This window comes from Pseudomonas lini (assembly GCF_964063345.1).
In the GTDB taxonomy this organism is placed as follows: Bacteria; Pseudomonadota; Gammaproteobacteria; order Pseudomonadales; family Pseudomonadaceae; genus Aquipseudomonas; species Aquipseudomonas lini_B.
The window spans coordinates 5,962,936-6,020,606 of sequence record NZ_OZ061318.1 but is presented as its reverse complement, the minus strand read 5'-3'; the positions used below and the strand labels follow the sequence as shown (position 1 = coordinate 6,020,606).

50 protein-coding genes and 3 pseudogenes (2 of these 53 only partly in view) are annotated in these 57,671 nt (G+C 56.6%); 24 read left to right on the top strand and 29 right to left on the bottom strand.

The window, feature by feature from the left end; all coding sequences use genetic code 11:
- Positions 1 to 2,343: the start of an AAA family ATPase gene (locus AB3226_RS27480; protein WP_367375861.1), read on the bottom strand. Its footprint begins 2,712 nt before the window's first position; 2,343 of the gene's 5,055 nt are visible here — the first part of the coding sequence; the start codon lies at positions 2,341 to 2,343; its stop codon lies off the left edge, out of view.
- Between the two features lie 353 nt (positions 2,344 to 2,696).
- On the opposite strand from AB3226_RS27480, the gene AB3226_RS27475 reads away from it, so the two are divergent.
- From AB3226_RS27475 to AB3226_RS27455, 5 genes are all read left to right on the top strand, one after another.
- Complete coding sequence (locus tag AB3226_RS27475) at positions 2,697 to 3,689, top strand: response regulator (RefSeq protein ID WP_367375324.1); 993 nt, start codon at positions 2,697 to 2,699, stop codon at positions 3,687 to 3,689.
- Positions 3,690 to 3,733: 44 nt separating this feature from the next.
- Positions 3,734 to 4,096 carry a response regulator transcription factor gene (locus AB3226_RS27470; protein WP_367375860.1) on the top strand — a complete coding sequence of 121 codons (363 nt, stop codon included), beginning with the start codon at positions 3,734 to 3,736 and terminating at the stop codon, positions 4,094 to 4,096.
- A gap of 362 nt (positions 4,097 to 4,458) precedes the next feature.
- Complete coding sequence (locus tag AB3226_RS27465; RefSeq protein ID WP_367375323.1) at positions 4,459 to 5,112, top strand: hydrolase; 654 nt, start codon at positions 4,459 to 4,461, stop codon at positions 5,110 to 5,112.
- Positions 5,113 to 5,183: 71 nt separating this feature from the next.
- Positions 5,184 to 6,188, top strand: coding sequence for an MBL fold metallo-hydrolase (locus tag AB3226_RS27460; RefSeq protein ID WP_367375322.1), 1,005 nt, complete (start codon positions 5,184 to 5,186; stop codon positions 6,186 to 6,188).
- Between the two features lie 120 nt (positions 6,189 to 6,308).
- Positions 6,309 to 7,676 carry an OprD family porin gene (locus tag AB3226_RS27455; RefSeq protein WP_367375859.1) on the top strand — a complete coding sequence of 456 codons (1,368 nt, stop codon included), beginning with the start codon at positions 6,309 to 6,311 and terminating at the stop codon, positions 7,674 to 7,676.
- Positions 7,677 to 7,701: 25 nt separating this feature from the next.
- Here AB3226_RS27455 and AB3226_RS27450 read toward each other — a convergent pair whose 3' ends face one another.
- The 3 genes from AB3226_RS27450 to AB3226_RS27440 form a co-directional block, all read right to left on the bottom strand.
- Positions 7,702 to 8,568: an alpha/beta fold hydrolase gene (locus AB3226_RS27450; RefSeq protein WP_367375321.1), complete on the bottom strand. Its 867-nt coding sequence runs from the start codon at positions 8,566 to 8,568 to the stop codon at positions 7,702 to 7,704.
- A gap of 105 nt (positions 8,569 to 8,673) precedes the next feature.
- Positions 8,674 to 9,462, bottom strand: a complete 789-nt coding sequence (locus AB3226_RS27445) for an SDR family NAD(P)-dependent oxidoreductase (protein ID WP_367375320.1) — start codon at positions 9,460 to 9,462, stop codon at positions 8,674 to 8,676.
- Positions 9,463 to 9,530: 68 nt separating this feature from the next.
- Positions 9,531 to 10,625 carry an alkene reductase gene (locus AB3226_RS27440; RefSeq protein WP_367375319.1) on the bottom strand — a complete coding sequence of 365 codons (1,095 nt, stop codon included), beginning with the start codon at positions 10,623 to 10,625 and terminating at the stop codon, positions 9,531 to 9,533.
- A 217-nt stretch (positions 10,626 to 10,842) separates the two neighbouring features.
- Between AB3226_RS27440 and AB3226_RS27435 the strand changes: the two genes are divergently transcribed.
- Positions 10,843 to 11,421, top strand: coding sequence for a TetR/AcrR family transcriptional regulator (locus tag AB3226_RS27435; protein ID WP_367375318.1), 579 nt, complete (start codon positions 10,843 to 10,845; stop codon positions 11,419 to 11,421).
- Positions 11,422 to 11,549: 128 nt separating this feature from the next.
- Here the strand turns inward: AB3226_RS27435 and AB3226_RS27430 are convergent, their stop codons facing one another.
- From AB3226_RS27430 to AB3226_RS27415, 4 genes and pseudogenes are all read right to left on the bottom strand, one after another.
- Positions 11,550 to 12,446 (bottom strand): alpha/beta fold hydrolase, encoded by an 897-nt coding sequence (locus AB3226_RS27430; protein WP_367375317.1) that lies wholly within the window; start codon positions 12,444 to 12,446, stop codon positions 11,550 to 11,552.
- Positions 12,447 to 12,458: 12 nt separating this feature from the next.
- Positions 12,459 to 12,647 (bottom strand): zinc-binding dehydrogenase, encoded by a 189-nt coding sequence (locus tag AB3226_RS27425; protein ID WP_367375316.1) that lies wholly within the window; start codon positions 12,645 to 12,647, stop codon positions 12,459 to 12,461.
- Positions 12,613 to 12,783: pseudogene (locus tag AB3226_RS27420) on the bottom strand (alcohol dehydrogenase catalytic domain-containing protein); the annotation flags it as partial. The gene AB3226_RS27425 and the pseudogene AB3226_RS27420, both read right to left, overlap by 35 nt.
- 66 nt (positions 12,784 to 12,849) lie before the next feature.
- A complete protein-coding gene (locus AB3226_RS27415; protein WP_367375315.1) occupies positions 12,850 to 13,305 on the bottom strand; it encodes a DUF2147 domain-containing protein in 456 nt (151 codons plus the stop codon).
- 197 nt (positions 13,306 to 13,502) lie between these two features.
- Here AB3226_RS27415 and AB3226_RS27410 point away from each other — a divergent pair, with 197 nt between their 5' ends.
- A complete protein-coding gene (locus AB3226_RS27410; RefSeq protein WP_367375314.1) occupies positions 13,503 to 14,186 on the top strand; it encodes a TetR/AcrR family transcriptional regulator in 684 nt (227 codons plus the stop codon).
- Between the two features lie 93 nt (positions 14,187 to 14,279).
- On the opposite strand, the gene AB3226_RS27405 is transcribed toward AB3226_RS27410, so the two are convergent.
- From AB3226_RS27405 to AB3226_RS27390, 4 genes are all read right to left on the bottom strand, one after another.
- Complete coding sequence (locus AB3226_RS27405; RefSeq protein WP_367375313.1) at positions 14,280 to 15,983, bottom strand: GMC oxidoreductase; 1,704 nt, start codon at positions 15,981 to 15,983, stop codon at positions 14,280 to 14,282.
- 61 nt (positions 15,984 to 16,044) lie between these two features.
- Positions 16,045 to 17,505 (bottom strand): class I adenylate-forming enzyme family protein, encoded by a 1,461-nt coding sequence (locus AB3226_RS27400; protein ID WP_367375312.1) that lies wholly within the window; start codon positions 17,503 to 17,505, stop codon positions 16,045 to 16,047.
- Between the two features lie 48 nt (positions 17,506 to 17,553).
- A complete protein-coding gene (locus AB3226_RS27395) occupies positions 17,554 to 18,462 on the bottom strand; it encodes an alpha/beta hydrolase (RefSeq protein ID WP_367375311.1) in 909 nt (302 codons plus the stop codon).
- A 5-nt stretch (positions 18,463 to 18,467) separates the two neighbouring features.
- The gene (locus AB3226_RS27390; protein ID WP_367375310.1) at positions 18,468 to 19,442 is read right to left on the bottom strand and encodes an enoyl-CoA hydratase/isomerase family protein; all 975 of its coding nucleotides are present in this window, start codon (positions 19,440 to 19,442) and stop codon (positions 18,468 to 18,470) included.
- A gap of 200 nt (positions 19,443 to 19,642) precedes the next feature.
- Here AB3226_RS27390 and AB3226_RS27385 point away from each other — a divergent pair, with 200 nt between their 5' ends.
- From AB3226_RS27385 to AB3226_RS27350, 8 genes are all read left to right on the top strand, one after another.
- A complete protein-coding gene (locus AB3226_RS27385; protein WP_367375309.1) occupies positions 19,643 to 20,491 on the top strand; it encodes an SDR family oxidoreductase in 849 nt (282 codons plus the stop codon).
- A gap of 147 nt (positions 20,492 to 20,638) precedes the next feature.
- Positions 20,639 to 20,932, top strand: a complete 294-nt coding sequence (locus tag AB3226_RS27380; protein WP_367375308.1) for a hypothetical protein — start codon at positions 20,639 to 20,641, stop codon at positions 20,930 to 20,932.
- Complete coding sequence (locus AB3226_RS27375; RefSeq protein ID WP_123359536.1) at positions 20,929 to 21,588, top strand: winged helix-turn-helix transcriptional regulator; 660 nt, start codon at positions 20,929 to 20,931, stop codon at positions 21,586 to 21,588. The genes AB3226_RS27380 and AB3226_RS27375 overlap by 4 nt, the downstream gene beginning before the upstream one ends.
- Positions 21,589 to 22,112: 524 nt before the next feature.
- A complete protein-coding gene (locus AB3226_RS27370) occupies positions 22,113 to 23,360 on the top strand; it encodes an outer membrane protein transport protein (protein WP_367375858.1) in 1,248 nt (415 codons plus the stop codon).
- Positions 23,361 to 23,600: 240 nt separating this feature from the next.
- Complete coding sequence (locus AB3226_RS27365) at positions 23,601 to 25,244, top strand: GMC family oxidoreductase (protein WP_367375307.1); 1,644 nt, start codon at positions 23,601 to 23,603, stop codon at positions 25,242 to 25,244.
- Between the two features lie 24 nt (positions 25,245 to 25,268).
- A complete protein-coding gene (locus AB3226_RS27360; protein ID WP_367375306.1) occupies positions 25,269 to 26,534 on the top strand; it encodes an NADH:flavin oxidoreductase/NADH oxidase family protein in 1,266 nt (421 codons plus the stop codon).
- Between the two features lie 64 nt (positions 26,535 to 26,598).
- A complete protein-coding gene (locus AB3226_RS27355; RefSeq protein WP_367375305.1) occupies positions 26,599 to 27,444 on the top strand; it encodes an alpha/beta fold hydrolase in 846 nt (281 codons plus the stop codon).
- 22 nt (positions 27,445 to 27,466) lie between these two features.
- Positions 27,467 to 27,865: an SCP2 sterol-binding domain-containing protein gene (locus tag AB3226_RS27350; RefSeq protein WP_367375304.1), complete on the top strand. Its 399-nt coding sequence runs from the start codon at positions 27,467 to 27,469 to the stop codon at positions 27,863 to 27,865.
- Here AB3226_RS27350 and AB3226_RS27345 read toward each other — a convergent pair.
- From AB3226_RS27345 to AB3226_RS27335, 3 genes and pseudogenes are all read right to left on the bottom strand, one after another.
- Positions 27,862 to 28,107 carry an Arm DNA-binding domain-containing protein gene (locus tag AB3226_RS27345; protein WP_367375303.1) on the bottom strand — a complete coding sequence of 82 codons (246 nt, stop codon included), beginning with the start codon at positions 28,105 to 28,107 and terminating at the stop codon, positions 27,862 to 27,864. The two genes, AB3226_RS27350 and AB3226_RS27345, sit on opposite strands and share 4 nt — an antisense overlap.
- 404 nt (positions 28,108 to 28,511) lie before the next feature.
- A pseudogene (locus tag AB3226_RS27340) lies at positions 28,512 to 28,889 on the bottom strand (integrase); the annotation flags it as partial.
- Positions 28,890 to 29,130: 241 nt separating this feature from the next.
- Entirely contained in the window at positions 29,131 to 29,562 is a 432-nt protein-coding gene (locus AB3226_RS27335; protein WP_367375302.1) for an Lrp/AsnC family transcriptional regulator, read from the bottom strand.
- 198 nt (positions 29,563 to 29,760) lie between these two features.
- Between AB3226_RS27335 and AB3226_RS27330 the strand changes: the two genes are divergently transcribed.
- From AB3226_RS27330 to AB3226_RS27315, 4 genes are all read left to right on the top strand, one after another.
- Positions 29,761 to 30,480, top strand: a complete 720-nt coding sequence (locus tag AB3226_RS27330) for a YitT family protein (RefSeq protein ID WP_367375301.1) — start codon at positions 29,761 to 29,763, stop codon at positions 30,478 to 30,480.
- Positions 30,481 to 30,579: 99 nt separating this feature from the next.
- Complete coding sequence (amrS, locus tag AB3226_RS27325; protein ID WP_367375300.1) at positions 30,580 to 32,064, top strand: AmmeMemoRadiSam system radical SAM enzyme; 1,485 nt, start codon at positions 30,580 to 30,582, stop codon at positions 32,062 to 32,064.
- Positions 32,061 to 33,206, top strand: a complete 1,146-nt coding sequence (locus AB3226_RS27320; protein WP_367375299.1) for a PLP-dependent aspartate aminotransferase family protein — start codon at positions 32,061 to 32,063, stop codon at positions 33,204 to 33,206. The genes amrS and AB3226_RS27320 overlap by 4 nt, the downstream gene beginning before the upstream one ends.
- A gap of 63 nt (positions 33,207 to 33,269) precedes the next feature.
- On the top strand, positions 33,270 to 34,526 hold the full coding sequence (locus tag AB3226_RS27315; protein ID WP_367375857.1) for a PLP-dependent aminotransferase family protein: 1,257 nt from the start codon (positions 33,270 to 33,272) through the stop codon (positions 34,524 to 34,526).
- Between the two features lie 82 nt (positions 34,527 to 34,608).
- On the opposite strand, the gene AB3226_RS27310 is transcribed toward AB3226_RS27315, so the two are convergent.
- The 5 genes and pseudogenes from AB3226_RS27310 to AB3226_RS27290 all read right to left on the bottom strand — a co-directional run.
- Positions 34,609 to 35,241, bottom strand: a complete 633-nt coding sequence (locus tag AB3226_RS27310) for a LysE family translocator (RefSeq protein ID WP_367375298.1) — start codon at positions 35,239 to 35,241, stop codon at positions 34,609 to 34,611.
- A gap of 1,137 nt (positions 35,242 to 36,378) precedes the next feature.
- Entirely contained in the window at positions 36,379 to 37,497 is a 1,119-nt protein-coding gene (locus AB3226_RS27305; protein ID WP_304576086.1) for a PQQ-dependent sugar dehydrogenase, read from the bottom strand.
- A gap of 414 nt (positions 37,498 to 37,911) precedes the next feature.
- A complete protein-coding gene (locus tag AB3226_RS27300) occupies positions 37,912 to 38,490 on the bottom strand; it encodes a cytochrome b (RefSeq protein ID WP_095058179.1) in 579 nt (192 codons plus the stop codon).
- A complete protein-coding gene (locus tag AB3226_RS27295; protein ID WP_048393018.1) occupies positions 38,487 to 39,560 on the bottom strand; it encodes a catalase family peroxidase in 1,074 nt (357 codons plus the stop codon). Before AB3226_RS27295 ends, AB3226_RS27300 begins: the two co-directional genes overlap by 4 nt.
- Positions 39,561 to 40,076: 516 nt before the next feature.
- Positions 40,077 to 40,413, bottom strand: a pseudogene (locus AB3226_RS27290) ((2Fe-2S)-binding protein); the annotation flags it as partial.
- Positions 40,414 to 41,382: 969 nt separating this feature from the next.
- Between AB3226_RS27290 and AB3226_RS27285 the strand changes: the two are divergent.
- The 4 genes from AB3226_RS27285 (at position 41,383) to AB3226_RS27270 (ending at position 45,037) form a co-directional block, all read left to right on the top strand.
- A complete protein-coding gene (locus AB3226_RS27285) occupies positions 41,383 to 42,357 on the top strand; it encodes an alpha/beta hydrolase (protein WP_095058178.1) in 975 nt (324 codons plus the stop codon).
- Between the two features lie 257 nt (positions 42,358 to 42,614).
- A complete protein-coding gene (locus AB3226_RS27280; RefSeq protein WP_231983783.1) occupies positions 42,615 to 43,199 on the top strand; it encodes a cyclophilin-like fold protein in 585 nt (194 codons plus the stop codon).
- An 84-nt stretch (positions 43,200 to 43,283) separates the two neighbouring features.
- Complete coding sequence (locus AB3226_RS27275) at positions 43,284 to 44,027, top strand: SDR family oxidoreductase (protein WP_304576085.1); 744 nt, start codon at positions 43,284 to 43,286, stop codon at positions 44,025 to 44,027.
- Positions 44,028 to 44,086: 59 nt separating this feature from the next.
- The gene (locus AB3226_RS27270; protein ID WP_048393012.1) at positions 44,087 to 45,037 is read left to right on the top strand and encodes an aldo/keto reductase family oxidoreductase; all 951 of its coding nucleotides are present in this window, start codon (positions 44,087 to 44,089) and stop codon (positions 45,035 to 45,037) included.
- A 76-nt stretch (positions 45,038 to 45,113) separates the two neighbouring features.
- Here AB3226_RS27270 and AB3226_RS27265 read toward each other — a convergent pair whose 3' ends face one another.
- From AB3226_RS27265 to AB3226_RS27235, 7 genes are all read right to left on the bottom strand, one after another.
- Positions 45,114 to 46,250 carry a metallophosphoesterase gene (locus AB3226_RS27265; protein ID WP_095058176.1) on the bottom strand — a complete coding sequence of 379 codons (1,137 nt, stop codon included), beginning with the start codon at positions 46,248 to 46,250 and terminating at the stop codon, positions 45,114 to 45,116.
- Positions 46,251 to 46,307: 57 nt separating this feature from the next.
- The gene (locus AB3226_RS27260; RefSeq protein ID WP_048393010.1) at positions 46,308 to 47,651 is read right to left on the bottom strand and encodes a cytochrome c; all 1,344 of its coding nucleotides are present in this window, start codon (positions 47,649 to 47,651) and stop codon (positions 46,308 to 46,310) included.
- Positions 47,652 to 47,664: 13 nt separating this feature from the next.
- On the bottom strand, positions 47,665 to 49,923 hold the full coding sequence (locus tag AB3226_RS27255; RefSeq protein WP_095973903.1) for a molybdopterin cofactor-binding domain-containing protein: 2,259 nt from the start codon (positions 49,921 to 49,923) through the stop codon (positions 47,665 to 47,667).
- Positions 49,924 to 50,052: 129 nt separating this feature from the next.
- Positions 50,053 to 50,499 carry a (2Fe-2S)-binding protein gene (locus tag AB3226_RS27250; RefSeq protein ID WP_013692840.1) on the bottom strand — a complete coding sequence of 149 codons (447 nt, stop codon included), beginning with the start codon at positions 50,497 to 50,499 and terminating at the stop codon, positions 50,053 to 50,055.
- A gap of 272 nt (positions 50,500 to 50,771) precedes the next feature.
- On the bottom strand, positions 50,772 to 52,223 hold the full coding sequence (locus AB3226_RS27245; protein WP_095973902.1) for an aldehyde dehydrogenase family protein: 1,452 nt from the start codon (positions 52,221 to 52,223) through the stop codon (positions 50,772 to 50,774).
- Positions 52,224 to 52,295: 72 nt separating this feature from the next.
- Positions 52,296 to 53,936 (bottom strand): GMC family oxidoreductase, encoded by a 1,641-nt coding sequence (locus AB3226_RS27240; protein ID WP_095058174.1) that lies wholly within the window; start codon positions 53,934 to 53,936, stop codon positions 52,296 to 52,298.
- A 16-nt stretch (positions 53,937 to 53,952) separates the two neighbouring features.
- Positions 53,953 to 54,750, bottom strand: a complete 798-nt coding sequence (locus AB3226_RS27235; RefSeq protein ID WP_367375297.1) for an NADPH-dependent F420 reductase — start codon at positions 54,748 to 54,750, stop codon at positions 53,953 to 53,955.
- Positions 54,751 to 54,816: 66 nt separating this feature from the next.
- On the opposite strand from AB3226_RS27235, the gene AB3226_RS27230 reads away from it, so the two are divergent.
- Positions 54,817 to 55,710 carry a LysR family transcriptional regulator gene (locus AB3226_RS27230; RefSeq protein WP_048392999.1) on the top strand — a complete coding sequence of 298 codons (894 nt, stop codon included), beginning with the start codon at positions 54,817 to 54,819 and terminating at the stop codon, positions 55,708 to 55,710.
- Positions 55,711 to 55,856: 146 nt separating this feature from the next.
- Here AB3226_RS27230 and AB3226_RS27225 read toward each other — a convergent pair whose 3' ends face one another.
- Entirely contained in the window at positions 55,857 to 56,834 is a 978-nt protein-coding gene (locus AB3226_RS27225; protein ID WP_367375296.1) for a ketopantoate reductase family protein, read from the bottom strand.
- Positions 56,835 to 56,955: 121 nt separating this feature from the next.
- Positions 56,956 to 57,671 carry the 3' portion of an HpcH/HpaI aldolase/citrate lyase family protein gene (locus tag AB3226_RS27220; RefSeq protein WP_048392996.1) on the bottom strand. 73 nt of this gene lie beyond the right edge of the window, so the window shows 716 of its 789 coding nt (coding positions 74-789); its start codon lies beyond the right edge, outside the window; the stop codon is at positions 56,956 to 56,958.

Here is a 57,671-nt window from a genome sequence, read left to right as displayed (position 1 = left end):
GGTGGCGTGGGTCAGGCAATCATCGAGGCGTCGCTGGGCGCCGGCCAGATCGGCCAGAAGCATGTCGCACTCGGCAGCCAGCCATTGAGTAGCGAACGTTTGGGTGTAGAGGCTGGACCAACCCGACTGGCCGAGCAAATTCTCGGCAGTGCGCAGAAAACCCACGGCCTGCTCGACGGCAGCGGTATCCCTGGCGCGCTCGGCGGCTTCGACCAACAGTTCAACGAACGCGGTACGGCGATATGCCTCCAGTGTATCGACGTCAATGCGCTGGATCTGGCTGGCGACTTCGAATACACGCTCATGGATTTGCTCGCCCCACTGATCCAGCATGGCGCCGGCGATACGGGCATGCTCGGCGGCGCGTCCCGACTGTGCAGGAAGCTGGCAAGCTGCCTCTAGTACGCGGTCGTGGGGAAACACCAGTTGCTCGCGTTCGCGCAGCAGTAATCCCGCATCGACCAGGCTTTGCACATCGATGCTGATCTGGTGCGGATTACACGGCACTAGCTGGTGCAGCAGCGATTCGTCACAGCGCCCGCCGATATATCCAGCCGTGCGCATCACTTCGCGCTCCATCGAAGACAGCCGTTCGAGTCGCTGCACCATCAAGTCGGCGACATTGTCCGCATAGCGATAACTGTCCACCTCCTCCTGGTTCCAGACCCAGCGGCGACTCAGCACGTCGAAGCGCACCAGACGCTCATCGATCAACGCCCGCAACACCTGACGGACGAAAAGAGGGTTGCCGGCCGTCTTGTAGTGCACGACTTGTGCGAGCGCTTCAATACCCGCGGTGTCAGTATCCAGTTCAACGGCAATCAGTTCAGCGACCGCGGGCTCCGACAATGGACCCAGCATGACGCGTGTACAGGGCACCGATTGCCCACGGCCGAGCACCTCCAGCAATCCACCTTCACGCTCGAGAGCCTGCGACTCGGCCTCGCGGTACGCCAGGAACAGGAGCAGATGCCTGGGCCGCCGATCGACGAAGGCCTGAAGGAACGAGAGGGTCGAATCGTCCGCCCACTGCACATCATCCACGAACAGCACCAAGGGTCTTCCCGGCTGAGCGAAGATTTCCAGTACATCGAGCAGGGTGCGGTTGGCGCGATCGAGCGCATGCCGCGCCGGCATGTTCGGCAACTCAGGCGTGACACCGATGACCAGCTCAGCCTCGGGCGCCAGCTCCACCAGGACCCTTCCCCGCCCCTTTAGCCGTTCGACCAGTTGCTCGCCAAGCATCTCCAGCTCCAAGGCTGGCTTGCCCAGCAACTGGGTCATCAACGATCTGATAATTTCAGACAACGGTGCGTAGGGGATTTCCTGCTGCAGCAGATTGCTCTTGCCGCTGGCCCAGTAGCCGGGCGCCAGGGGGCGGACACCTTGATGGATCAGCGTCGACTTGCCGGCGCCCGGCGCGCCGCCGACCAGCAGGACCCGGGCGATGCCATCGTTGCGTACCTGATGCAGCAGTTCAATCAGCTGCGTGCGCTCGGTGTCTCGACCGAACAGCGCACCGCCGCGGGCCAAGGAAGGCAACGCATCGAAAGCGCCCAGCCGAAACGCGTCGATGCACTCATGTTCCAGCCATTGAGTTTGGCACCAAGCCAGATCCGCAGCCATCGATGCGGCGCTTTGATAGCGGGCACCCGGCTCTTTTGCCAAGCCTTTGAGCAGAACGAGACAGATACCTTCCGGCAGATCGGCGACATGAATCGCCGGTGATTCCGGTGGGACGGCAGCATGCACGTGCAGCCATTGGGACGGGTCTCGGGCGGTGAGCGGCAGGTTGCCGGTCAGCGCTTGATAAAGAATCGTAGACAGGGCATAGACGTCACTGCGCGCGTCAAAACTGGCGGCATCGCGCCGTACTTGCTCTGGGGCTAGATACGGCCATTGTTCCAAATCAGGTAATTGCGCGGCGCACGCCTGCGCGCAATGGCTGTGAAAACCCAGAAACCTGACCGAATTGGCGGTATCCACCATCAGGTGGTGGGGTTGCAGACAGGCATGTCGCACGCCCACTTTTTGCGCACATGAAAGCGCATTGGCCGCCGCTACGGCGATGGCCAGCATGCGTCCCAGTGGCAGCCCTGCCTCACTGATCAGATCCATCAGCGGCGTCCCCGACGAGGGATAGATCAACAAAGGCCCCTCGGCCGAGCGGATGAACGCGACAGGAGCAATCGCCCAGGCCGGATCCAGGTCCCGGTGAAAATCGCGCTCCAGCCGCTGGCAAGTGGCAGGCCGCTGAATCGGTGCCCGGGCGGCGAGCCAGGATGTTCCGGATTGCGGATCCTGAAGCGTAAACCAGGTCAGATCATTTTCCCGGCGCCGCATGGTGAAGGTGCAACGTTCCAGCCAGGCTTCATCATGTACGACATCAAGACTGCGGAAACCGGATGCTGAGAGAGGGCTGCTGGGCATGAACAATCACCGCTGAAGATTCGTTTCGGGCTGAGCCTCGAGAGTATACGCACCGCTCTGGCCAGAGGGCTGCGGGCAAACCATCTTGTCCGTAATCGGCATCAGGATGGCCGTTGAGAGGCCCCTCTGCCGGTGGTTTTCGTACCTGAAATCATCGCGTGTTATCCCTCGGGATAATTGCAATATGTCGGGCCGTCCCCTAGCGTGTAGCCCTGACAACACGACATTCCGGCGTCACTCCCCGTCAACGCAGTGCAGAGGAACGTATGATCCGACTCGGCCAAGCCACTATTTCCCTGGAACGGCGTGAAGCCTTTCTTGATGGACGGCCGCTGCGTGTCGGGGGCCGAGCGTTCGAAATCCTCTCTGTGCTGATGCAGGCCGATGGCCGAATCGTCAGCAAAGATGAATTGATCACACAAGTCTGGCCTGACACCGTCGTCGAGGAAAACAATCTGCAGGTGCAGATTTCCTCACTGCGCAAGTTGCTCGGAGAAAAACAACTCATCCAGACGGTCCCGCGCCGAGGTTACCGATTATTGAAAGAACATGAGCCGCCCCTGCCCCTGTTCCATCCGACAGCCCTGGCCCCTGTGGCGTTCGAGGATCAGCAGAGGATCGATCCTGACAGCGTGCCGGTGTTCATCGTGGACGATGAAGCCTCCGTGCGCACAGCGCTCAGCCGACTGCTGCGAGCCGAAGGCATCGTGCACCGGATATTTGCCTCGGCGGAAGAGTTGCTTGACGCTGACCTCGACATCGGCCCCGCTTGCCTGTTGCTGGACATAAGCCTGCCCGAGGCGACAGGGCTGGAACTGCAATCGGCGCTCGGACAACGCGGGCGTCCGTGGCCAGTCATTTTCATGACCGGTTTCGGCACCATTCCAATGTCGGTGCAGGCCATGAAAGCGGGAGCGGTCGAATTCCTGACCAAACCGTTTAATGACGACCAATTGCTGGACATCCTGCACACCACCCGCCAGCGTGCAGCGAAGTCGTTCGAGCAATGGCAGCGCATTCAGAGCGCCCGTCAAAGGGCAGCGCTGTTGACACCCCGTGAGCGCGAAGTGCTGCCGCTGATCGTCGCGGGGCTGTCCAACAAGCACATCGCCAACCGGCTGGGCACCAGTGAAGTCACCGCCAAGGTCCACCGAAAACACATCATGGAGAAGATGCAGACGCGCTCGCTGGTCAGCCTGGTCAGCCTGTATGGCTTGCTCAGCGCGGAACCGGCGTCAGTCATGCCGGGTTCTTCATGACTATCGGCACTGGCTGCGCCACCCCCGGATCATCCGGCAACGTCATGATCATCGTCTGCATCGTGGACGACGATGCGTCCGTGCGCAAAAGCCTGGCCAACCTGCTTCGGTCGGCTGGCTACCGCTGTCGGATATTCGCTTCGGGAGAGGAATTCCTGGCTATCGACAACTTTGATGACGTCGCTTGTCTGCTGCTGGATCTGAAAATGAAGGGCCTCTCGGGAATAGAGGTCATGCAGGCGCTTGCACTCCTGGACAGAAAATTTCCGGTGATATGCATGTCGGCATACTGGGATGAAGCGACACTGACCGAATCCAGCCGCTACGGCGCCAACGAATGTCTGCGTAAACCCTTCAGCGGCGACGCGTTGTTGACGGCTGTCGAGATTGCGCTTCAACCGAAATAGGCCTGCCCTGCGACCGTGACATGAGTGTTGCGAGAGATGCGCTGAGTCAAACGCTCAATCTGAAAATCCTCGCCGCCAACCCTGTCCTTGCCATTTCCTGAATCATTTTCCCTCCCCGGCAATCATCAAGTGACGCCATAAACTGGCGTCAGATCCTGCCCTATCGAAAACCGCACGCTATCGCACAAACATCCAAAAATGCAGCACAACCGTTCAATCCCCGCTATGTGGGATACGTGACAATTTCCTCGACTTGACCAATGAGGCGACGCCGAAAAACTCAATGAGTTTTTTCATCAATCAACGGCACACGTCGTCGAGCAACCCAAGTAACCCTCAGTCAATACGTAAGGAAAAACATCATGACTCTCGCAAAAGCAGCTCCAGGCAAAACCCTTCTTACCCCAACTGACCACACCCTGATCATGATCGACCATCAGTCGCAGATGTCCTTCGCGACCAAGTCGATCGATGCCGTGACCCTGCGTAACAACGCCGCGCTGGTAGCCAAGGCCGCCCGGGGCTTCGAGGTATCGACCATCCTCACCACCGTTGCCGAAAAAAGCTTCTCCGGCCCGATCTTCGACGAAATCAAGTCAGTGTTTCCGGACCACAAAGTGATCGACCGCACCAGCATGAACACCTGGGAAGACGAACGCATCGCCGTCGAAGTGAACGCCTTCGGCAAACAGAAAATCGTCCTCGCCGGTCTGTGGACCTCCGTGTGCATCGTCGGCCCGGCGCTATCAGCTATCGACCAAGGTTTTGAGGTCTACTTCATCGCCGATGCCTGCGGCGATGTTTCCATCGAAGCCCATGAAATGGCCGTGCAACGCATGATCCAGATCGGCGCCCGCCCGATGACGGCGTTGCAATACCTGCTGGAGCTGCAACGTGACTGGGCTCGTACTGAAACCTACGAGGAAACCGTCAAGACCTCGATCGCCAATGGCGGCGCCTACGGACTGGGTCTGATCTACGCCAAAACCATGTTCCACGCCTCTGAAGGCCATTGAGCGACGACAGCGGCTGCGCATCTGCGTAGCCGCTTGCTCACGCCTTTTTTATTGCAACCAGGAAGCAAGCCATGAGCCTTCTCAAGCACCTCCCCGCCTACTTCAAGGGCTCACTGATGGCCCTCGGTCTCACGTTTGCAGCCAGTCAGGTTCAGGCGGCGCCACCGCCGCAAGTACACACTCAAGTCCCTGGCTATCAGCGCCTGGCGGTGGGTGAATATGAAGTCACCGCGTTGTTCGATGGCTACAGCGACCTCGGGCCAACGCTGCTCAAAGGCCTTTCGCAGAAAGACATTCGCGCCATGCTCGAACGCAAGTTCATTTTTACCCAAGGCATGCCGACCGCGTTCAACGCATTCCTGATCAACACCGGCAAAAACCTGGTGCTGGTGGATGCCGGTGCCGGTGCCTGTTTCGGTGAAACCGCCGGCTGGCTGCCCGACAATATCCGCGCTGCCGGTTACCAGCCTGAGCAAGTGGATACCGTGCTGCTCACCCATATGCATGTCGATCACGTCTGTGGCCTGATCAACGCCAAGGGTGAACCCGTGTTCGCCAATGCCACGGTGTATGCCGCCAAACTGGAAGCCGATTACTGGCTCAGCCAGGCAAACCTGGACAAGGCCCCTGCAGATGCCCGTGGCTACTTTGAGATTGCCCGTAAAGCGGTGGCTCCCTATGTCGCCGCCGACCGCTTTAGAACCTTCACCCCCGAGCAGTCGCTGGTGCCTGGCGTCACCCCGGTCAGCCTGCCCGGCCACACACCCGGCAGCAGCGGCTACACGTTCAGCTCAAACGGCCAGAGCATTCTGTTCATGGGTGACCTGGTCCACAGTTTCGCCGTGCAGTTCCAGCATCCGGAAGTGAGCATCGGCTTCGATGTCCAGGGCAAACAGGCCGTCGAGACTCGCGAAAAACTGTTCAAACAGGTCGCTCATGACCGCACCTGGGTTGCCGGTGCTCACTTGCCCTTCCCTGGTATCGGGCATATCAGCAATCGCGAAAAAGCCTTCGCCTGGGTGCCCGTCGAATACGGCCCTTACCAGCGATCGAAAAATGTCCCGCTGATCCAGTGATCACAACCCCGGACTTAAGCCAACTTCACTGCGGGGAACCTTCTCCGCGGTGAAGATGCCGGGCCACTGGCGTCCGACTCGCTGGCTGCGCAGCCACTTCTCGCGTGGTGAATGAATATGATGTATGCATCCAACGACCTTATTGCAATTCAAGGCCCGGGCAACGCGACTGGCCCCCTGATGCCCTTCTGGTTGTGCATGTTGCTCACGAGCACCGCCGGAACCGCGATAGCCGCCGAGCCCGTACAAACCGCACAAGGTTTGCTGGCAGGGTCGACGCTTGAGGTGCTCAGCCGAAACTTCTACCTCAACAATGACTATCGATCGCCCTCGCCGACAGGCAAGAGTTACAAACAGGAATGGGCTCAAGGTTTCATCACCTCGTTTGAATCCGGGTTCACTCCCGGCATGATTGGAGTGGGTATCGATGCCCATGGATTTCTCGGTTTGAAACTGGACGGCGGCAAGGGACGTTCCGGGACGGGATTGTTACCTCTGGATCATGACGGTCGCAGCGAAGACAGCTACTCCAGCGGTGGTGGAGCCTTGAAGCTGCGAGCCTCCCGCACCACCCTGGCGTTCGGTGAAATGACTGTGGAAACACCGGTGTTCGACACGGCGGACAAACGCCTGCAACCGGAATACGCCACGGGCTTGTTCATCGACAGCCGTGAAATCGACGACATGCATTTGTTGGCCGGTCACTTCACCGCTTTCAAGAATCAGGATGCGTCCACCCGCAAGGGCGACTTCTCCGGCTACGGTGTGAGCACCGGTACGGGCGGCATTGATTTTATCGGGGTCAACCTGTTCGAGGATCGCCTGGTGGGCGGCGCCCTTTATGCCTCGGAACTGAGCGACACCTGGCGTCAGTACTACGCCAACCTGCACCTGAAACAGCCCGGCTTTTTCTTCGACGGCAATCTTTACCGCACCCAGGACTATGGCGAGGCCGTGGCAGGGGCGATCGATAACACCGCCTACAGCCTGTCGGGCAAATACACCATCGGGGCCCAAGCCTTCACCCTCGCCTATCAGAAAATCAACGGCGACACGCCCTTCGACTTCGTCGGTGGTGATTCCATCTACCTGGCCAACTCGATCAAGTACGCTGATTTCAACGGCCCCCATGAACGCTCCTGGCAGATGCGCTACGACTTCGACCTCGGCACTTTCGGCCTGCCTGGCTTGAAGTTCATGACCCGCTACGTGACCGGGCGTGGCATCGATGGTACCCAGGCACCCAAGCGAGGTGCGTATAACCCGTTCGACCCAACCTCCGGCGATTACCAACCCCAACAAGGGGATGGCGGCCGGCATTGGGAACGCGATATAGACCTACGCTACATCGTGCAATCGGGCCGGGCCAAGGACTTGTCCGTGCAGCTGTCCCATGTGACGCATCGAGCCAATAACGCTCAGGCCGGCGATGACATCGACCGGACTTATGTGGTTATCGAGTACCCGCTCAAGCTGGGATCACTTTGAGCTTTCTCCTTGATGGAGCTCAGGGTCACGCCTTATCGAGAAAAGCCAGCGCCCTCGACACGAAATTGGCGTGATGCTGGAAAATCGCACCATGACCGGCATCTTCGTAAATGATCAGTTGCGAGCTCGGGATGCGGCGCGCCATATCAGTAGAGTTCACTGTCGGCACCATGATGTCGTTGTCACCGTTGGCGATCAGTACCGGGCTCTGGATATTGCCGAGATCCTGGGGCGCCTGCCGCCCCCACGCTTTGATCGCCCTCAACTGCCGCGAAAAGGCACTTGGCGTGGGTCCCTTGTCCCGATCCGTTTTGCGCTCCTTCAGTCGTTTCAAAAAGGCCTTCGCGGCTTGGCGACCATTGGCCGTGGCGGTAAAAAACAGATAGAACTTCGGATCGCGCAACGTCAGCAAGCCCTTGATCATCAATGGCCAGGATGCCGCCCCTACCTTGTCAATGTCTTTGCCGCCCGCCGGCCCCGTACCCGCCAAAATGAGCTTGCGTACCAGGTCGGGTGCTTTCAGCACGATGTCCTGCGCCACAAATCCGCCAAGGGAAAAACCGATTAGATCAACCTTCTCCAAGTTCAGCGCGTGGATCAAAGCTATCGCATCCCGCGCCATCTCATCGATGGTCACGGGCGCGGTTCCTCCCGACCCGCCAATCCCCCGGTAGTCAGTGGCGATGACGCGATGTCTACTGGCAAGACCATCGATGATCCGCGGGTCGAAATTGTCCAATACCGCGCCCCAATGATTGAGAAGTATCAGTGGCACGCCACTGCGAGGCCCCAGGTCACGGTAGGCAAACACAGTCCCTGCGACATTGATCGAGCGGTTCGCGGCAGTTACGTAGGACGTACCCGATCCAGGATAATTGTCGGAATGGGTCATTGTTTACTCCATGCGTCTGGTGTGGACCGGGCGTCCTGGGAGGCCCCGGTCTGCTTTACGTCGATTGAAAGTGATGACGCCCTTGCCTCTGCATCGCCGGAATATTTACGAGGGCGTGCGATACCGCTCTGCTACATGCGCTTGTCTAATGTCTGAAATGAGCGCTTGTCGCGCGGCATCCAGTGCGGTCCAGCGACTGGCGTCGTGCAGTGGCGGGATGGTCACAAGCTCACGCCGATCGAAGCCCACCAGCGCGGCATCCACCATCTCACCCACCTCCATCAGTTCCGGCAGTGTATTGATGTCGATGCCCGCACGCCCCCAAATCTCGGTGCGGGTTCCGGCAGGGAGCACCGCCTGGACATAGACGCCTTTGGGCGTGAGTTCCAGACTCAGTCCCTGGGAAAGGAACAACACAAAAGCCTTGGTGGCGCCATAGACCGACATGCCGAACTCCGGCGCCAAGCCAACCACTGAACCGATATTGACGATCGCGCCTTCACCGGCCTGCGCAAGCCGCGGGGCGATTGCACTGGCGAGTCGCACCAACGACGTCGTGTTGAGCGCGACGATCCGAGCGACATCGTCGGTCGCCTGCTCGATGAAGCTGCCGGACTGGGTTGCCCCGGCGTTGTTAATGAGGATGCCGATTCGCGAATCATCGCGCAGGCGCGTCTCGACGACGGCCAAGTCGCCGGGCTGAGTGAGATCGGCCTGGAGAATATCGACAGCGACGCTGTGTTCCTCGCGCAGGCGAGCCGCAAGTGTCTCCAGCCTCACTTTGTCGCGGGCAACCAGCACGAGATCGTGGCCGCGACGTGCGAAGCGCTCGGCGTAGGTGGCGCCGATGCCGGAGGAAGCGCCGGTAATGAGGACTGCGGGATGGGTAGTCATGTAGTTGCTCTCTTGATCAGATGAACCCATGGCGGGCATGCAATGTACAAATCGATACCGCGCCAGTGTTACAGGGCGCTGGCGTCAGCGAGGGCCGGATAGTCGATGTATCCCGCAGCACCACCGCCGAAAAGCGTGGTCGGATCGAACGCCGCCAACGGCGCATCGGTTTTCAGACGTTCCACCAGATCGGGGTTGGCAATGAATGGGCGCCCGAACGCGAAGAGGTCTGCCTTGCCTTCGGTGAGCCGGGAGGCAGCGAGATCCAGGTCATAACCATTGTTGGCGATGTAGGTGTTCTTGAATCGCCGGCGCAGGGAATCAAAGTCGAACGGCGCGACCTCGCGCGGCCCGCCGGTCGCGCCCTCGACGACATGGAGATAGACGATGCCCAAGGCGTCGAGCTGGTCGACGATGTAGTCGAACTGTCCCTGTGGATCGCTGCTCGATACACCATTGGTGGGAGAAACCGGCGAGATACGAATACCGGTGCGCTCGGCACCGATCTCGTCCACCACTGCCGCCGTCACTTCCAGTAGTAGTCGAGCGCGATTTTCGATCGAACCGCCGTAGGCATCGGTACGTACGTTGGCACCGTCCTTGACGAACTGGTCCAGCAGATAGCCATTGGCGCCATGGATTTCAACGCCATCGAAGCCTGCGGCAATAGCATTTGCCGCGGCCTGGCGGAAATCGTTGACGATCCCGGGCAGTTCGTCGAGCTCCAGCGCCCGAGGCTCGGAAACGTCGACAAAGCTGTTGTTGACGAACGTCTTGGTTGCGGCCCGAATGGCCGAGGGCGCCACCGGGGCGGCGCCATTATCCTGAAGATCAACATGCGAAACGCGCCCGACGTGCCACAACTGCAGGAAAATTTTCCCGTTCTTCGCATGGACGGCATCGGTGACCTCACGCCAACCGTCGATCTGCGCTTGCGAGTAGATGCCGGGCGTATCCTGGTAGCCCTGCCCTTGCTGCGAAATCTGTGTGGCCTCGGAAATCTGCAGACCGGCCGACGCCCGCTGGCTGTAATACGTTGCAGCGAACTCACTCGGAACGAATCCCGCGCCGGCACGGTTGCGCGTCAACGGCGCCAGGACCACCCGGTTGGAGAGCGTCAGGGAACCGAGGATGTAGGGCTCAAATAAAGTTTTTTCGGTCATAGCTTGTTTCTCCCACGTTGACTGATGGTCGTTGTTGCGAGTGCGCATCGCCATACGATTGGCGTTTTCAGGTGGGCGTCGCTCATGGCCTGAGCCCTTCCAAAAGTTAGCGAGCCGTTATGATGATGATCACAATCTTAATCGTCAATAACTTTGATGATGATTGACATCAATGTATATTGGCCGTCTGACAGCAGATTCAAAGAGGCATGTGGGTATGAGAGTCACCAAAGCGCAGGCACAGGCGAATCGGGCGCACATCGTCGAGACGGCCTCCGCCCTGTTTCGTGAGCGCGGCTATGACGGTGTGGGGGTGGCGGAACTGATGGCCGCTGCCGGGTTCACCCATGGCGGGTTCTACAAGCACTTTCGCTCCAAAGCCGATTTGATGGCTGAAGCAGCGGCGAGCGGGCTTTCGCAGAGCCTGGTCAATAGCGCAGGTCTCGACGTCACCGAGTTCGTCAATCTTTACGTCTCACGGGCTCACCGTGACGGCCGCAACGTTGGCTGCACGATGGCAGCTCTCTGCGGGGACGCTGCGCGTCAATCAGAGGAGATCAAGGCAACGTTTGCTGACGGGATCGAAAGCATGCTGGCAGCCCTTGACCCTGTGGACTCGCTGGGCGACGTGGATCCGCACACAGTGCGAGCGCAGATGATCGACATGCTTGCCCATGCGATTGGCGCAGTCGTTTTGTCGCGGGCTTGTCCGGATGATTCCCCGCTGGCGGATGAGATTCTGGAGGTCTGCCGCGAAAAAATTCTCGCGACACGGTCACCGTCGCAGTCCACATAGTCGTTGCCTCAGCGGCAATCCCGAGCAGTTGCCGCGTACCCCATGGAGCGGCTCCATTCGCAGCCGGCATCACTGATACGCTATCCACCAGGCATGGTAGGCGCGGACATCAATGTATGGAGAGGTATTCAGCAAGACTGCAGGGGATGTCTTGCCAAAAATGCGGCGACTCGCTCAATGACCTCGTCCGGCCGGGAATCAGCAAAAAAATGTCCGCCCACTATCGCAGAAGCCTCCATCACTGTGCAGCGATCCACCCACGTGGCGGGTAAATCATAGTGCTTGGCCATCGCACCTGAGGCGCCATAGAGGATCAGCGCGGGCGCAGTGATGCGTCGTCCGGAATCGGACATATCGTCTTCCAGATCCACAGTGAGTGCGGCGCGATAGTCGTTGCAAAACCCCGCGATGGTTGCCGGATCACGCCAGGCTTTCCGATACGCCGCCAGTTGGTCAGCATCAAAATCCTCCGGCCCTGCGGCCCCCCAGCCGAATAGGCAGCTCTCGAAAAAGAAATCGGGATCCGCCTCAATCATGCGCTCCGGAAAGGGTGCGGGCTGAGAAAGGAAAAACCAATGCCAGTAACTGTGGGCTACGTCCTTGCGCAGATCTGTCAGCATCACAGCCGTAGGAACGATGTCCATCAGCGTGACGCTCGCCACCACCCCTGGATGATCCAGTGTCATCCGGTGTGCAGTGCGCGCGCCACGGTCGTGTCCAACAAGATGGAACCGTTCATGTCCGAGTACACGCATCAGTCCGACCTGATCCGCGGCCATGGCCCGAAACCCGTAGTTCGATAGATCCGGTTGAGCCGGCGGTTTAGCCGATGCGCCATACCCACGCAGATCAGCACAGACAACCCGATAGCCACGCGCGACCAGCCCAGGCGCGATACGCGCCCAGAGCGCCATGGTTTGCGGAAAACCGTGCAGCATCAATATCGGTTCGCCTTCACCCGCTGCAACACAGGCAATTTCTACATCGCCTACGGTAATTCGGTGCGTTTCGAAGTTTTCGAACATGGGGTCGTCTCGTTATTTGATCTTGACGATGACCTTGCCTTTTGCGCGACCGGTTTCAACATAGGCCAAGGCATCCGGGGTCGATTCAAATGGAAAAACCCGATCCACCACCGGACGTATGACCCGCGAATCGATGAGCGCGGTAAGTTCATGCAGTTGCTCCGCGTGAGCCAACCCGCACGACGACCCCGGCCAGATCATCTCCCAGAATAAGCGGCACGCGATAAGGCAAAATCATTTTGAACTCACCGTCCCTGATTTTTAAATCCAGAGGGTTCACACCCGCCGCATGGATCTGGACTAAAACATCATCCTTGCCCAATTCAGGTTCTGGTATTTCGGTCGCCCGTAACGTAGCCTTTTTTCCCTAGCGATCGATAATGAATGCTTTCATCGTGCTTCCTTATTCCTGGCGTACCCAGGTTTGTGAGCGCCCTAATACCGGCACGCCAATGTAGCCGCGCACGCTGAGCTTTTTGCCGTTGTCGGTCAGGTAGACTTTACTGCTATAGACCTTGCCGTTATCCGGATCGAGGATTTGGCCACCGGTGTACTCTTCGCCATCCTTTTGCAAACCGGTCAAAATTGTCAGCCCGACCACCGGCGCATTCTTGTTCATGCCTTCGCATTTCTCGCACTTGGGATTCTGATCTTCGCTCGGCGCGGGAAATACTTTTTCGATATTGCCCTTCAAAAGGCCATCAGACTCAGTGATTCGGATCAATGCCCTCGGCTTGCCACTGACATCGTCGATGTTTCTCCAAAGACCAACCGGCGAATTGTCGTCTGCCCACAGTGCCGACGACATGATCGCTGCTGCCAGGACGAGTCCGAAAACACCTGTTTTGAGCGTACGCATTGTCTGAATCCTCATGATTGAACGAATTTTTTTCGTCGGCCTGATGCCATTTTCAGAGCATGAAATTGGCCCTGTGACTCACGGCTATCGGATTGCGCTTGCTGTGTTCAGATCGCTTTCCGAGCAAGCTTCCAGTCGCGCCAGCTGTATAACGCTGTTATTTGTTAAACATAACGTCGTTATGGCACTATTGCAATATGACCACTGATAACTCACTCCCTAATGCCCCCACCCGCCTTGTCGAAGCGACCATCCGTCTGCTTGCGACTAGCGGCCCATCCGAAGTCAAGGCCCGTTCGGTAGCAAACGAAGCCGGCCTGTCGACCATGGGGGTTTACACGCACTTCGGCGGCGTGCCTGAACTTCTACAAGCAGTCGCTGACGAGGGATTCAAGCGGTTGGCTACAGTGTTCAAGCGTGTGCCCATCACGGACGATCCGATAACCGACTTATGTGCGATGCTCCTGGCCTGTCGAGACCTGGCAAGAAACAATCCCCACCTCTACGACTTGATGTTCGGCCTTTCGATTGACGGCAGATATAGCCCCTCACGGGGCACCATGACAACGATTGCGGATGGACAATCGGAAGCGTTCAAGGCGACGTACGCGATTCTGGTCAAAGCGTGCGCTCGATTGGTTGAGGCCAAATGCGTTCGCAAAATCGAGCCTGAGTTCATCGCGCCACAACTGTGGAGTGCTGCGCATGGATTCATCATGCTCGAACTCGCCGGCCACTTCGCAGGAATGGAAAATCCTGCTTCGCAGATCCTGGTAGCGACGTGCAACAACATTGTTGTCGGCTTGGGAGCGAAGCGGGAAAAAGTGGAATCCTCCACTGCTGGCGTAATTGCCGAGTGGACAAGCCCGACAGAAGCTTGATAAACCCTGCGGGGTGCTTCAGCTCAACAGAGACAGGTCAACCGGTTCGCCCAAATAAAGGAGGAACCGGCCGTGCCGTTTGCGGCTGAATGCTCAGTTATGCAGCAGGACAGGGATCTGTATCGAGGCCAGGCGATAATCATCGGTATGGCTGGACGCGACACCAGACTGCCCCCTGGTTACCGTCTCACCTCGTCCGTGAATACTTTGATCATTAGCCTGTGGAATCTGCGCCATGGCGTACTCGGCGAGTGCCGTGATGGTCAGCGCAGGATTAACCCCAGGATTTGCAGGCATCGCGGCGCCGTCACACACCAACATGTTTTGGTAACCAAAAACGTGCAGGTTCTGATCAATCACTCCAATTTGGGCATCGATGCCTATGACGGCGCCGCCCAATACATGGGCTGTTGTCGGAATGTTGCCCAGCGCTTCCAGTACGTTGCTCTGAGCAATTCCGCCGGTGTGCCTGGCCAACCATTGGGCCGCCTGGTTACCCATCTCGATGTACGTCGGGTTTGGCTTGTCGCGATTCTGCTCGGTGACGAGGCGGTAGCCGCGGCCCAGCCAACGCTTGCTGGGGCGTAGTGCGATTGCATTGTCCAATGTCTGCATTACGAGCAGCATCACCATGTTTCGGCTCCAGCCCCATGGCCACAGTGACTTGAACCATCGCACCGGATGCAACACGATATTCCCTAGCCACTTCAATGGCCGCGTCACGCGGTTACCCTTGCCGACCAGCAGTGTGCAAAGCAGGCTCAGGAAGTCGGCATTGCGACCATAGGTGAGAAACTCGATGTGGGTATCCTGATCGACGTGCACACTACTGCTGGCGGTGACATCGTTCCAGGTTTTGCGGTCCTCGGGCAGGCGCACATTCAGAACCGATTCACTGTTGGTGCGCACCAGTTCACCGAGACGATCACTGATCCGGGGCAGCGAGCCGCCATGCTTGCAGTTGGCCAATAACTCGTTGGTACCGAGAGCCCCGCCGGCGAAGATAATGCCGCGAGCGGTATACGTCTGACGATCACGGAAGAACCAGGCGCCGGGACGCTGAGTGATCACACGGTAGCCTTCACTGCCATCGACGGCCCCGAGCGGGCTCACATCAACGACCTCGTGCTCGGCGAATATCTGCACGCCACGTTTCTCTGCGAACCACAGGTAGTTCTTCACCAGCGAGTTCACTGCACCGACGCGGCATCCCACCATACAGGCGCCGCAGCGTATGCACCCCGTACGGTCAGGCCCTTCCCCGCCAAAATAGGGATCCTTGACAGTCTTGCCCGGCTCGCCAAAGAACACTCCGGTGGGTGCGCGAGTGAATGTGTTTTCGGTTCCGAAGTGTTGCGCCATCTCTCGGGCCAGTTGCTGGTTCGTCGAGTCGAAAGGCACTGTCTTTACCCCAAGCATGCGCTCGGCCGTATCGTAGTGAGGCTGCAATAGCCTGTCCCAGTGACCGAGCTCCCGCCACTGCACGTTTTCGAAGAACTCTGGCTTGGCGCGGTACAACACACCGCCATACACCGTGCTGCCGCCACCGACACCCGACTGGCTGGGAAAGAACACATGGCGAAACAGCGACATGCGCATGATGCCTTTCAAACCCAGTGCGGGTGCCCACAGGTATTTGCTGAACTGCCAGGCCGACGCGGGAAGATCCTCGTCGCGGTAGCGCCGTCCGCGCTCAAGTACCCCCACTCGATAGCCTTTCTCCACGAGGCGTAGCGCAGAGACGCTGCCGCCAAATCCCGATCCGATCACCAGCCAGTCGAAGTCGGTGTCTTTCATAGTGTGTCCCCCTCTACGTGCCAGCTGCTTTGCCGCCTGATGTCCATCAGGGAATTACCCGTCAATCGACCCACTCGGTCCACATCTTGCGCAGCCTTGGCTTGTCGACCTTGCCCATGGCGTTCTTTGGCAGGCTATCGATAATGTTGATCGTGGACGGTCTTTTGTAACGCGTCAGCCGGTCAGTACAGTGCTCATTCAAGTCCTCTTGAGTACCGGCGAATCCCGAACGAAACGCGACGTAAGCCACAACAATTTCGCCGAAGGTCTCATGGGGAACACCGATCACTGCCGCTTCGAGAACGCCCGGAAATTCGAACAACACATCTTCGATCTCCTTGGGATAGATATTCTCGCCACCGCGAATGATCATCTCTTTAAGGCGGCCGACGATGGCCAGATAACCGTCCTCGTCGATCCGCCCAATGTCGCCGGTGTGCAACCAGCCACCAACAATGGTCTTCGCTGTTTCTTCGGGTTTTCCAAGGTAACCGCGCATGACGTTAGGGCCTTGCACCAGCACCTCGCCAGTGGCGCCCTGCGCCAGATGCACACCACTCGGATCGGCGATAGCAATGCGTTGCCCGATGAAAGGCAGCCCGACAGTACCGACCTTGCGCTGGCCATCGAAGGGGTTGATGGTCGAAGCGCAGGTGCCTTCGGACAACCCATATCCCTCGAGCAGCGGAAAACCGAAACGAGCTTCAAATTTTTTAAGTAGTTCCGCCGAGGCAGGTGCCGCGCCGCAGATGCCATACCGAAGACTGGAGGTATAAGGTTTGATCTCTTTGGGTAACGCGCTAAGCATCGCGTAGATGGTGGGCACTGCGGAGAAGTACGTGGGTCGAAGCCACTCGACATCCTCAAAAAACGTATCGACGTTAAACCGCTTGCGAATCGTAACCCGGCCTCCGCTTGATAGCGGGATAAGAGTACTCACCACTATGCCGTTTACGTGAAATAGCGGCAGTATCAATAAGCAATGGTCCGCTGCCGTAACCTTGAGCGAATGTCGGCCCATCTCCGACATCGCTTCAATATTGGCGTGATCGAGCATCACACCCTTCGGCAAGCCTGTAGTGCCACTGGTGTAGATCAGCAGTGCCAGCGCTGCAGGCTCTTCAAAAGGTACGCCGGTGTAGGGCGTCCCCGTTTCCAGAGTGGCGACAGGCAGGGATTGCAGATTCGGGACGATGGCTTCGCCACTGACATTGATGAGCAGCTTCGCTCCTGAATCAACCAATTGATGGGTGGCTTCCTTGCTGGTCAGCCCAGGATTAATCGGCGTGACCGCCGCCCCCAGACGCCAGGCGGCGAACATTGCCACCACAAATTCCACCTGGTTGGGCAACATGAGCGCAACGATGTCTCCGACGCCCACCCCCCTGTCCGCGAATACTCCCGCTGCCGCGAGGACTCTGGAATGGAACTGCCGGTTAGTCAGGCTGATGGAGTCGTCAGCGACGCACAGAGCATCAGGCTCTGACACCGCGCGCAAGTCTGAAAGTTTGGAAAAGCACATTATTGTTGTTCTCTCTGAAAAATGACGGAAACGCTCGAATCAGTAGGCTTAAGTACCGAGTAAATGTTTGGTCAGAAACCGGGTCTGATCCGCCACCAGTTCTTCAAACGCGTCACCCATGTAGAACTCGAAATGCCCAGCGGCGTAGAGCCTGGTTTCTCCATGCGGCGCCTTGCGCACCAAGGCGATCGTCTGTTCCGGTGGCGTGACGGTGTCAGTGGTGCTTACGCAGAACAGGATAGGGAACTTCACCTTGGAGGCGGAGCGTCCGGGTCGATAAGCCATGATCTCCGGGAGCACTCGCGCGGCGACGTGATTGACGAACACCATCCCCTTTGGCATCAGGGCCAGATAACCCGGCAAGGCGTCATGGGCATTCATCAAGGCTGGCTGACCGGGAGCGGCAGCGATTGGCACCATCACGGGCGGGCGTCCCAGCAGCTTGGCCGCAAAATCACGCAAGAGCACCGGGGTTACCTTCAGCGATCCCTTTACACCCAGTGCGGCGGCGGAAGCCAGACCGTCGGTAAAGGGGCACTGACTGATGGCCGCCAATAATTCGGGATGCCGACTGGCCACGGTGATCGCATGCCCTCCCCCAAACGAGCTTCCCCATACGGCAGCCCGGCGCCCATCGACCTCCGCGCAGCCCTTGACGAAGTCCAGCGCTGCATCCCAATCAGCCAGTTGCCGCTTCACAGACATCAACTGTCTGGGCCGACCACCGCTGTCTCCGAAATAGCGATAGGTGAAGGCCAATGTAGCGATTCCGGCAGCAGCGAAGCGTTCGGAAAAGGCGTCCAGGCGCATTTCGCGAACCGCACCCAGTCCGTGACCGAGCACTACGATCGGCGGTTTCTCTACGCCGACCGGCAGGTAAAGCCAGGCCGAACAGTAGGTTTCGCCCGAGTCAAAGCGAACGTCCTGGCGAGTAAAATGGTAGGTAAGCGGTGACATTTGATTCATCTCCTCCCTCCCCTGTTTTGCCGGGGCAAAGAGCCTTGCTCAAGGGTTTGCTCAAAAATGGACGGGTTGTAAAACGGCACCCCACCGTCGCGATCGGTGCGCTCAAGGTATTCGACCATCAACGATTGCGCCGTCTCGGTCGGCGAGATCTTGATGAATTCGGTACGCTCCATATGCAACCCCTCATCAAGGGTGGCCGACCCACCGAAGTACACGGCTCGCTTGATTGCCTCAATTGCCCCTTTGGGTCGGGAACCCAGATACCCGGCCAGCTCGATGGCGCGATCAAGCAGTGCATCTGGAGCAACCACTTCGTCGATGTATCCAATTTCGAGCGCCTTCTGTGGCGACACCGGCCGACCTTCAAGCATCAGCATCAGCGCGCGATGGGCGCCGACCAGTCGTGGTAATCGCTGAGTGCCTCCGCCACCAGGAAGGATTCCAAGAAGCACCTCGGGCTGCCCGATGAAGAAATCGCCATCCGCCATCAGGCGGACGTCACACGCTAGCGCGAGCTCGCTGCCAAGTCCCAGCGCAGACCCATTCAGAGCGGCGACGAAAATGACGCCGCTGCGGTTCATCCGTAAAAAAGTGTCGTGCAACTTGTCGAGTTGCATCCCGCCATCCAGCGGTGTCAGAGACGCAACTGCCGCCAAGGGCGGAATACCGCGAACGGTCTTGGCGGTTTGAGCGATCGCCGAGGCCATGCTGCGCCCGACCGACGGGATACTCTTCCCACCTTCCTGCAGCCAACGAACGTCTGCATGACCGATGAAACGCTCAGGATGAGTTCCGGTGAGCACCACCGCTTTTACCGTAGTATCGGACTCCAGCTTGTCCAATAGCGCCGCAAGCTCATTGGCCATGTCCAACCCCATCAGCCCGTGTGGACCTCCATCCAGCCGCGCAATCAACACAGAGCCACAGGACTCCATATCAAGGTACTCGGGCGGTGTGTGCATCTTCGTCATCTCTTGGATCCTCCGGTGACAAACGTAGAGAGCAAGCAAGCGCTCCCACCAGTATTTCCACCTCCTGACCAGTCATCAGATCAGCCGGAGAGATAGATAACACTGTTATTGCAAAACATAACACCGTTATATTACTCTCGCAATATGCACTGACCTGTACACAAAACCTGAATGCTCAGCTCCTGAAGGGAACCTCTGAAATGAAACCGCACATCACTGTGGTACAGAGCAATCAAACAGCCAGAAACCCGACTGAATCCCTTCTTCCTGAATGGAGACCAGCCATCTTCGTCACAGGCGCGGCTTCGGGAATCGGTCGCGCCTGCGCTGAGTTGTTTGCGCGGCGCGGTTGGTTCGTGGGGCTATACGATATCGATTCAGAGGGTGCCGCTGCGGTCGCCGCGACCCTGGGAGAGGGCAACGTCATCTCCGGTGCGCTCGACGTGAGCGATCCCGAAGCATGGAAGCAAGCGCTTATGGATTTCTGGGCACATAGCGGCCAGCGGCTTGACGTGTTGCTCAATAACGCAGGGATTCTCGCTGCCGGGCAATTTGAAGCCGTACCGTTGACCAGACACCAAGCAATGCTTGATGTGAACGTTCAGGGAATGATCACCGGCTGTCACAGCGCCTTCCGGTACCTGCGAGGTACGCCCTGCTCTCATGTCATCAATATGGCCTCCGCCACCGCAATCTACGGCCAGCCCGAACTTGCAACCTACTCGGCGAGCAAGTTCGCCGTGCGCGGATTCACCGAAGGACTCGACCTCGAATGGGGAAAGTTCGGCATTCGCGTGAGCGATATCTGGCCGAGCTTCGTACAGACCGCAATGGCTGATGACTACGGTCGTATCCCCAGCGCCAGATCGCTGGGTATTCGGCTCACGTCGCACCACGTCGCATCGACCGTGTGGGCTTGCGCGACGTCGAAACGACGCATCCACAAAACCCACTGGACCGTCGGCATGCAAGCCGGATTCCTTTCGTTCGCTACCCATCTCGCGCCTGCGGCTCTCACCCGCTGGATCGTCCAACGCATTGCGCGATGACAGATAGGTTTACGACTCGAGCAACAGATGACAACACACCTCTCGTCAGCACCTATCGCAAAGCTATACTTTTTATATAGCATCACTACTAAACGAACGGTATAGTGAAACCAATAAAAATTACTCAATCCATTCAGTGAGCAATACATGAACGCGACCGTGAGATCAGCGGTAGAAAGTGCAGATACGACGCCCCCCATCCATTTGGCGTCGATCCGTGTGACCGCGCTGTCAGAAGAAGAAATTTCTACCCTGAAACTCCTGAAGCGTTTTCCGAGTTGCATGACAGTGCACAACCACGCGCTGATCGCATTTGTCATTCTTGATGAGGTGCATGCCACCGTCCAAGGGCTTGGAACAACGCCCAATTCCTTCGACTTGAGGCAGCCGCCGCTTTCCACTGTGTTTCAACTGAGCGGAATTTTGTACAATGCGTCATGACAAACAAAACTTACGGTCAACTCTGCCCCTTAGCCCGGTCGCTCGACGTACTCGGAGATCGCTGGACGCTGCTCTTGATTCGCGAACTCCTGTTAGGTCCGAAGCGTTTCAAGGATCTGCTCGCGATCCTGCCTGCAATGGGTACAAACCGACTGTCCGAACGCCTGGCCATGCTGGTGCAGAACGGCGTCATTCAACAAGTCACCCTGCACACACCTTCCGCCACGCCAGCTTACGAGTTGACGGACTTGGGCGAGCAACTACGCAAGCCGGTGATCGCGCTGGGATTCTGGGGGCTGAGCCTACCGATCGACGAACGCATCGATCCGTCCAGTGCTCGTGCGGAACTCATAGCTCTGTGCCTGACAGGCTCGAACGATTCGGCAGCGAGCACCGGTTTGCAGGAGTTGTACGAGTTCCAGGTGGGGGCGGAAGTCTTCCATATTCAAGTCAACGACGGGAACCTGTTGGCACGATCCGGGCCGAGCGAAGAGCCCATCGACGTCAAAATACAATGCGACATGGAAACCTTCATCGCGTTAGTCCTGCGCCAGATCACCCCAACGCGCGCACTTCGCGAAGGTCATGCAAAGCTGTTGCAAGGGGATCGGCCAGCATTCACACGAGTGTTCAAAGTACTCGAATACAAACCCTAGGATTACCGGCCTCTTCCCCCTTCCCTCGTGTCATACGGATCGAGGGGGACTTGCCCGCCCGGCATCCGTCATTGCCTCTTTATCAGCGAACTGCTTGCAGCCTTGTACCCGCGTCTGGCCCAAGGGTACTTGCCTGCAAAGCAATGCCACGCAAGGCTCTTCTTGCCATCAACGCAACTTGCAACCTCACATATATAAATATGGCAATCGCCTGAGCCTGTGATATTCCAGAGAGGGCTTTGCAACTAAAAAATAACTACATATCTGCAAGACCCAATTAACACTCTCCTACTCCAGCCCAGCCGGCACTGTTGATGTATACCGCCGCCCACGATTTCTATTCACCCGACAACAACAACAACAACAACAACAACAACAACAACAACAACAGGTACCGCCAGATGAACCATCAACATCTTTCTGCACTTCGCCCTTCCCAGAGATCAGTGCTGCGTTTGAAACGTCATCTTGAGACAGGGTCCACCCTGCTACTCAAGTCAAGCAGAGCGTTGTTCATAACAACTATGTTGTTGATTATCTGTGGGCAGGCAACTGTATCTTTAGCTAATGGTTTAGCTGTTAACGAGCAAAGTGTAAGTAGCGCCGGAACCGCTTATGCCGGGCGCTCGTCCGCGGCTCTGGATGCGAGTACTGTCTATGGAAACCCAGCCGGCCTGAGCAAGATAAAGCGCAGGGAAGTGAGCGGAGGGTTCGCCTTGATCAAGGTTGATAGTGATATTAAAAACTCTCATAGCGATGCGCCAGGCACCCACAACGGAGATTCCGTACCCCTGACGACAATCCCTTTTGGCTATTTATCCATACCGATTGACGAACGCTTCACTTTCGGCTTGGGCGTATACGCTCTCTATGGCCTTGTGAACGATTACGAAAGTTCGTTCCAGGGACGCTACCATGGTTCCTATAGCAAGGTTCAAGTTAAAACCCTGAACTCCGCCGTTGCTTATCGCATCAATGATCATGTCTCTGTCGGAGGCGGGCTGACATTGAACCGTATCGAAAATAATATGCAAACCTATTTGGCCACAGGGCTGCTCAACGGGGGCACCGACACGCAGATCACTATCAAGGGTAACGATAACGCCATTGGCTATAATTTCGGCCTGATGATCGACCTGAACGACTCCACCACATGGGGCATCACTTATCATTCAAAACTTGATTTTCACGTCAACGGTCATACGGAGGTGAGCAACTCGCCAAGTGCTTTCGGTCTCGACGGCAAATACAGCAATAAAATAGACATCACCTTGCCAGAGTCGCTGGACACATCGTTTACCCATCACTTTGATGAGCGCTGGACTGGCTACCTGGGCGCGACCTGGACTCGATGGAGCCGCGTTCAGAGAATCGAAGCCGTTAATAGTGGTGTACCGCCGCTGGGCCAGCAACTGGGTTTTAACAGCTTCGGAGATGACTTTAAATTACATGACACCTGGTCGATGGCTGTTGGGGCCTCTTACCAGCTTTCCCCGAAATGGCTGTTGCGCAGCGGCTTCGCCTACGATCCATCACCTGCCCGCAACGCCGATCGAAACGTCCGGCTCCCGGTGGGCAACCGAAAAGCGGTGACGTTGGGTGCAGGTTTCTCCCCCAACACTGACCTGACCATCGATTTGGCTTATGGCTATCTATGGGAATCAACCACCTCTGTCAGCCAAGCAAATACAACCGGTGTACAGCCCAGCTACAACGCAAAATACGACAACAGCGCGCACATTATAGGTACACAGATAACCTACCGTTTTTAACTTGCCATCAGCCTGGCTCCCTGATCGGAGCCAAAGCTCATGTTCATTTCGGAGAGAGTCGCCGCATCCCCCCCAAATCAAAGCTATACGATTCGTATAGCCATAGAAATATACGAATGATATAGTAATTTAACAGGACCACTCCAAAAACCAACATCCGCAGCACCATTACAAAAATAAGGAGACCGGCATGACCAGTTTTTTCACGCCTCTACGCAGTGCTTGCCGGGGCAGCACGCAATGAATCCATCTTTCGATTTCGACTACATCGTTATCGGCTCCGGATTCGGTGGCAGCGTGTCCGCCTTCCGGTTAACCGAAAAAGGCTATTGCGTTGGCGTAATGGAGATGGGCCGACGCTGGACGGCCGAAGACTTCCCCAAGTCCAACTGGGACACGCGGCACTGGATGTGGCGACCTGGGCTGAAGATGTTCGGCTTCTATAACATGCGTCTGTTCCGTCACGTGATGATCGTGAGCGGCAACGCCGTCGGTGGAGGATCCATCACCTATGCCAACGCCCTGCTGACACCTCACGATAGTGTATGGAGCGAAGGCTCCTGGGCTGGCCTGGCCGACTGGAAACGAATCATGCCGCAGTACTACGCCACGGCGGAGAAGATGCTGGGTGTGACAGAAAGCAAGATCATGGGAGAGGCTGATCTACGCCTCAAGGAAATGGCGGATTTGCAAGGTGTGGGCCACACGTTTCACCTCCCGCGCGTAGGAACCTTCTTTGCTCCCGATGGTGAAGAAGGCGGCCAGACCTACCCGGATCCCTACTTCAATGGTGAAGGCCCGGCGCGCGGGACCTGTACCGGTTGCGGCGGCTGCATGATGGGTTGCAAGCACAACGCCAAGAACACACTCGACAAGAATTACCTTTATCTCGCAGAAAAGCGTGGCGCCCAGGTTTTTGCCGAGACCAAGGTGGTGGACGTGCGACCGCTCAACGGCAAAGAAGACGGCAGTGATGGCTATGAAGTCTTCACTGAGTGCTCGACCGCCTGGTTCGCCAAACAGCCCCGCAGTTTTCGCTGCCGCGGCGTGATCTTCGCCGCCTCGTCGTTGGGCACCATGGAATTGTTGTTCCGGCTCAAACAGAACAGGTCATTGCCGCGCATCAGCGACGACCTCGGAAAACGTGTGCGCACTAATGCCGAATCCCTTATCGGCATACGCTTTCCGGCAGCGGACAAGAGCATGTCGCCGGGACTGGCGGGGGGCGGCAGCATCTATCTCGATGAGCACACTCATATCGGAGTCGTGCGCTACCCGGAAGGCTCGGATGCGATAGGCTTGATGATGACCTTGCTGTGCGGCGGGCGCCCGGGGTGGATGCGAATATTGACCTGGCTATGGACGCTGCTCAAACATCCACTGCAAGCATTGCTCGTGCACAACCCCATCGGTTTCGCCCGTCAGACGATGTTATTGCTGGTGATGCAGACAGCAGACGCGTCTATCGACATGCGGCTCAGGCGTCGCTGGTTTTGGCCGTTCGTAAAACAGCTCGCAAGCGAAGGCGGCCCCATCCCCACCTTCATTCCAGAGGCGAATGCGTTTGCCGAAAAGGGCGCTAAGGCGCTCGGTGGCATACCTACCACTTTTCTCTCCGAGATTTTATTCAACATCCCGACCACGGCGCATTGCATGGGCGGCTGTGCGATGGCGGACTCGCCGGAGCGCGGCGTGATGGACGTACAGAACCGGGTCTTCGGCTATCAGAACTTGCTGGTTTGCGACGGCTCGATGCTCAGCGCCAATCTCGGGGTTAATCCAAGCCTGACGATCACCGCGCTGACCGAGCACGCCATGTCGTACATCCCAGTGAAAAACACGCGGGTATCGAACGCCATCCCGCTGCACACCCTTCAATCTTGAATCAGCCCTTATAGAGAACTCACCATGACCGCCTCCTCGCCTGAAGAAAATCTGCTGAACCAGCCCTTGCAACTCCCGAACGGCAGCGCTTTTCGCAATCGCCTCGCCAAGGCATCCATGAGCGAAACGCTGGGCACCTACAACAACCACCCGACGTTGAAACTGGTCGAGTTGTATCGGCGCTGGTCCGCGTCGGGCATTGGTTTGCTCATCACCGGAAATGTGATGATCGACCGGCGTGCACTCGGTGAACCAGGCAACGTGGTGATCGAGGATGAAGCGGACTTGCCTGTGCTACGCCAGTGGGCCCGTGCGGCAACTGAGCAGGGAGCGGCGATCTGGGTGCAGCTCAATCACCCCGGAAAGCAGTCGACCAAAGGCTTGAATGACAGCAACCTCGCGCCATCGGCCGTCCCCTTTCGCGAGGACATGGCCGCGCTCTTCGAGACCCCACGCGAAGCCACTACAGCCGAGATAGAAGAAATCATCCAGCGCTTTGGACGCAGTGCGGCCATCTGCAAGAAAGCCGGCTTCAGCGGCGTGCAAATCCATGGCGCACATGGCTATCTGATCAACCAGTTCCTGTCGCCGCACCACAATCGGCGTACGGATGAATGGGGTGGCAGCCCGGAAAAACGTCGTCGTTTCGTGCTGGCCGTTTATACCGAGATCCGTCGCCAGGTCGGTGCCGAATTTCCCGTCGGCATCAAGCTCAACTCGGCTGATTTCCAACGCGGAGGTTTCACTGAAGAGGAATCGATGGCGACGATTCATGCGCTCGCCGAAGCAGGTATCGACCTGATTGAGATTTCGGGGGGCACCTACGAGGCTCCAGCCATGAGCGGCGGTCTCCAGGAGACTAAAAAAGCATCCACCGTAGCGCGTGAGGCTTACTTTCTTGAGTTTGCTGAAAAGGTGCGCGCCTCGATCAAGGTGCCTTTGATGGTCACTGGTGGTTTTCGCAGTGCCGCTGCCATGAACGCTGCACTGCGCTCCGGAGCGCTCGACGTCATTGGCCTCGCGCGGTTGTTGGCCATTGATCCCGATGCCCCGGCGGCCCTGCTGCAAGGACAGGACAGTTCGCAACGTGTACGGCCGATCACCACAGGCATCAAGCAAATTGATCAGATGGGCGTCATGGAAATCTTCTGGTACACGCTGCAGCTCAAACGAATCGCCAATGGAGGTGATCCTCGCCCCAACGAAAGTGGGCTGTGGGCACTTTCAAAATCAGTGATGAAAAGCGGCTGGGGCACGTTCCGCACGCGTCGCATGCGCGCACGGGCATAAGCCCGAGGCTCGCCAATGATCCAATCGCATCGATCGCCACAATAGCCACCTGGAAGACTCCAACATGACCGACACTCATTTCACCGCCCCCACTCGCTTCGTGGAAGTCGATGGGGATAAATTTGCCTATCGCCGCTGGGGCAACAATACGACAGGCCAGCCCCCTCTGTTCTTCCTTCAACATTTCCGCGGCGGTATGGATCATTGGGATCCGCTCATGACGGATGGCCTTGCTGCAGGGCGCGAGGTCATCCTCTACAACGGTCGCGGGGTTGCCTCTTCTTCCGGAAAACCGCGTACCCGGATCGAACATATGGCCGACGATGCGGCTGCGGTGATTCGCACGCTAGGCCTATCCAAGGTCGATGTTTTAGGTTTCTCACTCGGTGGTTTTCAAGCCCAGGATCTGACACGACGCCATCCCGACCTCGTGCGCAAGCTCATGCTGCTCGGCACTGGCCCTCGTGGCGGTAATCCGGATTCAGACCCAGGAGTGCTGGAAGCTGCGCCGCGCCCCGTTCCGACTCTGGAAGACTTTCTGTTTCTGTTCTTCGGTCGATCCACGGCGGCGCAGCAGGCCGGACGTGATTTCTGGGCGCGTCGTCATCAGCGTGTCGACCAGGATCCACCCAGCTCTCCGGAAGTGATACAGGCCCAGATCGAAGCCAATATGCATTATTTGCCAAAGCTAGACCCGGACGATCCTTTCAATCATCTGCGCGAGATCAAACAACCGACGTTCATCCTGAACGGCATGAATGACGTTATGGTTCCAACGGTCAATTCCTGGTACATGGCTCAGAACATCCCGAACGCCCAGCTATTCCTGTATCCAGATGCAGGTCACGGCGCTCAGTTCCAATGTCCTGAGCGTTTCCTGAAACACGCCATCCAGTTTCTCAACGAGTAATAGCTTGCGGAGCACGCTTACCATGCTGAAGTTTAAATTTTTGTTATGGGTTTTGACCAAGCTAATACAGAGAACGATCAAAAAAAGTCCTGACTGCGCAAAATACGTTAAAGGCAAGGAGCTGGTCTTTCAAATCCAAACGCATGACGGAGTGGGTCGCTATTTCACCCTTAAAAACGGCAAGATAAAATCCTCTGCAGGTTTGACTGAAAAGCCAAAATTCACCCTGTCGTTCAGGGATGCAGCGAAGGGTTTCGCCATTCTGTCTGCCAAAGATAGTAAAGATGCATTTCTGACAGGATTGCGTAAAGAGGACTTGGTTATCAGCGGTGACTTTGTTGAAGTGATGTGGTTCCAGGGATTAACTGAATACTTGCAGCCTAGCAAAAAAACATCAGCATTTTACCCTTCGACGCGCTAGGAATTTGATGCAGTGAGCCCTGCTTGATCTTTTTCCGAGGCCTCGCGCCCAGCATTACGCTCCAGCTGCCAATGGACACGCGGACCGATGCCCCTAGCGACCAATGCCCTTGCAACATCATGCAGAACGCGAGCATCTCGTAAGCTAATTTCAGAATAGGTACCGAGAGAAATAGTAGTCAGCGAGGGTGTAGTCCTTAGCTTCAGGTTTGGCGTGTAGGGCCGTAGTCTTGGTGAGACCATCGCACAATCTCCGCCCCGTATGAATAGAGGAGATTTGTACGGTTTGCGGTGAGACTGGCGCCACGAGAAAACCGATCTGCCGAGCACAGGATTGATGTACTGGAAAATGTGCTCACCGGGCCTATACCTGAGTGTTTTCAGGGCTGCGCGGCAAAAGCCAAAGAAAGACTTTTCTTTGGACGAAAAAAAATGGACCTCTTTTCAGAGATCCATTTTTTTAATGCCTGGAGCGGGAAACGAGACTCGCATCTGGTGTCCGACCCATTGAAAATCTAAAGGTTTTTAAATATCCCCTCAGTGGCGAAATCATCAGCGTCCCGTGAGGTCGGCAAGCCGGTCAAATATTGTGTCGGTCAGGGCTTGAGTTCGTACCTGGGTAACAACTGATCACGCTGAAAAACGCCCAGGACGTATCGGAACGATTGCTTGAACCAGGTCCGACATTGTTCCGCTGTCGTTAACGCCCTGCGTTGTTCGATTCCGCTCAGTAGGTGCATCAAGTCGTGGCGATTGATGTCGTAGATGGACCACCGACCGAGCGTTGGCAGGACGTCTTTTTTGAAGACTCTCAATATCTGCGAGTGCGTGCTCTGCCGCATTACGAACGAGCAACGCTGCTGTTTACGATGCTCATAAGGATTGATGCCTTGAGCAACCAAGGCACGCGCCTCATCGCGGCGTCCACGGGCCATCACCTTGAGCGCCCGTCCATCCGTGTCGCCGAGGGAATAATCGTTGCCGGTAATTCTGGCCTGCCGAACGGTGGTATCCGAGAGTGCCATAAGCCCGAGCGATGTCGTTTGCCACGCATGAAGAAGGCGTGGCCTGTCTGATAGAAGTATTGGATGCCGATGAAAACCTTTTAGACCTACGTCGCCACTACCGGGGTGATTGTCGATGCGAAGGGGCAGGACAGTGCACAGTTTCTGCCCGGCGATGGCCGAAGCCTGTTCGTTGGGCTGGAGTGGCGGATGTAGGTCCTTCTACTGACCAAAAATAGATAGTCAGAGGATGTCGCGCAACTCAAGGGGCAAGCGTTCTTCTCTCGATAGGGACTGACAAAACAATGCTTGTACGTGTTTCACCGTACGCGTTGATCCTCGCAATGACATTCTCGATATCGGCCATTGACTTGGCATAGATCCTGATCAAGTAGGAGTCGTTACCCGTGATGTGTAGACACTCAACGACTTCGGGTATGTCGTTGAGCGTCGCTATCAATTTGGATTTCGCCGGCTTGAGGGTGGTGATGCCGACGACAGCAGATATGCCAAACCCTAGCTTGGTTGGATCTAACTGAGCGCTATAGCCCTTGATGACCCCGGAGTCTTCGAGTTTTCGCAGCCGATCAGTGGTGGCTGGAATAGAAAGACCCGCGTGCCTGGACAGCTCTGTGATGGAAATGCGACCACAGTCCTGCACCTTTCCCAGGATTTTTGTGTCTATACGATCCATGTACGTTTCCCCAGTAAAAAGTATAAATTTTAATGAAAAGCATGTGTTTTTCATTAAAAAATAATGCACCAAAATAAAGCGCGGTGCTAGTCTATTTACAGCCCGACAAAGCCTAAAAAGAATCCGGGAAATCAATAGCCCTAATCTTTAGCGTTACGCACCGCATAATAAAAAATTTCCTTCAGGGATGGTGTTCGTATGGAAGATGAAAAAATAAAGTGTGCACAAAAGTCCTGCCCATCATTCACCAAGTATATTGGAACGGAAGTCCTAGGTTTTCGCAACTTCAAGATGGATCAGGTTTTCATGTATCTGGCTGGCGTCACCCTGTTCTCGGTGGGCGCCAAGTTTTTCATAGTCAGTCGACTGGGAACTGATCCTTTAGATGTCCTGATCATTTCAATCAATAAAATACTCATGCTCGGAATGGGTGCTTGTTCGGGCATCGTTGCTATATTCTTTCTGCTGTGGTGGATGCTCTGGAACAAGAAGTACCCTCCGATAAGTCCCTTTATTACAACTACACTTACCGGTCTGCTAATAGACCTCTGGTCCGTACTGGGGCTTGGAGAGTATTTGATTGTCAGAGTGGATGAGTACACGATATTGGCGATGGGACTGATCTTGTGTGCTTATTCATCCGCACTGATCATCATGAGCGGTATTGGTATCAGAATCATGGACCTTGTGGTGCTTACCATGGTTTCCAAATGGGCGTGGTCATTCACCAAGGCTAAAATGATCATTGAAGTTGGAATCTTTTCGACCGGGTGGCTTTTAGGTGGGCCGTTCGGTATGGGAACGATTGCATTTTTGTTGGTCATAGGCCCTCTAATACAGCCATTCATGAATATAAATGCCAGGCGCTTTTCACTTAAGAATTATGGATTAACCAGCGCTTCTTCTGCCTACCCATAACGACGAGAGGGATTGCGGCCACCGTGGCTGTGGGATTATTTTGCCTCGACTATTTTAACCGATGATGTTGACAGTAACTTCCGAGATGAGGAGTGAGTAATGGAAAATACAAAAAATAAAAACTGGACCTTGGAAAGCATGCCCGCAAAGTTGGAAGAAATACTTCCTGGCGGTAGTGTAAAGTGTCATCTTTCCCCTCGAAACTGTGTCATCCAGGAAGGTAAGGTAGGTTTTTGCAAGGTACGCGGAAACAGAGGGGGTCGGTTAGTTACATTGAATTATGGTAAAGGCGTTCACAGTACCGAAGAGACGATCGAAACCGAGGCGGTATTCCATTTTGCTCCCGGAGAGCGAATCCTTTCCTTAGGCAATATCGGCTGCATGCTTAACTGCGGCTACTGTCACAACTGGAAGACCTCCCAGGCCAAATATGTGACAGACAAAGACGTGTACTACTATACCCCTGAACAGGTGGTGGAAACTGCACTAAAGCATGGTATACGCGTCATCTCCTGGACTTATAACGATCCTGTTGTCTGGCATGAGTTCATCCTCGACACGGCAAAGCTGGCAAAGGAAGCGGGGTTGATCAACTTATATAAATCTGCATTTTTTATCAGTGAAGAAGCCATTGATGAACTATTGCCGGTCATTGATATATTTTCCATTTCGCTAAAATCCATTTCCCCTGAATACTACCGAAAAGTCACAACAGGCTGGGTAGAGCCCGTTCTGGCTGGCATCAAGAAAGTATACGATGCGGGTAAATATGTTGAAGTCAGCACTTTGATGGTGACCGACATCAGTGACGATGAGGATACCGCCAGGAAGATTAGCCAGTGGGTATTGGATGAACTGGGCCCGAATGTACCGCTCCACTTTGTGAGGTTTCACCCCGATTATAAAATGAGTAATAGCATCCGGACCCCCGTGGACAGACTCCTGAAGGCTCGAGACATCGCTCGGAGCATGGGGGTTGAGCATGTTTATCTGGGTAACGTGAATGATGTCGAGGGCACCAATACCAGTTGCAATAACTGTAACGCTCTACTCGTTACCCGCTACGGTTTGAATGCTGACATCATCGGACTGGATAGCAACGGTTGCTGTACTCAGTGTGGGCACGATGCACATTTCAAGTTACTTGGCGAACACAAAGCGAACATTCCTGTTGAACTGCAAGAGGATGCGTTGACCGCTTACGAGAAGCGGAAGTTCGAGTGGCATGGGGATATCGTATCGCTGCATGCCCAAGTGCTGAATACTGAAGGCTTTGAACAGACCGTCTACCTGCGGCGCAATTATACCGACGGGCTTAACAGTGATTGGAAATCCCTGACATTGCGGCCGTATGAAAGCTATCGATTCATTGTCGCCAAGGCGCGAATTGATGAATCAGGCCCGGAGGTCTGGCTTCCCAAGGGGGTGAACTCAAATCTTCATGAAGTATTCGACAGGGCTCACTTCCCAACCGAGTCGATTGAAGAGATTGGTATTTCGCAAAATGACATTACGCCGACAATTGGTTATGAAGGCAAGCAGAACATGTATGAGCAGATTATCAAACTGGTTAACAAGTCATGAATGTGTCTACTGAAATACTCCATATCAAGGTAGATGACCGAGAGGCCCATCCATCTGTGACGCCTATTTATCAGTGCAGCGCTTTTAGCGCTGACTCGGCGTTCTTCTACTCGAGAAAAGCCAATCCCAACGTGACTGAGCTGGAACAGGTTGTCGCTTCCCTGGAAGGCAGCGAATACGCCTTGGCCTACAGCACCGGAATGAGTGCCATCTACATGGTTTTGGAGCTGCTGAAACCGGGTGGGTCGCTGGTGATCAACAAATACATCTATGGCTGTTCTTATAAACTGTTTCAGCGATATGCTGCACGTATCGGTGCGCAACTGACGATTCTGGATCTCACCACAGAAAGTGGGTTGGAAGCGTTGCCATCGAATGTGGATATGGTCATTTTCGAAACGCCGACCAATCCCTTCCTGAAAGATATTGATATTCATGCGGTCAGCAGGGCGGTTAAGCAAAACAACCCACAGGCGCTGGTAGTCGTTGATAACACGTGGGCCACTCCGATCTTTCAAAAACCTCTAAACTTTGGCGCCGACATTTCTCTGTACAGTGCAACGAAGTATTTCTCCGGGCATAGCGATGTCATGGGCGGCTTGGTGCTTATCAACAGTGAAATGATTTATAAGCGCCTGCTCGAAGGTCGTTTTTATTCAGGCTCAATATTAGCCCCTTATAGCGCATGGCTGCTTCGCAGAAGCATGCAGACGTTTAACCTACGGATGGAGAAACACAGTAACACTACCTCCAGCATGCTCAACTACCTGCGGCAACTGCCCTTTATTGAGCATGTTTATTATCCGCGAGTCGATGGCAAACAATTGACCGGATATGGTGGCATTGTGTTTGTTGATATTCGGCCCGATCTGGTTCCCTTTTACAAAATCTTCACCAGCGCCCTCAAATGGTTTGGAACGGGCACGGGAATGGCCTGTGTCACGTCGATGGTTGCTCAACCCTTTAGTGGGAGCCATGCCTCAATGACTGAGCAGGAAAAAGCGGACATGGGGATTGAAAAGGGTTTGGTTAGATTATGTTTTGGTTTAGAAGCCCTTGAGGATCTTAAAGAGGATCTGCTTCAAGCATTCGAAGCCATGGAAAACATGGCGAATCGAGAACATGCACTTAAACCTGCGTAGTTGATGTTAATCATGAGCAACGAGCTTTCAACGGCTCGTTGCTTTTTTTATGGAGAAGCGAAATTGTCCATTGCATTCGAAAAAACGATATTCGAAGACCCTACTCTGAACGTTATCCATCTTCTAAATTCCATTTCCAATGAAAATCCAGAGGCTATTTCTCTGGCTTCCGGTCGACCTGATGATGAGCAATGCGACCACGCCCTCATCGATAAGGGGCTGGCCAGCTATGCACGATACATCGCCGATACGAAACATTCACTTGCGACACTCCTTTGCCAATATGGAAAAACCGCCGGGATTATCAATGAGATAATCGCCGAATACTTGCAGGTGGATGAAGGGATAAAAATTTTCAACCCTGACAGTATTGTTGTGTGTATGGGGTTTCAAGAAGCTGCCACCTTGACACTGTTAGCCATTTTTGAAGGAGGCGGTGTTTTATTAGTGCCCGACCCTGTGTTTTCCGGGATAACCGGTATTGCGAAATTATTAAGAATAAAAATTGTACCCGTTCCCATGGACACCTTCCTCGATCCCTCTGCCCTGCGCAAGGTAGCTAAGGAGCTGGAGTCCAGGGGGGAAAAGATAAAAGCGCTGTACGCGATTTCAGATTTTAGTAACCCTACTGCTGACAGCCTTTCCTATGAAGACAGGAAGGCTATGCTCTCCTTGGCCAATGAATTTGACTTTTTAATCCTGGAGGATAATGCCTACAGCTACTTCAGGTACGAGGGAGATAAAATCCCTTCGATGAAGTCGATCGACAGTAGTCGAGTGTTCCTTCTTGGCTCTTTTGCAAAGTCGATTTTTCCGGGATTGCGTATGGGCTATCTAGTCGCTCCGGAGGGCGCCGGGGTGATGTCCTTTAGCAGTAGATTATGCAAAGCCAAAAGCTTGATCACGGTCAATACACCTGCACTGTGTCAAGCGGTTGTCGGAGGTTTGTTGATAGAGAATAATTACTCTTTAAAAAACCTGAACCAACCAAGAGTGTTGTCTTACACGAAAAAAAGAAACTGCATGATTGAATGCCTTGAACGTGAATTTCCGTTCAAGACCAATTCTCGAAGAACTGTCACCTGGAACCATCCGACAGGTGGTTTTTTCATCAATCTACAGTTGCCTTTCACCTTTGAATATTCTGAAATGTGCGAGTGCGCCAGGAATTTCAAGGTTATTGTATTTCCCACTTCCTTGTTTTCACTGACGAATGAGGCTGTTACTCAGGTCAGATTGTCGTTTAGTAATGCGACAGAATCAGAAATCCAACAAGCGATAGGCCGCCTCAGGGCGTACATTGAATTTAGAATGCAGTAAAGCATCCTCCCATGGGCCTTGGGGATTGATGCCAAGGCGTGTTGATCAGTCAATGAGAAACAAGCCTTGTATGACTTTCCGCTCAGGTACCTGTGGCGAGTATAACGCCAGTGGCTACCTGATAGGCACCCAGGATGGTTATGGTTGACCCGGAAAAATAGTTGATCAACCTAAGCTTTGATTGGGAGATCCGGGTCTTGAATATGGAGGAGAATCCGCTCAACCCCAGCCACCAGACTGCCGAGCCTAGAAATATACCGATCACCATAGGCAGCACTGAGTGCTGACTGCTTTGATCACTGACCATGCCGTCACTCATGGCGGCAAATATCGCGATAAACGACAAGATAGTCATTGGGTTTGACAGTGTCAAAAACAGTGTAGTCGAGTAGGCGTTGAACATGTTGGCTCGCTCACCCGCCAAGGCTGTTGTGCTCCCTTTCGATCTTATTGTTTGATAACCAATGTACGCGAGGAACACTCCCCCGAAAATACACAACCATGGTTTGAGGCTAATGAGCGTCGCTATGATAGCTGTAATCCCCAGCGCACCGACAAATCCATAGATCGAATCAGCTGTAGCCGCCCCCAATCCTGTCGCGAACCCTGCTCTCCATCCCAGCATAAGGCTTCTCTGTATGCACAACAGCCCAATGGGCCCCACAGGGGCTGCAATACAAAGCCCAATGACCATTGACTTAACGAAAATCAACATAGATGCACCTCCGTAATTGATACTGAAAGGTTAGGGGAAGTGCACTTTTTTATGAATTAATTATTAATCTTCACACAGGCTTTTCCGATAATTTTGCACGAAGTATTCTTGTTTTTCCTTCATTACTAAGGTGCAGCAGTGTCCTGGGCACCGGATACTCTCGATACCTATCCGGCACTGGAAGTCCGTCCGATGGACACTTGAAGTGGCTGGCGGATGCTGATCCGAAGACCAGCACCGGCCAATGCTTCAGAGACGAAACCGATCTGCCGGGCACCGGATTGATGTACTGGAGAATGTGTCCATCGGGGCTGGATCTGAGTGTTTTAAGGGGGGGGCGCGCGGCAAAAGCCAAAGAAAGACTTTTCTCTGGACGAAAAAAAATGGACCTCTTTTCAGAGATCCATTTTTTAATGCTTGGAGCGGGAAACGAGACTCGTATCTGGCGTCCGACCCATTGAAATCTAACGGGTTTCTTTTCTTGCCGAAGCAGGAAAAAACTTAATTCTGGACTTGTTTTTGAAGTATTTCAAGATCCAAGTCTGGTATGACACCAGCGTTGGAGTGGATCAATCACTGCACGCCGCATTCGATGCCCGCGCCGTTTACGCGGGGCTGACCATGGACTTCTAAGGGACATAGGTCAGGGAGCGTTATCGCAGGATGATCCTCCTCTTGGCAGACCTATCGGCGGTTGTCACCTTCTGCCGGTACAGTCTTACCCCCTGAAAGCACCGTCAATGGAATGCTCCATGAGCTCCTGCATTCGTATCAGAGCAAGCGCAAACCCAGCTGATTTCTTCGATGAGGTTATTCCAGAGGAGGTCTTGACCTGAACGGTTGGCGGTTGGAGTGATCAATACAAGGCCTGGGACGCTCCCGCCTGGTTCGAAAATGTGAGTTGACGGCCTCTCTGTTACCCTGAATGGGCTTCTCGCTTCTGTTTCCAGCGCTGGTGTCGAGATCCTGAAACACATTTCCCCACAGAACCGACCTGGCTGGTATCGTTCTCGACGATCAGCTTGATATCGCCGAGTTCCTCCTTGGGAGGCGGCGAGCGCAAGCCGTCGAAGAGGTTGCGGGCAGGCGTCGCGGCTTGCCGACGCTGCAGCTGCGCAATGCCTGCCCTGATGGCGCTCAGCGCGGCTGAAGACGCAGCAGTTTGCCATCCTGTTCGTCGGTGAGCACGTAGAGCAGGCCGTCAGGGCCCTGCCTGACATCCCGAATGCGGGCATGCCCGTCCTCCAGCAACTTGTGCTCGGCCACGACCTTACCGTCTTTCAGTTCGATACGGTCGAGGTAACCGAACTTGAGCGAACCGACGAAGAGATTGCCCTTCCATGCCGGCCCATAACGGTCGCTAGTCAGGAAGGCCATGCCGGACGGCGCGATCGAGGGCACCCAGTAATGCAGCGGCTGCTCCATGCCGTCCTTGGCGGTCAGGCCGTCGCCAATCTTCCCGCCGCCATAGTTTTCGCCGTAGGTGATGACCGGCCAGCCGTAGTTGCGCCCCGCCAGCGGAACGTTGATCTCGTCGCCGCCCTGCGGACCGTGATCGTTCATCCAGAAGCGGCCGTCCGGACCGAGCGTAGCGCCCTGGCTATTGCGATGGCCATAGCTCCAGATCTCCGGCAAGGCACCGGCGCGGTCGACGAAAGGGTTGTCGGCCGGTACCGCGCCGTCCTTCTGGATGCGCACCACTTTGCCCAAGTGGTTATCGAGTTCCTGCGCATCCTCCTTCCGGCTGTAACGCTCGCCCAACGTGACGAAAAGCGTCCCGTCCTTCGCCTCGACGATGCGGCAGCCGAAATGCGCGGAGCTGCTCACCTTCGGTCGCTGACTGAAAATCACCTGCAGGTTGTCGAGGCGCACCATGTTGCTCGACAGCGTCGCGCGTGCCACTGCCGTGCTATTGCCCGCGCCACCAGCGGCCGGTTCGGAAAAGCAGAAGTAGACCATGCGATTCACGTCGAAAGCACTGTCGGTCACGACATCCAGCAGCCCGCCCTGCCCGCCTGCCGCGATCGCCGGCAGCCCCTCAACCGGCGGGCCGATGCTCCCATCGGCACCAACCACCCGAAGCCGGCCCGGCCGTTCTGTCACCAAGTAGCGATTTGCCGGCAGAAAGGCCACTGCCCAGGGATTCTCCAATCCGGTTGCCACCCGCTCAGCCCGCACCTCGGCGGCCAGCGCGCTGACAGCAAAACCCATGGCAAGAAATGCTGGGACCAGAACCCACTCAAGTTTCAGATTCATGTCTGTTCCGATGGTTGATTTGACAGCCGCTAGCACACCCTACGAAGAAAGATATAAATTAGTAAATCTTTGCGCTACGCATGTGCATCCAGATATTTCTCTGCTTTTGCGATCCCGTTCATGCGCCGAAGTTTCTGTATCGTGAAGGCGCCCCCCTGCGTCCGAACGCCAATGGCGGGAGGCTTCGACGCCAGGTGTTTAGGCACGGCACCTTAAGTCGGCGGCTCGCTGAACTTGGCGACGAACATCTCTATGAAGCTCGGTGATCCGGCGAGGGTCAGCGTCACTTCGTGCCAGCCTCCCAGCCCGACGGTCACTGCAGGTCGTGGTCCCACAGTACATGCCCACTGAGGTATTTCATCTCGCCCCACCGAGAACGCGCGCGCCACGGCGCCCGTGGTAACGGAGCCTGCGTCAGTCAGCGCACTTGGTCACGACCCTGCCGTCGACCGACGGATGTACCGGAAATGGCGCCATGGTCTCGAACACGCCGTCGCGTCGCACCAGCGCGTGGAACAGAGCGGCCCCGAGGTGCAGCAGGATCAGCGCGAAGAAGCAGAACGAGAGGAACTTGTGAGCGTTCCACAGCCAGCTGTGCAGGCCGGCGTCGGGCGACACGATGGCGGGCAGACGCAGCCCGGCGACGAGCACCGGGTAGTCCGCCGCCGACAACATGGCCCAGCCAAGCAAGGGCATCGCGAGCATCAGCACATAGAACGCGACATGCGAGAGTTTGGCGGCGAGCTTCATCGGCTCGGGCATGTCACGCGGCAGCGGCGGCGCACCAAGGCGCCAGCGGACGATCAGGCGCAGCACCGCGAGCACGAGGATCGCAATGCCCAACGGCTTGTGGATCGAGACCAGCATCAGGTACGCGGGCGTGATCGTCGAGACCATGCCGACGCCGATGAACAGCATCACGAGGATGCAGATCGCCATGCCCCAATGAAGCGCCCGCTGTAACGGCGCGAATTGCTGGTTGACTTGGCTCATGGCTTGGCTCCGGCGGTGGTGGTGGACGGGGTGCGCGGATAGTCTTTTTCTTCGGCGGTCCGGCGGTTGTACGAGACCGAATAAGCGGCCGAACGTGCGGCGGGGAAAGGGTCGTCGGATGTGCGCATGCCGGCCGGCAGCACGGTGGGATCGAAGTTGATGTCGCGGCATGAGCCATCGGCCTCGGGCTCAATTTTCGTCACCGACAGGGTGCCGACGCCGACGCTGCGGCGATCTTCCGGCCAAACCTTGCTCGGGTCGGCGGTCGGGTCGCCCGGGTCGGCGACCATGACCGTCATAGCCCAGCGCTGCGTCGCCTTCGCGACGCGCTCGGTGATGTCTGCCAGCAGGAAATCGGGCTCGCGCTTCTTGAGTTCGTCGCCCGAGACCAACACAGGTTTGGCGGCCGGCTTAAAGGACCAGCGCACGGCCTGGTCTTGGCCCTGCGCGTTGGTGAAGACGAAGCTGTTGATGCCGTTGTAGCGGTCTTCCGCGTACGAGCTGGTGAACGGCGCGCTGCCGGCCCACTGGCTAAACGCGCCGATCTCGGGGTGCACAGCGGCGAAGCTCTTCAACGCATCCGGATGGCTCTTGTCGGCGGAAGCCACCTGCAAGTCGTAGAAGGCCTGCGGCGTCGCGACTGGGAAGAACGGCGCATTGATCATTGCGGAACGCCACTCCTGGCCGTCGGGCGTTCGGATGCGCAGGCTCAGGGAGCGCACGCGCGCGCTGCCATCGGGCGCCTTGAGGTCGGGCGAGGCGAGGTTGAAGCGGCCGGTCACAGGATAGGTGCCGGCGGCGAACATCTGTGCCTTGGACAAATCGCTGCCAGTGCCGTTGGCCTCGAAGGTACCAGTGAAGCAGATACCCTTGGCATGGGCGCGGCGGAAGCCGAGCGCCGGTCCGGCGGGCGGCGCCAGCACCTCGACGATCTTGGTCGGCGTGAGGCGTGCGGGTGTCAACCAACCGGCTGTGTATGCGAACGCGGCGCCGACGGCGACAACCACCGCCGCGATCAGTACGAGCGGCCCGAGAAAAGACTTATTGGAGTGAGGATGTCGCTCGTTCATCGAAATTTCTTCCGGAGTGCGGGGTGGAGAGTTCTGTAACGAATTTAACGCTTTACTCTAAACCTTGTGCGAAGTCGCTACGGCGCTGAAGACTTCTATACGCACCGACCAGCAACATTACGTTGCCGCCGGCCGCGCGGCTCGGCGAAGAAGCAGTACAGGTGGCGACGATCCTATTCCCCCAGGCAAAACTGCACAGCGAGGTGATGGTGAATCTGCATCCGGGCTCCAGAGTGATGCTCTGCGACGCGTTTTGTCTGCACCCCCTCAACGGGGTGCCGGCTTCTTTGATTTCTACCGTGCCGACCTGAAAGTACGCTGGCCGGAGATAGCTTGGCGCTTAATGGGCAAGACATACTGCGGCAAATGCCGAGTGTCAGTCATGCCTTCCAAACGCTGGCGACGTTTATGCTCGTAGATCAGGGCTTGCCTGTCGAAGCGCCGAAAAGTACCTGCGTATGCCCTTCCCGCTCATCCCGATCTGGGGATCAGCGCATTGCCCAACGATTGCGGGGTTGCAATCACTTTGCCAGACTGGCAATAACCGCACTGTGCCACTTGGTGTTTGCCCCAAGAGGCGACGACGCGTTGGCCAACATCATCCTGCTCTATCGCCTCAATCGTGGTGATCTTGCGGCCGTATATACCTGCAATGAGGATGACACAGGAACGCGCCACAACGCCGTCGATCAAGACGGAACAAGCGACGCACTGAGCGAGACCACACCCGTAATCCCCATTGCAGGTATAGTTTGTTCCCGTCATACCGATTTCGTCACGAATCACCCACAGCAGCGGCTGTGTCGCCCTCAGCTTCGACCTGATAGGTCTTATCGTTAATCTGAAGCTCCATAACTCTCCAGCCATCTTGGCTCTAAAAAGCGCTATTAGCGAGGCGTCGCGTAATCGCTATCTATACATGGTTTGAAAGTATCACGAGCTTAGTGGGCTCAATCATGCAGCCACGTGCTAGGCCTTATGAATAAAAGTACGCAATACAAGAAATCACCGCGCATCGATGGCACATCAACACAGTGATTTAGTGCCCGCTCAACTACGAGCGAGCACGACTCACAACTAAGCAACATGCTTGAGACGAATACCGTTACCGATTCAGGGCTTTGCATTTTTTCTTTTGGAAAAACCTACCAGCCCACAACCTGGATGAAGTATTACTTTTCGGTCAGCGGCTAATTTTTCAAATGGTCTCTTGCCCCTACAGACCTGAAGAACGGGTTTAGAAGCAGCTTCAGCAGGAAGCTGCCGGAACGGAAACAGAGGTTGTGATCTCTCTTTCGACGCAGCCCAACAAGCCTTGACCAAACAAGCTTTCACGTCCGTTAAGCACTTGGCCGATTTCCTCTACAAGGTCTCGTCCATCGCCTGTCCCAGACCGAGTCACTCGAATCGGCTACCAACGCAGCCTGCGGCGGGTTTTCCGCCGGTCATATAGCGAGGCTGAGCTGATGCAGGCGGACCGAATACTTCCATGTACGGGACTCGATGATCAATGGTCATCGCAGCGTGGTGATATGTCATTCGAACAAGCATGAACTCATCGGGGTAGTTTTCCATTTCGAACCGCCTGGGACTTGGGGGCGCGATTATCCAATAGCGTGCATAGATGCTTGCAATTTCATGGGATGTTTTGGGGCAGTGACAGGCATACATTAGCTGGCAAAGCCGATCCCGACGGGCGACGTCATTCACGAAACATGTTCCCCATGGTTCTAAAAGCCTATGACGCTGACGACAAGCCCCCCGCTGCTCGACGGGTATTCAGGCTGGCAGGAACAATCTCAACTACATGTAAGGCACGCACATGCAACTGACACAGGAATGGGACAAGACTTTCGCCAAGAGCGACAAGGTGGACCATAAGAAGATCACCTTCACGAACCGCTATGGCATCACCCTGGCGGGCGACCTGTACCAACCGAAGAACGCCAGCGCAAAGCTGGCAGCTATTGTCGTCTGTGGCCCGTTTGGCGCGGTGAAGGAGCAGGCCTCCGGGCTTTATGCGCAAACCATGGCCGAGCGCGGTTTTGTCACGCTGGCCTTCGATGCATCCTACACCGGGGAAAGCAGCGGTGAGCCGCGCAACGTCGCCTCGCCAGACATCAACACCGAGGATGTGAGCGCGGCAGTTGATGCTCTTGGCCTGCAACCCTCCGTTGATCGCGAGCGGATTGGCGTCATCGGCATCTGCGGTTGGGGTGGCATGGTGCTGAATGCCGTGGCCTTGGATAAGCGCGTCAAGGCGGTTGTCGCCAGCACCATGTACGACATGACCCGCGTCATGTCCAAGGGCTACAACGATAGCGTAACCCTCGAACAGCGCACGCAAGGGCTCGAACAACTGAGCGCACAACGTTGGGTCGACGCGGAAAATGGTGCCCCTGCTTACCAGCCCCCCTACAACGAACTGAGGGGTGGGGAAGCGCAGTTCATGGTCGATTATCACGATTACTACAGCACGACCCGCGGACACCATCCGCGCGCGGTCAACTCGGGCAACTCGTGGACGATCACTACACCCCTGTCGTTCATGAACATGCCGATCCTGACCTACATCGCGGAAATTTCTCCACGCCCGGTCCTGTTCATCCACGGTGAAAACGCCCACTCGCGCTACTTCAGCGAAACCGCTTACGCGGCCGCGGCGCAGCCGAAGGAGCTGATGATCATTCCAGAGGCCAGCCACACCGATCTGTATGACCGTGTGGACGTGATTCCTTTCGACAAGCTGACGACCTTCTTCACGCAGCACCTGGCCACGGCGGCACGCGCCGCTTGACGTCTTGAGGCAGTCGCATCCAGGCGGACAATGCATCTGGATGCGACTGAGCGGGATGACGCGCCCTACGGTATGGATTCATGCCACTCAGCACTTCTGACTTTCCAGTGAGGATCGCAACCAGAACTGGCAATAGGCCACTCGCTGAGGAGCATCTGCGCCATATTGCTGCGCTAATTCGCGCTCGAAACCTACGAATTCAAGTGCAGGCGCGGCAACGCGTCTGGCCCATTTTTCGCATTGCAAAGGAGAACAACATGCAGGGCAAAACCGTTGACGTCGGTACAGGCGGCGCTCTCTCCTCTCTTGGCGCTGCAAGCCGTAGGCATTCCTGGCACCGGCGGGCCATGCAACAGCTTGGAATGCCGTTGCTTCTCCTTGCACTGTGCAGCGGCCATCCTGCCCACGCCGCCAGCACTGCGCTGCCCGTGGCCGCTGAGCAGGATGTCACTCAAGCACCCAAGAAATCGGATGAATCACGCCTGTGGATGACCGTCGGGGAACGTCGCTTCGCCATCACACTGGCCGACAACGAGGCCACTCGCGCATTCGCCGCCACGCTGCCGCTGACACTGGACATGGAGGACCTCCACGGAAACGAGAAGAAAAAAGAGCTGCCTGACGCGCTGCCCACCAGTGAGAGCCGGCCCGGCACGATCCGCAACGGAGACCTTATGCTTTGGGGATCGCGCACCGTGGTCATCTTTTACAAGACCTTCGACTCAGCTTACTCATACACCCGTCTAGGCCGCGTGGACGATCCGACTGGCCTGGCCCAGGCGCTCGGCCGTGGCGATGTTCGGGTGGTGTTCTCCCAAGAGCAGCGTGCGCTGACAAAGTAGTCGCCCCACGCTCAACACCGACCTGAGATACCGCCTCATCATCTGCTGCGTCTCCTTCGCAGCCAGAATCCAGAGAGAGAAATCATGATCAAAGGCAAAGTAGTCATCATCACCGGCGCATCGTCCGGAATCGGCGAGGCAACCGCCAAGCTGCTCGCGAGCAAAGGCGCCAAAATCGTGCTCGGTGCGCGACGCGAAGACAAGCTCAAGCAGATCGCGGACGAGATTCTCCTGAGCGGTGGACAGGTGGTTTATCAGATGCTGGACGTGACAAAGCAAGAGGAAAACGACCGCATCGTTCAACTGGCCAAAGAAACATTCGGCCGTGTGGACGTCATTTTCCTGAACGCAGGGCTGATGCCGAACTCGCCGCTGTCCGCCCTGAAGACCGAAGACTGGCACCAGATGATCGATGTCAACGTGAAAGGTGTTCTGAATGGCGTAGCGGCCGTGCTGCCCGTGTTCCTGGCACAGAAGTCCGGGCACGTGATCACCACCTCGTCGGTGGCGGGGCTCAAGGCCTATCCGGGCGGCGCCGTCTATGGCGGTACGAAGTGGTTCGTGCGCGACTTCATGGAAGTCTTGCGCATGGAGTCCGCCATGGAGGGCAATAACATTCGCACCGCGACGATCTACCCGGCCGCAGTCAACACTGAACTGCTGGCGACAATCAGCGATAAGCAGGCGCTAGACCAGATGCAGGGCATCTATGACAAGTACGGCATTTCTCCAGACCGGATCGCCAACGTTGTCGCCTTCGCAATCGACCAGCCCGATGACACGACAATCAACGAGTTCACAGTTGGCCCCGCGAACCAGCCTTGGTGAATGCATTGCAGTCACGCAAGGCGTCCGACAGCCCACCACTGCCCTGATAAGGAGCTCTCATGAAGACCGTAGCACTAGGATCAACCGACACTCGGGTTCCCAACGTCGTCGCGGGCATGATGCGCATCGCCGGCAGCACCGATGACCAGATCCGCGCGCTCTACACCACGGCGCGCGAATCGGGCATCAATTTTTTCGATCACGCGGACCTCTACGGATTCAACCATCCCGGCGGTGGCCCGCATTTGTGCGAGCGCCGGTTCGGCGAGGCGCTGCGACTAAGCAGCGCTGAGCGCGAGCAGATCTTCCTCCAGTCCAAGACCAGTATCGTTGACGACCCGTGGCACTATGATCAGTCGTACGAGCACATCGTGGAATCGGCCGTGAGGTCGCTGAAAGCGTTAGGTACCGACTACCTGGATGTGCTGCTGCTGCACCGTCCCGACGCACTCGTAGAGCCGGAAGAAGTCGCCCGCGCGTTCGACCATCTGGAGTCCACCGGCAAGGTTCGCGCGTTCGGCGTTTCCAACCATACTCCCCGTCAGATCGATTTGCTCAAGACGGCCGTGACTCAGCCGATCCTGGCGAACCAGGTCCAGCTTTCGGTGACGCATTCGACGATCGTCGCTCAGGGCCTGTCGTCGAACATGACCGGCTTCGACGACTCAATCACTCGTGACGGCGGCGGCATCGTCGACTATGCGAGGATCAACAAGATCACACTGCAGGCGTGGTCTCCATTCCAGAAAGCTTTTCAGGATGGGGTGTTCTTCGACTCTCCCGACTACCCGCAGCTGAATGCCGAACTCAAACGATTGGCTGAGAAGTACGACGTCACTCCGACCGCAATCGCAACAGCCTGGATCACCCGTCACCCCGCCGGCATCCAAGTAGTGCTGGGTACCACGAGACCCGAGCGCCTCGTCGAGGCAGCCGCGGGCTCGAATATCCCGCTCACCCGCCCCGAATGGTACGGGCTTATCCGAGCGGCTGGTCACAACGTTCCCTGAACTGCCCGGCCGTCGAAAGCGGCGCCCGTCTCCTGATGCGAGCCTCTCGCCTCTCCTGACTCGAGTTCCGCTTGGATCATGCCCGACGAAGCGTAATGATCGAAATTTCCCGCGGCACACCGATACGCAAGGGTAGCCAGTGGCCGAGTCCCGAGGTCACATCAAGAGACGCTGCGCCATCACGATAGATTCCATGCATATAGTCGTAAGCGACGATTACTGGCCGCCCGAAAAGTCGTACCTGTCCGCCGTGTGTATGGCTGGACAGGGTCAATACCGCACCACGCGAGGCAGCAATGGGAAAGAACTCAGGATGGTGCGACAGCGCAATGAGCGTATCGCCAGGCGACGCCTCGGCGAACGCCAGGTCTGCGAACCTGCGCATGGCAGCATCCTGCTCGTCCCGCGGAAGCATGTGACGTCCATCCGAGGCGAGCGGGTAATCTACGCCAGCAATGCGCAACGGCACGCCGCGCGGGTGCACTACGACACTGTTGTTGATGAGTACCTGGATACGAGGGTCGCGCGCACGCAAAGCGGCGACTACGGCGGCTTCGTTAGGGTACTTGTCATGATTTCCCAGGATGGAGAGCACAGGCAGCGCGTCACTTCTCTCCAAAGCGTCCAGCGTCGGCTCCAGCTGGCTGAGATCGTCGATGAGATCACCCGTAATCGCCAGCAAGTCCACCTTACGCGAATTGACGATGTCGATGGCCTGGGCAAAGTCCTCGGGCACGATGAAAGGCCCGATGTGGACATCACCTATGTTAGCGACCCGCAGTCCGTCCAAACCCTCGGGCAGACCGTTCACATGGACCACTTCTTCGCGAACCACTGGGCCTCCGACGGTGCCGAAGCTCACACCAATCCCAACGATCAGTGAAACTGCGACGAAAGTCAGAGGAACGCGCATGCCGACGGTCGAGCGCCGTCCAAGAAGGCCACGCGCAACAAGAAACAGCCCGACGGGCAGAGTCAGGAACAAGGCCGTCAGCACCGCACCGACCCACGCACTGACCAGCCAGCGACCGGCTTCGCTCCATCCACCTTTGAGTTCGGGTAGACACCACCAAATAAGGTGTACCGCGGCAGCCAATACGCAGAACGCCACGATGCAACCCCGCTTGCGGGCGGCGCGACCAGTCACCAGGAGAAACAAGCCTATGATGATCGTCAACACAATCGAACGAACGAACACAAACTCGTAACTCATAGCCGACTCACTCCGTTTCTATAGCGAGGGTCTTGGCGGGACCCTCGCCCTACTCTCTCAACGCATCTGCAGGATGATCGGGTTGCTGCTGGCCGGATTGGTTCGCTCACGCAGTTCCTTCACCTCGTCAGCCTTCACTGCGCCTCCCTGATTACCCCATGACGTGCGAACGAAAGTCAGTACATCGGCGACTTCCTGATCAGAGAGTTGGTTGCGGTACGGGGGCATGCGATACGAATCCGGAATGCCATTGGCAACGACACGTTCGGAACCGTTCAAGGTGGCATTGATGCTCGTAGCGCTTTCCTTCACCATCGACGAAGATGCGCCTGCCAAAGGAGGTATCCATGGCGCCTGCCCGCTGCCGTCACTGCCGTGGCAACTGCTGCACTTGGCCATATAGTTGGCTGCCCCAGGTGTCGACAAGGGTGGTGATTGTTCAGCCGCCAGTGTGGCCGATGGCTTCCATGGCGGCCCGTCACGCTTTGGGTCGCCCGGCAACGACACCAGGTAATGCGCAATGGCTTTCAGGTCCGGGTCGGACATGTATTGCGTCGAGTTGTTGAAGACTTCCGCCATAGTGCCCACGACCACGCTGTGAGCGTTACGTCCGGTCTTCAGGTAGTCGACGATTTGCTGCTCACTCCAGCGACCCAATCCAGTGTTCGGATCCTGGCGCAGGCTCGGCGCGTACCACCCATCGAGCAGCGAACCGCTGAGGAAAGTAGCGCTGCTTTCATCCAGCGACTTCTCGTTCATCGTCAAGCTTCGTGGGGTATGGCAACTACCGCAATGCCCCGCGCCCTGGACGATGTAGGCGCCGCGGTTCCACAGCGCATCCTCTGACGGCTTGGCCTGATAGGCATCGTCATCGACAAACGCGGTATTCCACAAAGCCAGCGGCCAGCGCATGTTGAGCGGCCAGGGGATGTGGCTTTGCTGATTCTGCTGCTGCGCCGGCTTAACGCCGGCCATGAAGAACGCATAAAGCGCCCGCACATCATCATCGCTGAGCTTGGCATAGGATGGATACGGCATAGCCGGATACAGCCTGTGTCCGTCAGCCGCGACTCCGCTGCGTACTGCGCGATCGAAGTCGGCCAGGCTGTAGTTGCCGATGCCCGTTTGTTTGTCCGGGGTAATGTTGGTGGCATAGATCGACCCCATCGGGGTCGCCATCTCTAACCCACCGGCAAACGGCGCACTTTTTGGCGTGCTATGGCAGGCCACACAGTCGCTCAGCCTGGCAACATATTCACCGCGTTGGACAAGTTGTGCATCTGTCGACGGGGGAGCTGTCTCATCAGCAAAAGGCGAAGATGGCGTGCGATTGACAAACCAGCCCAAGCCAGCTGCCACGACGATGCCTGCTGGCAGCAGATACTTTATAGTTTTATTCACGAGCCATTCCTCATCAGGTGTCGAAGCGGTACTGCGATAGAGGCATGCTGCGAATTCGTTGACCGGTCAGTCGCGAGACGGCGTTAGCAACCGCCGGTGCCACCGCAGGCAGAGGCGGTTCGCCGATTCCGCCCATTGGCGCGCCACTTTCAACCACGCGGACATGGACCCTGGCCATCATCTCCGGTGTGAGAATGCGGTAGAGGTCGTAATTGCGCGCTACCGGCGTGCCACCTTTGTAGATGGCTTGTTCGATCAGGGTTTGAGACAAACCGAGGGCCACGGCTGAGTTGACCTGAGCCTCGATGATGGCGGGATTGACGATGCTACCCGGATCGATTGCCTGCCAGATATCGTGAACCTTCACGGCTCCGTTGCTGATGGAAACCTCTGCGATCACCGCCGTTTCGGTACCAAATGGCGATGCCATTGCAACGCCTCTCGCTCGCTTGGTGCCGTCTTGCGCCGTGAACGGCCCTCGTTTCCACCCCCCGGACAGGTCGGCCACTGTCTTGAGCAGGTGGCTTAACCGATCGTTGCCCTGCAGCAGCTTGGCCCGCAGCTCATAGGGGTCTTGACCGCCGGCATCCGCCACTTCATCCAGAAAAGCTTCATACATAAAGTCATTGATGGAGTTCCCGACTGAACGCCAGTAGCCCAGCATCACGGGGGTCTGCGAGTACAGTTGAGCGATCCGACGATGCGCAATGGCGTATTTTTTACCGGCCAGGCCCTCGACGGCGGTCGGGTCGATTTTGTCTCCTTGTTTGTTAGCGATACCCTCGGTTGGCCCTTCCGTGGCACTAATTGCTTCAAAGGCCACCGGTATGCCCTGTTCATCCAGGCCGGCGCGAAAGCGCACTACGGCGGAAGGACGAAGCACGTCACGCAAAAATTCTTCCTCGCGACTCCAGATCACCTTGATCGGTCGACCTGTGGATTGAGCCAGCTGGATAGCCTGAGGGTAAGGTGATGCATTCGGGTATAAAAAATGCCGGCCGAAAAAGCCACCCAGCAGCGGAGAGTGGAGAGTGATTTTGGAAGGGTCCAGACCGGTGCGCTTGGCGACGTCGGCCAAAAACAAATCCGGGGCCTGGTTCGGCAGCCACAAATCGAGATTGCCTTCAGCCCCGAAGCGCGCCAGGGCCGAGGGCGGCTCCAACTGGGCGTGGTTGAGGTATTGGGTATGATAAGTCGCGCTGACGATTTTCTTGGCGCCGGCCAGCCCTTGCTGCAGGTCGCCCTCACGTTCGGCCTCATCCCCAGCGTCGGTGGTTTTACTCAGTTGCTCCGCATAGGCCTGGGTGTCGAAATTAGCCGGCATGTAGCGCACGGTTGAATCGCCACCCGGCTCCGTCCACTCCACTTGCAGAGCCTCGACGGCACGCTTGGCCACCCACCAGCGTTGCGCAACCACCGCCACTGCCCCTTCAAGACGGTGCACCGAATGCACGCCTTTGAGGTTTCTGATCTGATCCTCGTTGCGCACCAGCCCCACTTGCAGACCCAGGCGCGGCGCATGCTGTACCGCGGCGTGGAGCATGCCTTCGACACGAGTATCGATGGTGTATTGCGCCTTACCAGTGGATTTGTCGTAGACGTCTATTCGCTGGACCGGCTTACCGATCCAGCGGAATGTGGCAGGGTCGCGCAGAGTAACGGTTTGCGGATCGGGAATGGGCAAATCGAGCGTTAGCGGCGCGAGTTCACCGTAGGTGATCGATCGATTGGAAGCGGCATGAATGACCCGCCCTGGCTCGGTAGTTAGCTGCGCCAGAGGCACCTTCCAGTGGGAAGACGCGGCCTGCAATAGCATCAGGCGCGCCGATGCGCCCAGTCGGCGCATGGTCATGTAGCTCGCGCGCATCGACCGGCTACCACCCGTGAAGCGCATGCCACCTTCCATGACTTTGAAGTCACTCCCGGGCGCCGCGTTCTCCACCAGAAAGCTGGCTGGATCTATATCGAGCTCCTCACCCACGACCTGTGCCATGCCCGTGAAAATACCCTGCCCACCCTCGATAAAGGGGCTCTGCAGGCGAACGGTATTATCCGGACGAATCTCCAGGAACGCCGGTACACGGGCGCCAGGCGGCAATGCCTGGGCACGCTCGGCAGCACGCAACGGGCCAAGGGGAATTCCGAAGCTGATAACAAGCGCACCCGCCGTGACGCCAGCCGATGCCTGCAAAAAACGGCGGCGAGAGACGTTCACAGGTTGCGCGTCGGAGAGTACGCCGCGCTCGGCGATTGAATCATCCAGTTTTGACATAGTGTTCCCCTGTGTTTGCATTCAATGCTCGGCCTGGCAGCAGACCAATCCCTGCTCCATTAAAGGTGGTCAGGATTAGCCGTCGGCATTGTCACCAGGCACGTCGCAGCTCAGTCGAATTGCGCGTGCTCAAGCACCAGCAAGCTCATCGACAGCAGTCTTGATCGCGTTATAAGTGCCGCAACGGCAGAGATTCGTCATGGCGGCAGCAATATCGGCTTGGGAAGGTTTGGGAATGCGCTGCAACAGCGCAGTGGCGGCCATTACCTGGCCAGACTGGCAATAGCCACACTGGGCGACTTGATGCTTGACCCAGGCGGCCACTACGCGTTTGCCCAACTCGTCGTCTTCAATGGCTTCGATTGTGCGAATCTGTTTGCCCTTTACACCTTCAACCGGTGTAACGCATGAGCGAAGCAGCACGCCGTCCACCATGACCGAACAGGCGCCGCATTGCGCCAAACCGCACCCGTACTTGGTTCCGGTCAGGCCGATATCGTCGCGAATCACCCATAACAATGGTGTATCCGCATCCGCCTCAACCTCATACACAGTGCCATTTACGTTGAGTTCCATTGTAAGAATGCCTCGATTGAAAACAGTGTGAAAAACCTGGCCGAGCACGACCTGCGGATAATCTTTGGCAACTGACCATTCGCAATAACAACAACTGCAACGTCGTTTTTTTAGACGAGCCTTACCCTACTGGGCTCGTCCGTGGCACAGCAAGCGAACCACGTGAGCAAGCTCGCAAGGTGCTATTAATCAGATGAATAAATACTCTCTTCAAACAGCAGGCGTGCCGCGCCAATCATCGGTGCGGCAGCGTTTGGTCTTGGATAGTCGTATCAGGCCTTCAACGACGGCAGTGCTGCGGCTTCCTCGTCAAAGCCATAGACCGATTTGATTTCCAGATACTCTTGCAACCCGAAAACACCCATCGAGCGGCCAATGCCGGATTCCTTGTAACCCCCCATAGGCGTCAGCGAGTTAGTCGGCGCACCGTTAAAACAAACACGCCCGGCACGCAGGCCGCTGGCGAACTCATACGCCTTGCGCCGGTCCCCACCGAATACATAGCCACCCAACCCATAAGGCGAGTCATTGGCTATTTCCAATGCCTGCGCCTCGGTGGAATAAGGCACCACCACCAAGACCGGCCCGAAAATCTCTTCCCGGCAAATAGTCATCTCCGGCGTCACATCGACGAACACGGTCGGACGGGTGAAAAAGCCACGTTCGAAGCCGTCGGGGCGCCCCAGTCCGCCAACAATCAGCCGTGCCCCCTCATCGATGCCCGACTGTATGTGACGCTGGATGCTGTTGAATTGTGCCCGGCTGACAATCGGCCCCATGGTCGTGGCGGGATCTCGCGGGTCTCCGAGACGGAATCGGTTTGCTTCGTCGACCAGAAACGGAATGATCTGCTCCACCTGGCTTTCATGCACCAGCATGCGACTCGGCGCGTGGCAGGATTGTCCAGTATTGAAGAAGCCGCGCTGAATGTTCCAGCGCGCGGCCTTTTCCAGATCGGCGTCTCGCAGCACGATATTCGCCGACTTCCCGCCCAGCTCCAGACACACGCGCTTGATGGTGCGTGCCGCTGCCTCGCCTACCTGCGCACCGGCACCGGTCGAGCCCGTGAAGGAAACCATGTCGACATCGGGATGCCTCGACATCGCCTCGCCAATCACTCGCCCCGAGCCGTTGAGCATGTTGAAAACGCCCTTGGGTACGCCCGCGGCATCCAGCACCTCTGTCAGCAAAATAGCGCTGACCGGAGAGTTGATACTGGACTTGGATACGACTGTACAACCGGCGGCCAGCGCATAGATCAGCTTGATGACGGTTGTCTGGATCGGCCAGTTCCAAGGCGAGATCAGTGCGCAGACACCCAGGGGTTCACGGCGAACGATCGTATTGCCAATTCGCGCCTCGAACTCGTACGTCTTCAACAGGTCGCGAGCGACCTTCATATGTTCGATTGGCCCCATGACCTGAGCACGGGCGCTGCAGGGAATACCCACCTCTTGCGCAATGGCCTGTACAAAATCATCGGCGCGCAATTCGTAGGCTTCGATGATACGGTTGATCAGGTCGTAACGCTCATCGAGGGAAGACTGCGAATAGCTTTTGAATGCACGCCGAGCTGCGGCCACGGCAGTGTCCACCTCTTCAACGGTCGCCATGGCGACCGTGGCAAACGCTTCTTCGGTAGTCGGATCAATCAATTCCTGGCGCTGGGAGGTCGCGGCCTCTACCCATTCACCGTCGATATAAAACTTCGCGTAATCGTGCATCTTGCTGGTGCCTCCAGTTGTTGTTATTCGGTGAGGATTTTCGTGACAGGTGGCAACACGGTACCCGCCGATTCAACCAACAGTTTCGACCGGCGAACTGCTTGCCCGGCGAGCCATTGCATCTTCACGAATCAGGTCGGCGGCTTTCACACCAATCATGATGGACGGCGCATTGGTGTTGCCCGACGTGATGAATGGCATGATCGAGGCATCCACCACCCGCAGTCGCTCGATACCGCGGACACGCAGTCGTTCGTCCACCACCGCCATCGCGTCGTTACCCATCTTGCAGGTGCCGCCCTGGTGGTGGGCCGAATTGCCGGTTTCGACCAGATAGTTGTAGATATCTTCATCGGTACGAATGTGGGGCCCCGGCAATTCTTCCGAAACCACGCGAGACTTGATGGGCTCGCTGTTCATGATTTTGCGTATCCAGCGCACACCACTGATCACGGCATTGATGTCGTAATCGCTGCTCAGGAAATTTGGTGTGTAATCGGCCGGGTCAGACGGGTTGGTTGAGCGCAGCGTCACTGTTCCCGTGGTGCTGGGACGCAACTGATAGACCGACACCCCGAGCCCGGGATGCTTTTCAACGTCAACCGTGCCGTCAGGGAAGTATTGAAAGGTCATGGGCCGAAAGCTGATTTGGAGATCAGCGTAGTCCTCGTCCGGGCTACTTTTAACAAACGCCGCGACCTGGGAAGAGCCAAGGGCAAGATACCCTTTGCGGGTCATCAGGTAACGGAAGCCTTCCCAGTACTTTCGCAGGCCTACGAGGTTGGCGTTGTACGAACTGTCTGGGGTGCAACGGAAGGCTGTGTGAATATAAAAATGATCCTGCAGGTTTTGCCCTACTCCTGGGGAATTCAGAACTTCGGGAATTGCGTGTTTTTCCAGTTCAGCCCTTGGGCCGATGCCGGACAACATCAGCATCTGCGGTGTCTTCAGCGAGCCTGCTGACAGAATCACTTCGCGCGCCGCATAGATACGCTCCAAACGGCCACTCTTCAAAACCTCTATACCGACAGCGGTACGCCCCTCGAATAAAACGCGCTGCAGCTCGCATCCGGTTCGAACCGTCAGGTTCGGCCGTTCAATGACAGGCTCGATAAATGCCCGGTAAGTCGACATCCGTTGCCCGTCCTGGATGTTGTGCTGCATGAAACCTACGCCATCGTGCAAGGCGCCGTTCATGTCCTCGGTCACCGGGATACCGATACGGTTAGCGGCCTCTATAAAATCGTAGCTACTCTTTTCTTTGACGACCGGATCACTGATCCATAGCGGACCATTCGCTCCGCGATATTCATCGCCGCCCCGCTCAAAGTGCTCCATCTTTTTGAAATACGGCAAGACATCTTCATACCCCCAGCCTGGGTTGCCCAAGGCACGCCAGCCGTCAAAATCTTTTTGGTGACCTCGGATGAATACCATGCCGTTGATGGAGCTGGATCCACCGAGCAATTTGCCCCTAGGCCAGTACATCCGACGCCCTTGAAGCTTCTCCATTGGCGAGGTGCGGAAATTCCAGTTCAATGACTTATTGAAATAGAGCTTGCCCATTCCCGCGGGCGTATTGACCCAGAAACGATCTGAAGCAGGTCCCGCCTCAATAAGCAGGACGTTGTTCCGGGGATCGTCAGACAAACCGCGCGCAACCGGACAGCCCGAAGAACCGGCACCGACAACGATGTAATCATAAATCTGCATGTACCCGCTCCTCCCGCTATTTCCCGACGCGGGAAGTGCCTTTGAACAACCTGTCAAAACGCTCGAAGCGATAAGCCCATTCGGGCCCCTGGTCCGTTTCGTAAGCCAACACTGCGGAGAGCATCGCGAAAGGCTCTATATAACGGGCAACCTTCAGAGCCCCAGCGTCCACCGGATCAAAGCCCACCTGACTGATAAGATCCGAAACTGTGGCTTTACTGGCTTCGTCCTCGCCACAGAAGATCAAACTGGGACGTAACGCCTCGCCCCTGGCCGCGAACACATCGAACAGAACTTCACTGGGCGTCGACTGGAAGGCCGCAACGACATGGGCCCCAGGTATCATCTGTGCCAGCGTTTCCGCACCGGAAATCGTGTGGCCGATGACAAGCTCGGTGTCCTCTTCGTTTAAAGGATTGCAGCAGGTCATGACGATTTTGCCGCTCAAGTCATCCACCTGGCTGAGGACGTCAGGCACTTGAAGCCAATGCACAGCCAGGAGGACCAAGTCAGCATTTAATGCCGCGTCTGCCGGTGTGCTGGCCTGTGCTTTTTTACCTGCCGACGCAGCCAGATCGGAAAGTTTCTGCTGATTACGCGAGTAACTGAAGGAGACCTCATGGCCAACCCGGGCGAACATGGTGCCCAGATGACTGCCCATTCGGCCGGAGCCCAGGATTCCGATTCTCATGAAAGGCCTCTTGCTATTTTTTCGATTAAAAACACGGATGGCGTTCGGGTGAAAGGCTCGACGGCGAATAGAGGTATGATCCAAATTGATTAATCCCCTACACGATCGGCATGGCCAGCTCATGAACATAGATCCTTGGCGCGGGCGCTTGAGCTGATACAGTATTCGCCCCCACGCAGAGAATGATGAATGGCAAAGGAACACTACAGCGACCTGCTCGCGCTCATTGCAGTTGCACGAGAGCAAAGTTTCACGCGAGCGGCCTCCCAGCTGGGAATCTCTCAATCGATGCTCAGTCATAGCATCCAGAGACTGGAAGCTCGGGTCGGGGTACGTCTGCTCACTCGAACGACCCGCAGCGTATCCGTTACCGAGGCCGGTGAACGTCTGCTCAATACCGTTGAACCGCGGTTACGGGAAATCGAAACCGAACTGATCGCCGTGGCCGAACTTGGCGACACCCCCGCCGGTAACATTCGCATCACCGCAACCGACCATGTCATCGAAACGGTTCTTTGGCCGAAATTGGCGCAAGCCCTGCCGAAATACCCACAAATAAGTGTAGAAGTCGTTATCGACTATGGCTTGACGGACATCGTGGCCGACCATTTCGACTTTGGCATCCGGCTCGGGGACGGATTGGCAAACGGGATCGAAGCCGTTCGTATCGCTCCCGACATGCGTTTTGTAATGGTGGGCGCGCCGTCCTACATGGAGTCTCGTGCCATGCCCACCAGACCTCAGGACCTCATGGAACATGAATGTATAAATATGCGCCTGCCAACACGTGGAGGCCTGTACGCGTGGGAGCTGGAAAAAGACGGCCAGGAAATCAATACGAGAGTCAAAGGCAGGCTCGTATTCAATGGCATCAATCAGATTTTGGATGCCGCTGTATCGGGTTTCGGACTGGCCTATGTTCCCGAGGACATCGCCCATCCCCATCTGGTTGATGGCACCCTGGTCCCTGTCATGGAAGCCTGGTGGAGAACATTTCCGGGACTGCACCTTTACTACTCAAGCGAGCGCGAGAAGTCTCGGGCGATGCAGGTTCTAATCGATGAGTTACGGTACCCCGGATAGTCACCGACGCTCTGAGCCTCTTCCTTCTTCGCATCTGAAAGTGCCATGCAGGGGCACTCAGGGGCAGGTCCCGATCAGTAGAGACCGACTCATACCAATCACTAATGAGGTTGCCGCGCCGGGCATCGGCGCGGGCTTTACCGAACTTAGTTGTCGTACAGACCGGCGGCTTTCGCCCGCTGCACAGCCAGGTCAACCACCAGATCAAGCGCAGGCGTCTCGACATCAGCCAGCCGTGCGAGCTCCAGCGGGGCCCTGAGTATCGTGTCGACTTCCATTGAGCGCCCCAGCTCGAGGTCTTGAAGAATGCTTTGTTTATGCGTCGAAACGGCCAATCGACGAAGCCCCTCCTCGACATCTCCCGGGTCGCATCCCAGCTTCCGAGCAATCGAGGCAGCCTCGTTTGCCATAGCCTGGGCAGTTTTCGAAATTGCTGGGCTAGCCAGGGCTTGCTTCATCGTCGACGCAGTCAGAATGGCCAGCGATCCACCCGTCAGATTGATGACCAGCTTAGTCCAGATAGCGTCCCGTATCCTGTCGGTGACTTCAATTTCCAGCCCCCCTCTGATCAAACACTCGGCCAAAGCATCCAGGCGCGCATCCGATTTCCCATCCGGGCGCCCGAGAATGAGCCGGTTACGTGGATTTTCCGCCTTGATCACTCCCGGCGCGGTAACCGTGCAAGCGGTATAAGCGACCGCACCCACTACGCGCTCGGGGGCAATGGCAGCCGTCAGGAGCGATTGCGGATCGATCCGAGGAAGTGATGCCCTCTCAAGCATTCCTCCTTGGCCTTGCAGGTACCACCAGGGAATGCCATTCAAGGCGAACAACACCAACGTTTCATCGCCCAATAATGGCTTGATACCTGCCACAATCCCGGGAAGCGCTGGTGCCTTGACCGATACAACCACGACGTCCTGTCGACCCAGCGATGAGGGATCATCGGTGGCCACTGGCTGACTCACGAAAACGCCATCCTTTGTTTCCACGCGCAATCCATTTGCGCGGATAGCAGCCAAATGCTCTCCCCGAGCGACCAGAGAAACCTCGGCTCCCCCCTCAGCAAGTCTCGCTGCAATATGCCCGCCGACAGCGCCGGCTCCGTAAATGCAAACTTTCATTCTTCTGCTCCGCTGCACGCACTCCAGCGGGCGAATCAAGGCATCACGCACGGACGCCTTGAGTCACCCTACGTTCGTGCAGTACCGATAGTTGTTGAGGCTTAGCTGCAGATCAGCCGGGTTATGCAAACTGTTGGCGTTTCTGTATCGCCGCCGCGAGAAGAAATGAGATGTCGTTGCCGGTTGAAACATATCGTGCGCCCAACGCCACGAGCTCTTTGATCAAGTCGGGCCGGCTGCCCAACCCTCCTACACCGAGAACCTTATTGTTCGCCAGACAGGCATTCAACACGCGCCTGTAGGCGTTACGCACCAGTTCATGGTCCATCTCGCCAGACACACCGAGGGCGCTGCTGAGGTCGTTGGCCCCCACCAGCAGGATGTCGACGCCTTCTACTGCTGCGATTTCCTCAACCGCTTCAAGACCTTCCAACGATTCGATCATGGCAATAATCATCGTCGCGTCGTCGAGTTGCTGCGTAGCGTCTACTGCGGGCAGGGATCGATAGTGAAATTGCGGCGGCGCGCCGGCCACCGACCGTTCGCCCAGCGGGGCATGCTTGGCCGCTCGTACGATAGCCCTGGCATCTTCCGCCGACTGCACACTTGGAACAATGATGCCCAAGGCGCCGGAGTCAAGCACGCGCGCGATGAAGTGCGGGTCTGTGCTGGGCACGCGCACGAATGGAGTTACGTCCAGACCGAGACACGCCATGCATACTTGCCCAGCAGCTTCCAGGGAATAGCTGCTGTGTTCCATGTCGATGTAGATCGAATCGAAACCTGCCGTATAGGCAATGCTGGCGATGTCAAAGGTTCTGACGAGCCGAGATGTCA

What these genes read in the sequence shown, in the direction of transcription:
- AB3226_RS27240 (WP_095058174.1), bottom strand. Translation starts at nt 53,936, where the DNA reads ATGCAGATTTATGATTACATCGTTGTCGGTGCCGGTTCTTCGGGCTGT.
- amrS (WP_367375300.1), top strand. Translation starts at nt 30,580, where the DNA reads ATGGAAAATACAAAAAATAAAAACTGGACCTTGGAAAGCATGCCCGCA.
- AB3226_RS27430 (WP_367375317.1), bottom strand. Translation starts at nt 12,446, where the DNA reads ATGTTCGAAAACTTCGAAACGCACCGAATTACCGTAGGCGATGTAGAA.
- AB3226_RS27345 (WP_367375303.1), bottom strand. Translation starts at nt 28,107, where the DNA reads ATGGTCTCACCAAGACTACGGCCCTACACGCCAAACCTGAAGCTAAGG.
- AB3226_RS27320 (WP_367375299.1), top strand. Translation starts at nt 32,061, where the DNA reads ATGAATGTGTCTACTGAAATACTCCATATCAAGGTAGATGACCGAGAG.
- AB3226_RS27285 (WP_095058178.1), top strand. Translation starts at nt 41,383, where the DNA reads ATGCAACTGACACAGGAATGGGACAAGACTTTCGCCAAGAGCGACAAG.
- AB3226_RS27435 (WP_367375318.1), top strand. Translation starts at nt 10,843, where the DNA reads ATGAGAGTCACCAAAGCGCAGGCACAGGCGAATCGGGCGCACATCGTC.
- AB3226_RS27375 (WP_123359536.1), top strand. Translation starts at nt 20,929, where the DNA reads ATGACAAACAAAACTTACGGTCAACTCTGCCCCTTAGCCCGGTCGCTC.
- AB3226_RS27360 (WP_367375306.1), top strand. Translation starts at nt 25,269, where the DNA reads ATGACCGCCTCCTCGCCTGAAGAAAATCTGCTGAACCAGCCCTTGCAA.
- AB3226_RS27330 (WP_367375301.1), top strand. Translation starts at nt 29,761, where the DNA reads ATGGAAGATGAAAAAATAAAGTGTGCACAAAAGTCCTGCCCATCATTC.
- AB3226_RS27335 (WP_367375302.1), bottom strand. Translation starts at nt 29,562, where the DNA reads ATGGATCGTATAGACACAAAAATCCTGGGAAAGGTGCAGGACTGTGGT.
- AB3226_RS27300 (WP_095058179.1), bottom strand. Translation starts at nt 38,490, where the DNA reads ATGAGCCAAGTCAACCAGCAATTCGCGCCGTTACAGCGGGCGCTTCAT.
- AB3226_RS27440 (WP_367375319.1), bottom strand. Translation starts at nt 10,625, where the DNA reads ATGACCGAAAAAACTTTATTTGAGCCCTACATCCTCGGTTCCCTGACG.
- AB3226_RS27425 (WP_367375316.1), bottom strand. Translation starts at nt 12,647, where the DNA reads ATGATCTGGCCGGGGTCGTCGTGCGGGTTGGCTCACGCGGAGCAACTG.
- AB3226_RS27235 (WP_367375297.1), bottom strand. Translation starts at nt 54,750, where the DNA reads ATGAGCTGGCCATGCCGATCGTGTAGGGGATTAATCAATTTGGATCAT.
- AB3226_RS27405 (WP_367375313.1), bottom strand. Translation starts at nt 15,983, where the DNA reads ATGAAAGACACCGACTTCGACTGGCTGGTGATCGGATCGGGATTTGGC.
- AB3226_RS27350 (WP_367375304.1), top strand. Translation starts at nt 27,467, where the DNA reads ATGCTGAAGTTTAAATTTTTGTTATGGGTTTTGACCAAGCTAATACAG.
- AB3226_RS27310 (WP_367375298.1), bottom strand. Translation starts at nt 35,241, where the DNA reads ATGTTGATTTTCGTTAAGTCAATGGTCATTGGGCTTTGTATTGCAGCC.
- AB3226_RS27230 (WP_048392999.1), top strand. Translation starts at nt 54,817, where the DNA reads ATGGCAAAGGAACACTACAGCGACCTGCTCGCGCTCATTGCAGTTGCA.
- AB3226_RS27380 (WP_367375308.1), top strand. Translation starts at nt 20,639, where the DNA reads ATGAACGCGACCGTGAGATCAGCGGTAGAAAGTGCAGATACGACGCCC.
- AB3226_RS27280 (WP_231983783.1), top strand. Translation starts at nt 42,615, where the DNA reads ATGCAGGGCAAAACCGTTGACGTCGGTACAGGCGGCGCTCTCTCCTCT.
- AB3226_RS27460 (WP_367375322.1), top strand. Translation starts at nt 5,184, where the DNA reads ATGAGCCTTCTCAAGCACCTCCCCGCCTACTTCAAGGGCTCACTGATG.
- AB3226_RS27455 (WP_367375859.1), top strand. Translation starts at nt 6,309, where the DNA reads ATGTATGCATCCAACGACCTTATTGCAATTCAAGGCCCGGGCAACGCG.
- AB3226_RS27395 (WP_367375311.1), bottom strand. Translation starts at nt 18,462, where the DNA reads ATGTCACCGCTTACCTACCATTTTACTCGCCAGGACGTTCGCTTTGAC.
- AB3226_RS27305 (WP_304576086.1), bottom strand. Translation starts at nt 37,497, where the DNA reads ATGAATCTGAAACTTGAGTGGGTTCTGGTCCCAGCATTTCTTGCCATG.
- AB3226_RS27410 (WP_367375314.1), top strand. Translation starts at nt 13,503, where the DNA reads ATGACCACTGATAACTCACTCCCTAATGCCCCCACCCGCCTTGTCGAA.
- AB3226_RS27225 (WP_367375296.1), bottom strand. Translation starts at nt 56,834, where the DNA reads ATGAAAGTTTGCATTTACGGAGCCGGCGCTGTCGGCGGGCATATTGCA.
- AB3226_RS27275 (WP_304576085.1), top strand. Translation starts at nt 43,284, where the DNA reads ATGATCAAAGGCAAAGTAGTCATCATCACCGGCGCATCGTCCGGAATC.
- AB3226_RS27270 (WP_048393012.1), top strand. Translation starts at nt 44,087, where the DNA reads ATGAAGACCGTAGCACTAGGATCAACCGACACTCGGGTTCCCAACGTC.
- AB3226_RS27245 (WP_095973902.1), bottom strand. Translation starts at nt 52,223, where the DNA reads ATGCACGATTACGCGAAGTTTTATATCGACGGTGAATGGGTAGAGGCC.
- AB3226_RS27365 (WP_367375307.1), top strand. Translation starts at nt 23,601, where the DNA reads ATGAATCCATCTTTCGATTTCGACTACATCGTTATCGGCTCCGGATTC.
- AB3226_RS27370 (WP_367375858.1), top strand. Translation starts at nt 22,113, where the DNA reads ATGTTGTTGATTATCTGTGGGCAGGCAACTGTATCTTTAGCTAATGGT.
- AB3226_RS27255 (WP_095973903.1), bottom strand. Translation starts at nt 49,923, where the DNA reads ATGTCAAAACTGGATGATTCAATCGCCGAGCGCGGCGTACTCTCCGAC.
- AB3226_RS27295 (WP_048393018.1), bottom strand. Translation starts at nt 39,560, where the DNA reads ATGAACGAGCGACATCCTCACTCCAATAAGTCTTTTCTCGGGCCGCTC.
- AB3226_RS27385 (WP_367375309.1), top strand. Translation starts at nt 19,643, where the DNA reads ATGAAACCGCACATCACTGTGGTACAGAGCAATCAAACAGCCAGAAAC.
- AB3226_RS27465 (WP_367375323.1), top strand. Translation starts at nt 4,459, where the DNA reads ATGACTCTCGCAAAAGCAGCTCCAGGCAAAACCCTTCTTACCCCAACT.
- AB3226_RS27445 (WP_367375320.1), bottom strand. Translation starts at nt 9,462, where the DNA reads ATGACTACCCATCCCGCAGTCCTCATTACCGGCGCTTCCTCCGGCATC.
- AB3226_RS27475 (WP_367375324.1), top strand. Translation starts at nt 2,697, where the DNA reads ATGATCCGACTCGGCCAAGCCACTATTTCCCTGGAACGGCGTGAAGCC.
- AB3226_RS27390 (WP_367375310.1), bottom strand. Translation starts at nt 19,442, where the DNA reads ATGACGAAGATGCACACACCGCCCGAGTACCTTGATATGGAGTCCTGT.
- AB3226_RS27415 (WP_367375315.1), bottom strand. Translation starts at nt 13,305, where the DNA reads ATGCGTACGCTCAAAACAGGTGTTTTCGGACTCGTCCTGGCAGCAGCG.
- AB3226_RS27250 (WP_013692840.1), bottom strand. Translation starts at nt 50,499, where the DNA reads ATGGAACTCAACGTAAATGGCACTGTGTATGAGGTTGAGGCGGATGCG.
- AB3226_RS27265 (WP_095058176.1), bottom strand. Translation starts at nt 46,250, where the DNA reads ATGAGTTACGAGTTTGTGTTCGTTCGTTCGATTGTGTTGACGATCATC.
- AB3226_RS27400 (WP_367375312.1), bottom strand. Translation starts at nt 17,505, where the DNA reads ATGTGCTTTTCCAAACTTTCAGACTTGCGCGCGGTGTCAGAGCCTGAT.
- AB3226_RS27470 (WP_367375860.1), top strand. Translation starts at nt 3,734, where the DNA reads ATGATCATCGTCTGCATCGTGGACGACGATGCGTCCGTGCGCAAAAGC.
- AB3226_RS27450 (WP_367375321.1), bottom strand. Translation starts at nt 8,568, where the DNA reads ATGACCCATTCCGACAATTATCCTGGATCGGGTACGTCCTACGTAACT.
- AB3226_RS27355 (WP_367375305.1), top strand. Translation starts at nt 26,599, where the DNA reads ATGACCGACACTCATTTCACCGCCCCCACTCGCTTCGTGGAAGTCGAT.